The following is a 54736-nucleotide window of genomic DNA, read 5'->3' as shown; positions in this document are numbered from 1 at the left end:
TTGGAATGAGGCGGTGGACTTGCTGCGAGTGCGGGGCGAAACACCACCGCGACGTGAACGCAGCCAAGAACATCGCCGCGCGCGGGCATGCGCGTCTCGCAGGAGGAATCCCCGTCCTTTAGGGCGGGGAGGATGTCAAAGCCAATTGCAGCAGGACGTGAGCGCAGAACTCGACTGGGAACCCGCGGTCCATGCCGCGCGCATCGGTGTGGAGGTCAAGGACGGTGTCGTGACGCTGGCCGGGCAGGTCGACAGCTACGCCGAAAAGTGGCACGCCGAGCGCGCCGCCCAGCGGGTCACCGGCGTCAAGGCCCTGGCAACCGAACTGCAGGTGCAGCTCACCAGCCTGAGCGAGCGAACGGATGCCGACATTGCCGCGGCGGTCGAGAACCTGCTGGAGTGGACCACGACGCTCACCTCCGGCGGGATCCGGGTGGTCGTCGAAGGGGGCTGGGTGACGCTGTCGGGCAAGGTCGACTGGCAGTTCCAGCGCCAGGCGGCCACCGACAGCGTGCGCCACCTGATGGGCGTCACGGGCGTCAGCAACCAGATCGCCGTCCAGGCTGCGGCGTCTGCCACAGGGGTCAAACAGGTCATCGAGGCGGCGCTGAAGCGCACGGCGGTGGCCGACGCACGGCACATCGCTGTCCAGGTGCATGGCGGTGATGTGACGCTGACCGGCACCGTGCGCAACTGGGACGAGCGCGAGACCGCCACGCACGCGGCCTGGGGTACGCCCGGGGTGCGCAATGTCGTGGACCGCATGACGCTGGTGTATTAAGCAGTGCGGGCCGGGGACTGTTGAAGTCCCCGGCCCGCACTGTTTGGTACTTGCTCAGCGCAAGCTGATTACTTTGTGCCGGTCACTTCGATCTCGACCCGGCGGTCCGGCTGCAGGCAGGTGACGAGGGCCGGCGTCTGGCGGTTGCCCTTGCAGTCTTCCGCCTTGGTGACCGGAGTGGATTCGCCCTTGCCGGTGGCCGAGATCTTCGCCGGGTCGATGTGCCCGGTGCTCACCAGATGGTCCTTGACGGCGGTCGCCCGTTCCATCGAGAGCTTCTGGTTGTAGGCCGGCTTGCCGAGGCGGTCGGTGTGGCCTTCGACGCTGATCGTCTCGTACTGCGTGCCGGCGAGTTCGCTGGCGAACTTGTCCAGCGCCGCGCGTCCTTCAGGCTGCACGTTCGACTGGTCGAAGGTGAACAGCGACTCGGCCGTGAAGCTCACGCGGCGGCGCGGCGGCGGGGCGGGGGGCGCCGGCGGTGCGACCGGGGCGGCCACGATGACGGGAGCGGGTTCCGGGGCCGGCGGCGCGGCGGCGACCACGGGGGCCACATACGCGGGTTCAGCCCGGGTCATGCGCGTCGGCTCGGGCGCGCTGCCGAAGGGGAAGACCACGCTCATCGACACCACGTTCACGCCACCCCGGTGCCCGACCGAGTCGTTGACCTGGTAGCGATCGATTTCACCGCGCACCAGGAAAGCCGAATTGACCGCGTACTGCAGGCCCACGCCGAGCTTGACGTTGGTTTCACGGGTGCTCGGGATCGGGTTGAGCGGGGTGACGGCGCCGGTGCCGCGGAAGTTGCCGCGGGACTTGGAGTAGTGCGCGCCGATGCGGGCGAGTGCGGACAGGCGGTCGGTGACCGGCAGCGTGCCGACGAGGTCCAGGTGCGCGCCCTGGTTCTTGATCTCGCCGATCAGGTTGCCGGCAGGCACGGTGGTGGCGTTCAGGCCGAACTTGCCGAGGTCGAAGTAGCCGGCTTCCAGGCCGATGTTGCGGGTGAACTGGTAGCCGCCGAAGATGCGGTACGCGGTGTCGGTTTCATCGCTGGTGACGCTGGAGGTGGTCAGGCCGGCGCCGAGCTGGCTGTTGGCGATGCGGTTTTCGTCGACCTTGGCGCGGGACTGTCCGACCGACAGGCCGCCGTAGGCATAGGGGGCTGCCCGGAGCTGGGCCAGCGCCGCGGTAGTGCTCAGGGCGCCGAAGCCGGCCAGCATCAGCGTGGTCAGGGTGCGCAGGGCGTGCATTGTTCTCATGGTCTTCCTTCAGAGCGTGGTTCGGTGCGAAGGATCTGTTGTAAGGCCGACACCTCGGGGGGTCTGTACGCTGCCGAACACGTGGTCCCAGAACGACGTTGTGACGCCGTAGTACGCCGGCCACTCGCCGCGGCGGTGGTGGAGGGCGTGCCAGCGCTTGCGCTCCTTGAGCCACGGACGGCGGGCGCGCCAGTGGTGCGTGGCGTGGTGGGTGACGGTGTAGAACAGGTAGCCGACCAGCACGCCCTGGGTCAGCGCCGCCGCCGGCCACAGCCCGAACAACGCCCACGCGGGCAGGAAGACCAGCCCGCCGATCAGCGCCGCGCTGATCACCGTGGGTGCGCAGATCAGCGCCGACGGGCGCTCGTGGTGCACGGCGTGCCAGCGGCTGAACGGGGCGATGCCGTGCAGCACGAAGCGGTGCGCGCCATACTCCATGGCGGTCCAGGCCGCTGCGCCGATCGCCACGCAGACGGACAGGCCCACCCAGTGCACACGGGGTGCGGCCAGCAGCAACAGGGTTGCCATGGCCACCACCGCGGCGCTGTAGAACACCAGATCGGCCTGGTAGGCGGTCTTGCTGTGTTCCAGTGTGAACAGCTTCATCGGGGGCCTTGAAAGAGTCTGATCTCCATCAAGCTAGGTGGAGTCGGATGGGCTGTCTGTGCGGTGCCGAACATTGAAATTCGACTTTTCCGCCTATAGTTCACAGGCACACTTTGCCCGGCCGTTGCGACGCCGACCTTTCGTTCCGGTTGAGCCTCGGAGTTTCCAGATGTCCCTCACTGCCGATCCGAACCTGAACCACCTGCTGGCCGCCTTGCCGCCGGCCGAACTGGGCCGCTGGCTGCCGCAACTGGAGTGGGTCGAGATGCCGCTGGGGCAGGTGCTCTACGAGTCCGGCCGCACGCTGGGCCATGTGTACTTTCCGACCAGTGCCATCGTCTCGCTGCTGTACGTGATGGAAAACGGCTCGTCCGCGGAAATCGCCGTCGTCGGCAACGAAGGTCTGGTGGGGATTTCGCTGTTCATGGGCGGGGACTCCACGCCGAGCCGGGCCGTGGTGCAAAGCGCTGGCTTCGGCTACCGCCTCAAGGCGGCACTCATGAAGGACGAGTTCGACCGCGCCGGACCGGTGATGCACCTGCTGCTGCGCTACACGCAGGCCCTGATCACCCAGATGGCGCAGACGGCCGTCTGCAACCGCCACCACTCGCTCGACCAGCAACTCTGCCGCTGGCTGCTGCTGAGCCTGGACCGGCTCGACAGCCACGAACTGGTGATGACCCAGGAGCTGATCGCCAACATGCTGGGCGTGCGCCGCGAGGGCGTGACCGAGGCCGCGCTCAAGCTGCAGGCGGCCGGGCTGATCCGCTATGCGCGGGGGCACATCTCGGTGCTCGACCGCCCTGGGCTGGAGACGCGCACCTGCGAGTGCTACGCCGTGGTCAAGCACGAGTACGACCGGCTGCTGCCCGCCACCCTGGCGGTCTGAGCAGCGTCCGGCGCCTCGTCACTTCACCTCAGGCTCACATCTTGCCGAACCGGGACTTGGCGGCCGCCACGCAGGCCGCCTTGACATCGCCCGAGGACGCATCGCACTTCTCCACGGCCACCTTGTAGTCGGCATCGCGCTTGTCGTCGGTGGCTTCGGTGCGGGCGTCGCGGATCTGCTCGCCCATCTTCGAGTCGGCCAGGGCCTTGACCTCGGCGGCCTTGGCTTCCTTGACACAGACGTCCTTGGCATTGCCGGACTGGTCGTCGCAGCGTTCCTTGGCGATGGCGTAGGCGGATTCGGCCTTCGCGACCAGCAGCTTGGTCTGGTCGGCGGGCTTGGCGGTGTAGCCGAATTCCAGCTCGGCGCGGGCTACCTTCTCCTTGCCCTTGGCTTCCTCGACGCAGATGTCGCGGGCATTGCCGGACTGGGTGCTGCACGCGGCCTTGTTGGTCTTGTACTCGGCGCTGATGCGGGTCTTGCCGGCCTGGAAATCGGCGCGGGTCATCGCGTCGGCCTGGGCCACGAGCATGCCGAACATGCCGCACAGCACGATGGCGGACTTGATCTTGAATTGAAAGCGGTGGTTCATGGTGCGGTCCTCGGGGATGGTGGTGGGGTGTGGCCGTCTGTCTGGCGGCCTGACCATCCGTTTATCGCGGCGGACCGCCGGGCTGTCCGTGCGGTGGCGCACCCTGGTTCTGGCCTGTTCAGGCGCCAATCAGCACACGTAGGCGTTGTCCGACAGCGCAACAGTCGTTCTGCCGGATGGCGGCCGCTGGTGAACGCACGTAAGCTCGGGCCGGAGTTCCATTGCCCTGTGTGCCGTCCCTCCATGCCCCCGCATCCGCTCAAGACCTACATCGTTGAAGACAGCCGGGTGATCCGCGAGAACCTCATCGCGACCCTCGAAGAGCTGGTGCCGGCCGAAGTGGTTGGCGTGGCCGAGGACGAGTCGACCGCAGTGCAGTGGCTGATGGCACCCCAGCACGCGGTGGAGCTGGTGATCGTCGACATCTTCCTGAAGGGCGGCTCCGGGCTGGGCGTGCTGCGCACGATGCAGGACCAGCAGCCGCGGCACCGGATGGTGGTGCTGAGCAACTACACGACGCCCGAGATGCGGCGCAAGTGTCTGGCGCTGGGCGCGGACCGGGTGTTCGACAAGTCCTACGACATCGACGCGCTGATCGCCTACTGCTCCCAGCTGCAGGTGGCTACTGGATCAACCCATTCTTGAGTGCGTAGTAGGTCAGGTCGCTGTTGGAGGCGAGCTGCATCTTCTCCATCACGCGGCTGCGGTAGGTGCTGACGGTCTTGACGCTGAGCGACAGGCTCTCGGCGAGGTGGCCGATGGTCTCGCCCGCGGCCAGGCGCAGGAAGACCTGCAGCTCCCGCTCGGAGAGGTGCTCGTGCAGCGGCTTGTCGTCGCTGCGGCCCAGGCCCTCGGCGAGCTGTTCGGCCACGCCGGCGGTGATGTACTTGCGACCGCGGCAGACCGTGCGGATCGCCTTGACGATCTCCTCCGGGTCGCAGTCCTTGTTCAGGTAGCCGCTGGCGCCCTGGCGCAGCAGGGTGGTGGCGTAGTGCGCTTCCGGGAAACCGCTGAGGATCAGCACCGGCAGGTCGGGTGCGCGGGCCTTGATCGCGGCCAGCGCGTCGACCCCGCCGTGGTCCGGCATGGCGATGTCCATGAGGATGACATCCAGCTCGCCGCGGCGCACGATGTCGAGGGCCTCGCGGCCATTGGCGGCTTCTCCGACGACAGAGAAGTCCGGCTGGTCGGAAAAGAACTGGCGCAGTCCGGCGCGCACCATGGGGTGGTCGTCGACGATGGCAATGCGAATCATGGGGTGGGGTGTGCTCCTGGACCCATGATCCCACCGATTCGCCCTGGCGGACTGAACACAAGGCAAGGCATTGCCATGCAAGACAACCGGAGTCCCCGCGATGAACCTTGAACGCTGGCTTGGCGCGACGGCGGTGCTGGCCGGCCTGCTGGCGCTGGTGCTGTACGCGCGCCTCCGCGCGCTCCAGCGCACCGTGCTGCGCGAGCAGGCCCGGCAGTTGGAACAGGCCCGCGAGCAGGAGCGGGCCCAGCTCGACGCGCTGGTCCGCCAGCGCACGCTGCAGCTCACCGAGCTGACCCACCACCTCCAGACCGCCCGCGAGGACGAGCGCAGCCGCCTGGCGCGCAACCTGCACGACGACCTCGGCGCGCTGCTCACCTCGGCCAAGCTGGACGCCGCGCGCATCCGCCCCCGACTGGCCGGCGCGCCGCCCGAAGCGCTGGAGCGGCTGGCGCACCTGGTCGAGATGCTCAACGGCGCCATCGCGCTGGGCCGCCGCATCATCGAGGACCTGCGCCCGTCCACGCTGACCAACCTCGGCCTGGCGGCGACGCTGGAGATCCTGGCGCGCGAGTTCGCCGAGCGTTCCGGCGTGGAGGTGCATTGCGCGCTGGCGCACATCCCCCTGCCTGCGGCGTCGGAGCTGGTGGTCTACCGGCTGGTGCAGGAGGCGGTCACCAACATCAGCAAGTACGCCGGGGCGCGCCACGTCTGGCTCGACATGGCGCAGCGGGGCGAGCAGGTCGAGGTGCTGGTGCGCGACGACGGCGTGGGCTTCGATCCCGCGGCAAAGCGGGGGTCGGCCTACGGGCTGGTGGGGATGCGCTACCGCGTCGAAGCGGTGCACGGCACGCTGGAAGTGCTGTCCGCGCCGGGGCAGGGCACCGTGTTGCGGGTGCGGCTGCCGGGGCTGTCGGTCGCGTCCTACGCCGCCTGACGCGCTTGCCCGACAGGTGGGGGGCCGGGACGCCGATGGCGGCGCCGGACGGGTCGCAGCAAACTCGGTTCAAACAACCCGAAGGATCCCTCATGTTTTCCAGCAACTCTTCCACTGCCCCCGCTTCCGTCGAGGCGACCACCAACCACTTGGCCGACCAGGCCGCCGAGTCGGCCGACCACGCCATCAAGGCCGCGCAGCGTGTCGCCACCGACGCGCTCGACAGTCTGACCGGGGCCATCGAAGCCCTGCGTGCCCAGGCCGAGCCGCTGCTCGATGGTGCCGCCAACCGCGCCAGCTCGATGACGCACCGCGGCCTGAACTCGCTGCATGACAGTTCTGCTGCCCTGCGCAACTCGGCCCGGCACGCCTCCGACAACACGGTCAGCTACATCCGGCACGACCCGGTCAAGTCGATGCTGATCGCGGCCGCCACCGGCGCGGCGCTGATGGGCCTGATCGGCCTGATGCGCGGATCCCACCACCACCGCGACTGACCGCCATGGCCCACGCGCTGCTCCACCTGATCGCCACCCGGCCGCAGTTGCTCGTCGACCACGCACAGGCCTACGCCGAGCTTGCCAACGCGGACCTCGACGTGGTCACTGGCGCCTGGAAGCGCCAGCTGCTGCTGGGGGCGACAGCGCTGTGCAGCGCCGCTGTCGCCACCGTGCTGGCAGGGGTGGCGCTGATGCTGTGGGCGGTGATTCCTGCGGCGCGGATCGAGGCGCCCTGGGCGCTGGTGGCCGCACCGCTGCTGCCGGCCCTGTTGGCGCTGGGGTGTGTGCTGGCGGCCCGTGCGGGCGGTGAACGGCAGGCATTCGCCAACCTGAAGGACCAGCTCCAGGCCGATCTGCAGATGCTGCGCCAGGTGGGGGCCGTGTGATGCACCTGACTCCATCCGACGCGGCAGACCGCCTGGAGCGCTCGCGCAACCACCTGAAACTTGCCCTGCGCGCGGCGGGACACACGCCGTCCAGTGGCACGTCAGGCGCGGCCAGGACCACCGGTGCGGACCTGGCGGCCGACGCCTTGCGGAGCTGGTGGCGCAGCCACCCGCTGCATGTCGGGGGCACCGCGGCGATCGACGTGGCCAATGCGGTGCTGCGCCCGGTGGCGCAGCGCCATCCTGTCGGGCTCATCGCGGGCGCGGTCGTGGTGGGTGGCCTGCTGGCCTGGAGCCGGCCGTGGCGCTGGCTGGTCCGGCCCGGCCTGGTCAGCGGCCTGTGCCAGCAACTGGTGCACGAGGCGGTGGTGCAGGCCTGGCCTCAGGGGCTGGTGTCGAGGTGGTCGAAGAAGACGTAGCCACACTGCTGGCGTTTGGCGCTGTACATCGCGGCGTCGGCGCGCCGCAGCAGCAGCTCGGCGGTGGTCGCATCGTCCGGGCAGATGGTCACGCCGATGCTGGGCCGGACGATGAGCTGCAGCTGGTCGATCACCACGGGCGCCGACACCACCTGGAACAGCGTGCGGGCCAGCCGGTTGAGCTGCTCCCGGTTTTGCAGGCTTGGCAACATGCAGGCAAATTCGTCTCCGCCGAGTCGGCTCATGACGTCTTCGGCGCGCACTGCGCGGCTCAGCCGCGCCGCCACGATCTGGAGCAGCGTGTCGCCGGTGGCGTGTCCATGCGTGTCATTGATGTGCTTGAAACCGTCGAGGTCGAGGTAGAGCACGCCGACGGACTGGGAGCCACCGTGGCGCGCGGCCAGCACGCGGTCGAGCTGGTCGTGAAAATCGCTGCGGTTGGGCAGGCCGGTCAGAGCGTCGTGGCGCGCCATCCGGCGGGCGCGCTGTTCGCCGTCCCGGATGCCGGCGAGTTCGGCACAGGCCGTGGCGCGCTCGTGGCGCAGTGCGGCGTGCAGCTGCTCCAAGGCGGCCGCACATTCCAGCATGACCGCCTGTTGCGATGTGCTGTGGGTGCGCAGTCGGGCCGTGACGGCATCCAGCATGAGATCCCAGTCCTCGGGCGCGATGTCCACGTTCGAGGGACTGGATTGGGCCGACGGCGGGGCGGCCAGTGTCTGGGGGTGTCTCGTTACGGTTTCGGTGCTCGGCATGCTCTGGACTCCCATCAGGTGCCCACTTGTACCGTTTGGGGTCACTGTCGTCTGTGCGCCATCGCACGCCGGATGGCCTTGCGCAGCTCGCTGAACCACAGCACCCCGCTGGCGATCGCCACGCACAGCCCCCACTGCGCCGCCGGCATCGGCACGGTGCCGAAGGCCAGGTTCAGCGCGCCGACCTCCACCACCGCCACCTGCAGCAGCCCGGACAGCAGCACCGCGCCCCACAGCCAGTGGTTGGCGAACAGCCCCCGGAAGGCGCTGGCCGTCTCCGAGCGGGCGTTGAAGCAGTTGAACAGCTGCGTCAGCACCAGCACGGTGAAGCAGGCGGTGCGGGCCTGGGCGAGCGGCTGTGTCCCTTCGACCAGCCCGCCCGGCAGGAACAGGTCCAGCGTGAACAGCGTCAGCAGCGCCATCACGACGCCGATCTCCACCACCCCCGCCCACAGCCGCCCGTCGATCACCCGCTCGGTCGGCTTGCGCGGGCGGCGCGCCATCACGTCCTCGGTGATCGGATCGACGCCCATCGCCAGCGCCGGGCCGGCGTCGGTGATGAGGTTGATCCACAGGATCTGGGTCGCCAGCAGCGGCACGGCCACGGCGCCACCTTCACCGTGCAAGCCGAGCAGTCCCGCGCCGACGATGCCGAGGAACACCGTCAGCACCTCGCCCAGGTTGGACGACAGCAGGTAGCGCAGGAACTTGCGGATGTTGTCCAGCACGCCGCGGCCCTCGCGCACCGCGTGGACGATGGTGGCGAAGTTGTCGTCGGCCAGGATCATGCGGGCCGCGTCCTTGGTGACCTCGGTGCCGGTGCGGCCCATGGCGATGCCGATGTCGGCGGCCTTGAGCGCGGGCGCGTCGTTGACGCCGTCGCCGGTCATCGCCACCACGTTGCCGTCGGCCTGCAGCGCCGCGACGATGCGCAGCTTGTGCCGCGGCGCCACGCGGGCATAGACGCTGGTGCGGCGCACGGCCTCGGCGAGCGCGGGGTCGTCCAGCGCATCGAGGTCGGCGCCGGTCAGCACGGGCGCGCTGGCCTCGACGATGCCGAGATCCGTGGCGATGCGCACCGCGGTGCGCGGGTGGTCGCCAGTGATCATGACGACGCGGATGCCGGCGCCGTGGGCTTCCCGGATCGCCACCGCCGCTTCGGGGCGTGGCGGGTCGATGATGCCGACCGTGCCGACGAAGACGAGGTCGCGCTCCAGCGCCTCGTTCGCGGCGCTGGTGTCTTCGTCCGGCCCGAGCGGGCGGTAGGCGACGGCCAGCGTGCGCAGCGCCGCGTCGGTCAGCGTGCCGACGTCGCGCAGGATGCGCGCGCGCCCGTCCGCGTCCAGCGCCACCATCTCCAGCCCGACCCGCGCCCGGGTGCAGCGCCCGAGCAGCACGTCCGGCGCGCCCTTGGTGATGAGCACGCGCTGGTCACCGTGGTCGTGGTCGCGCGCGATGGTGGACATCATCTTGCGGTCGGAGGTGAAGGGCAGCTCGGCGATGCGCTCGAAGCGCGTGGTGCGGCGCGTGTGCGCGCCCAGCTTGCGCTCGGCAACGAGGAAGGCCGCTTCGGTCGGGTCGCCCTGGATCTCCCAGACGCCTTCTTCCGTCTGGCGCAGGTCGGCGTTGCCCGCCAGGCTGCCGCCGCTGAGCACGGCGGTCTGCTCGTCGCGCAGCGGCCCGGCGGCGAGGGCGGCGCCCTGGTGTTCGACCCGGCCATCCGGCGCGTAGCCGACGCCGGTGACCTGCGTGCTGCCCGAGGCGGTCACCACGCGCACGATGGTCATCTCGGCGCGGGTCAGCGTGCCGGTCTTGTCGGACGCGATCACCGAGGCCGAGCCCAGCGTTTCCACCGCGGCCAGCGTCTTCACGATCGCCTGCCGACCGGCCATGCGCTGCACGCCCATCGCCAGCACCACCGACAGGATCGCCGGCAGGCCCTCCGGCACCACCGCCACCGCCAGCGACACGCCCAGCAGCAGCATGCGCACCAGGTCGGCCGGGGTGTGCGTGGCCGACATCGCCAGCACCGTGCCGACCACGACGAGTGCGATCACCGCCGCCGCCAGCCCGAGCGTGCGGCTGATGCGGGCAATCTCGAGTTGCAGCGGTGTGGGTGCGGCGGTGGTGGCGTCGAGCAGGGTGGCGATGGCGCCCATCTCGGAGTCCATGCCGGTGGCGGTGACCAGCGCCTGGCCGCTGCCCTGCACGATCGCCGTGCCCTTGTAGACCATGCACAGCCGGTCGCCCAGGCTGACCGCTTCGGGCAACGTCGCGGTGTCCTTGAGCACGGATTCGCTCTCGCCGGTGAGCGGCGCTTCCTGCACGTGCAGCGCAGCCGCCGCGACCAACCGCGCGTCGGCGCCCACCGCGTCGCCCTCGGCCAGCACGAGCAGGTCGCCGCGCACCAGATCGGTACTGGGGATGCGCTGGAGCTGGCCGCCGCGCAGCACGGACGAGGTGACCTCGGTCATCCGCGCGAGTGCCGCGACGGCGTGGTCGGCCTTGGCTTCCTGCAACAGGCCCAGCACGGCGTTCAGCACGACGACCAGCCCGATCACGATGGCGTCCAGCGGCCAGCCGTGGCGCCCGTCGAGCGCCCAGACGCCAGCGGCGATGGCCGCCGCCGCGAGCAGCAGCAACACCAGCGGATCGGTGAACTGGCCCAGCGCCCGTTTCCAGAGGCTGGTGCGTCGGGTGGAGCGCAGGGCATTCGGGCCGTCCTGCGCGCGGCGGCGGGTGGCCTCGTCGGCGCTCAGGCCCTGGGCGAGATCGGTGCCCAGCGCCCGTGCCACGGCGTCGGGGCTCAGCAGGGAGGGGTCGTCGAGGTCGGTTCGGGTGGCCTGCATGCCCGCAACGATACCGGCTGCGGCGCGCACGGTCTGTGCGCTGCCGCATGGTTCTGTCGATCAGCGGATGCGGCGGCGGCCGAGGAAGCCCAGCACGCCCAGGCCAGCCAGCATCATCGCCAGCGAGTCGGCTTCGGGCACGGGCGACACGGGCAGCAGGGTCGAGCTGAGTGTGTAGAAGCCACCCAGGCTGCCGGTGCCGGCGCCGGAGACTTCGTAGTAGTAGTCGCCCGCAGTCAGGATGCCAAAGGCGTGCGAGATGCTGCCCGTGACGTCGTTGAACGCGAAGCTGCCGACCGTGGTGTCCACGGCGCCGGCTTCGCGGAACAGCGAGACCTGGCCACCGGTGATGTTCAGTGCGCTGGTCAGGTTGTTCGACACGGCGGTGCTGAACAGGGTCTCCACGGCGGCGAGGCTGAACTGGTAGGTGTCATTGAAACTGCCGACCGGCGTGCGGACCGAAGCGACTTCGAGCGCGTCATGCACACCCCAGTCGGTGGTGGCGGCCTGGGCGTTGAAAGCGAGCGTGCTGGCGATGGCGGCAGTGGCGGCGAGGAGGGTGAAATGGAGTCGCATCGGGTGCTTTCGGTGGGGGTGACAGGGGCAAGAAACCTGATCGTTCCATCGGGCATGGTTGGCGTCTGTGTCCTACCGAACATTGCCATTGACTTCGGGGGGTGGGCGGCTGGCGGGGCTCGACAGGGCCCTTGTGTTGTGCAGCGCACCGACCGGAACCCGTGTCGCCCCTAAGGTTCGACATGCATCCCAAACACGAAAACCAACCCTTTCAGGCCTACCTCATCGGCGGCGGCATCGGCTCGCTGGCCGCGGCGGCCTTCATGGTCCGGGACGGCGGCGTGCCCGGCCGCTGCATCACGATCCTGGAGGCCGCGTCCGTCCTGGGCGGCAGCCTCGACGGCGCCGGCCACCCCGACCACGGCTACTCCCTGCGCGGTGGCCGCATGCTCACCACCGACAACTACGAGTGCACCTGGGGCCTGTTCCGCTCGATTCCGTCGCTGGAGCACGCCGAGCAGACCGTGTACGACGAGACCGTCGCCTTCAACGCGCTGCACCAGGCCAATGCCATGGCGCGGCTGATCGACTGCCGGCGCGCCAAGGTGCCGGTGCATGCCATGGGCTTCTCGCTGCATCACCGACTGCCTGTCGCCGTCGTTTTTCGAGACCGAGTTCTGGTTCCTCTGGTCGACCACCTTCGCCTTCCAGCCCTGGCACAGCGCGGTCGAGTTCCGCCGCTATCTGCACCGCTTCCTGCTGGAGTTCTCGCGCATCGAGACCCTGGCCGGCGTCAAGCGCACGGTCTACAACCAGTACGACTCGCTGGTGCTGCCGCTGCAGCGCTGGCTGGAGGCGCAGGGCGTGCGCCTGGTCACGGACTGCACCGTGACCGACATCGACGTCTACCAGCTGCTGGAGATCGACCTGCCGATTCCGCCGGTGACGCGGCATGACCAGTCGCTGCACGCGCAGTTCGACGCGCTGGTCAAGGCACTGCAGTGACCTGCAGCGCCCATCACCACTGTCTGGTCAGCGCTTGCGCTGCCAGGCCTTCAGCCGGGTCGCGCCCAGACCCGCCAGTCCGGCCAGGAACAGCATCGCCGTTGCCGGTTCCGGCACCGGCGTCACCGGTGCCAGGGGGCCGCCGCTGAAGCCGAGACTGCCCGCATCGACCAGGCCGGTGCCGAAGTTCTGCATCCCGCAGTCGTTCGAGATGGCGTTGTCCACCAGCGTGACCGCGCCGTTCAGGCCGATGGCACGGCCGCAGATGATCTGCGCGCCATCGTTGAGCGTCACGCTGGTCAGCGCGAGCAGGTTGCCGGCGAAGTCGGTGCCGGTGCCCAGCGTCGCGGAGCTGCCGATCTGCCAGTAGATGCCGCTGCCGGCGCCAGCGTTGAGCACGCTGATGAAGGAGTCACTGGCGGTGGTCAGCGTGCTGCCGATCTGGAAGATGAAGTCGCGGTTCGGATCACCTTGGAAATCGAGCACCAGCGTGCCGGTCAGCTGGGCCGAGGTGTTGAAGTGGTAGACCCCGGGCGTCAGCGTGGTGAGTCCGGGCGAGCCCATCACCTGACCGGTCAGGTTGGAATCGAAAGCCTGTGCGGCGAGGGCGTTGTAGGCGGTCGTGGCGTCCGTGAGGGCCAGCTGCGCGACCGCGTCGTTGGCGTGCACGGTCCCGCCGTTGACGTTGACGCCCGAGAACAGACCGGTGATCGAGGCGCCGGGGCTGGTGCCCAGGTCACCAAAGATCTGCGTGGGCAGGTTCGGGGCGCTGTGGGCATCCGTCACTGTGGTGCCGGCGAGCACGGCGAAGCTCTGGGCGGATCCCAGCTCGGGTGCCGCGTGTGCCGGCATGGCCGTGAGCGCGATCACCGCTGCGAGGGCAATGGCCTTCGGGACCAGCTTGAAATGGCGAATGAGAGGGGTATGCATAGCGTGCTTTCGTAGTCACCGGACAGGCCTCCGGTGCGGGCTTGGACTCCTGTGTCTTGTAGAAGCTGTGCCCGCGGCGGTCTGTGCGCCAGCGAACATGGCCCCCCCATCCAAGGGGGGGTGGGGTATGCGTGCTACCGCACAGATCCGCCGCCGGTCCGCGGGCACAGTCTGGCCTTCTCGTCGCCTGTTTCTGCCCATCTCGGGGTATCACCGCACCGGAGTGCCGCATGACCCCTGTCCGGAATCACCTGATCGAATTGCTGCCCGAACTGGATCGCAAGCGCCTGCTGGCCCGCTGCGAACCGGTGCCGCTGGTGCTGGCGCAGGTGCTGTGCGAGCGTGGCGCGCCGCTGGAGCATGTCCATTTCCCGCTCGACAGCTTCATCTCGCTGGTGACCCATCTGGATGGCCACCCGGGTCTGGAGGTCGGCATGATCGGCCGCGAGGGCGTGCTCGGCGCTTCGCTGGCGCTGGGCATGCCGGCGGTGCCGCTGCAGGCGGTGGTGCAGGGTGCCGGCACGGCCTGGCGGGTGAGCACCTGCGATTTCCTGGTGGAGCTGGCCCGCAGCCAGGCCTTGCAGCACTACCTCCACCGCTTTCTGTACGTGCGCATGGCGCAGCTGGCCACCTCGGCGGCCTGCCTGCGTTTTCACCTCATCAAGCCGCGGCTGGCGCGCTGGCTGCTGATGAGCCAGGACCGCGCCCATGCCGACCACTTCCGGGTCACGCACGAGTTCCTGGCCTACATGCTCGGCGTGCGCCGGGTGGGGGTCACCGTGGCGGCCGGCGCGCTGCAGCGCCGCGGTCTGATCCTCTACCACCGGGGCGAGCTGCAGGTGCTGGACCGGGCCGGACTCGAAGCCAGCGCGTGCACCTGCTACGCCACCGACTGCCAGTCTTACACCGACACGCTCGGCGTCCCGTCCTTCGCAGCGCGGCACCTCGTCTGACAGACGGCGGCCGTGGTGCACCGCACCATCGTGCCCTCCCAATCCCCTTTTTCGCGGCACCCCTGGTGCCGCAGCCGGAGCCTTCCATGACCACTCCCTTTCAGTCCGGCCCGCACTGGAGCACCGCCTCGTTCGGTGACACCGCCGACACCTCGCCCATGGAGCTGTCGGCCCAGGGCGACCACCTGGATCTGTGCCAAGGCCTGCGCGGCCGGCTGTTCGCCGCGCGCTGTCGCGCCGAGGTGGTGCACGGCTTCATCGCCTCGCACCTCGTGACCACCGCGCTGGGCGTGATGGCACTGGTGGTGGCTGGCTGGCTGGTCCTCTGAGGCATGGCGCCACAGGAACTTCTGCGCCTGGTCCCGGACGCCTCGTCGGCACTGCAGGACATCCTCGGCGCGTCTTCGGACGCCGTGCAGCCGCCCATCCGCGCGGAGATCTTCGGCCCGCAGCGCTTCGCGCAGCATGGCCGCAGCCTGGCCGAGACGCACCGCGCCGAGCGGGCGACCTCGCACGCGCAGACCTTCTTCCCGCGCCTGCGCAGCAACATCGACGCGCTGCGCCACGCCCACCGCTACATCGGCGTGCAGGCGGCCACCGGCTACGACATCAGCCCCGCCGCCGAGTGGCTGCTCGACAACTTCCACCTGATCGAGGCGCAGCTCAAGGAGATCCACGACGGCCTGCCGCGGCGCTATTTCCGCGCGCTGCCGGTGCTGGTGGACGAGCCGCTGGCCGGCCTGCCGCGCATCTACAGCGTCGCCTGGGCCTTTGTGGCGCACACGGACGGCGCCTTCGACGATGACCTGCTGGTGCAGTTCCTGTGTGCCTACCAGGAGGTGCGGCCGCTCAACCTGAGCGAGCTGTGGGCGCTGCCGACCACGCTGCGCGTGGTGCTGATCGAGAACCTGCGCCGGCTGGCCGAGCGGGTGGCGACCAACAAGGCCGCCCGCGAAGTGGCCAACCTGTGCTGCGACCGCATCGACACCTGCCCGCTGGTGGATCTGGACCGCCTGCTGGAGGTGCTGGTGCGGCGGGGCGTCGGGCCGGTGTTCCTGGCGCAGATGGCGCTGCGGCTGCAGGACCGCTGGGTCGGCGGGGTGACCCCGGCGCAGGCGGCGGTGCTGGACTGGCTGCACAGCGCGCTGCCCGACCTGGCCGCGCTGCAGACCCAGCAGCGCGCCGACCAGGCCGCCGACAACCTGAGCGTGAGCAACGCGGTCACCGCGCTGCGCGCCATCGGGGACGCCGACTGGGCCGACATCGTCTGCCGCACCAGTGCGCTGATGCAGCGCCTGCTGGACTCGCCGGTGTTCGCCGCCGAACAGGCCATCACGCGCGACCAGACGCTGCACGGCATCGAGCTGCTCGCGCGGCGCAGCGGCCTCAGCGAGGTGCAGGTGGCCGACGCACTGCTCGACCAGATGCGCACCGCGACCGGCCCCGAGCAAGCCGCGGCCACGGCGGGACACTGGCTCTTCGACGCCGGCCGGCCGGCGCTGCTGGCGGCCCTCGGGCTGCACGAACGGGCGGCGCAGGTCTGGATGGCGGCGGTGCGCCGGCTGGCGCTGCCGATCTACCTGGGGGTGCTGATGGCGGGCACCCTGGGCTCGATCGCCTGGCTGATGCGGCGCCACGGGGTCGCCGTGCTCAGCGACTGGCACCTGCTCGGCGGCGTGCTAGGGGTCGTGCTGATGCTGTTCCCGGTGTCCGAGGCGGTCGTGGCCGTGCTGCACCGGCTCATCAGCGAGTCCACCCGGCCGCAGCACCTGCCGCGGCTGGCGCTGGCGGAGGGCATTCCGGCCGAACACCGCGTCATGGTGGTGATCCCGGGCATGCTGACCGACGCGGCGGCCACCCGCGCGCTGACGCACCGGCTGCTGCTGCACCACCTGGCCAATCCCGAGCGCCACACCCAGTTTGCGCTGCTGACCGACTGGGCGGACGCCGACACCCAGCACTGCGCGACGGACGCGGCGCTGCTGGACGATGCGGTCCGGCAGGTCCGTGCCCTCAACGCCCGCCATCCCGCCAACAGCGCAGACCACACCGACGCCCCGCGCTTCATCGTGCTGCACCGCGAGCGCCTGTTCAGCCCGACCGAGCAGCGCTGGATCGGCTGGGAGCGCAAGCGCGGCAAGCTGGAGCAGCTGATCGGTGCCATCGCCTCCCCGGTGCCGGGGCAGCCCGCACCCTTCCTCGATCTGGGTGCCGAGTCGGCCATCGCGCCGGACACCCGCTACCTGGTCACGCTTGACAGCGACACCCGCCTGCCCCCTGGCCGGCTGCGCGAGCTGGTCGGCGTGGCCGCCCACCCGCACAACCAGCCGCGCTTCGACGCCACGGGCCGCGCCGTGGTCGCCGGCTACGGCATCCTGCAGCCGCGCATCATGACGCCGCTGCCGGCGCCGACCGACGTCACCGTCTACCACTGGCTGTTTGCCGGCCAGTGCGGCATCGACCCCTACAGCGCCGCCAGCTCCGAGGTCTACCAGGACCTGTTCGGCGAGGGCACCTTCACCGGCAAGGGCCTGCTGAACGTGCAGGCCATGCACGCCGTGCTGGCCGGCCGCCTGCCCGAAGGCCGTGTGCTCAGCCACGACCTGCTCGAAGGCTCGATGGCCCGCTGCGCCGCCGTCACCGACATCGCGCTGGTCGAGGACGCCCCCTTCCACGCCGATGTGGCCGCCTCGCGCGTGCACCGCTGGACACGCGGCGACTGGCAGCTGCTGCCTTTCCTGCTGCAGCCGCGCCGCTACGGGCTGCGCGCGGTGAACGCCTGGAAACTGTTCGACAACCTGCGCCGCTCGCTGGTCACGCCGATGTCGCTGGGGCTGCTGCTGCTCTCGCTGGCCGGGGTGGGCGTGTCACCGTGGGTGGCGCTGGCGCTGGTGCTGGCTGCGTTCGCCGCCGGACCGACCATGGGCGCGGTCGCCGGCTTCCTGCCGGGCCGTGAAGACCTGGCCCGGGGCTACTTTTTCAACGCCGCGGCGCGCGACGTCGGGCGTGCGCTGGGCAGCGGGCTGTATCTGCTGGCGCAACTGCTGCAACAGGCCCTGATGGCGGTGGACGCGATCGTCCGCGCGCTGTACCGCATGCTGGTCAGCCGGCGCCACCTGCTGCAGTGGACCACCGCGGCTGCGGCGCAGGCTGCGGCCTCGGTCGATCTGCGCGTGGTGGCGCGGGGCCATGCCTCGGAGCCGGTCGTGGCGCTGGTGCTGTTCGGCATCCTGCTGGCCGTGGACACGCCGTACCCGGTCTTCTCTGCGGCGCTGTGCCTGCTGTGGGCGTGCTCCCCGCTGACCACCTGGTGGGTGAGCCGGCCCCGTCCGGCCCGCGCGGATGCCGAGCTGCCCCCCGCCGAGCAGGCCCGCCTGGCGTCCATCGCCCGCGACACCTGGCGCCTGTTCGAGCGCGTGATCGGCCCGGAGGACCGGTTCCTTCCGCCCGACAACCTGCAGACCCTGCCGCACGACATGGTCGCGCACCGCACCTCGCCGACCAACATCGGCCTCTACCTGCTCAGCACCGCCTGTGCGCGCGCCTTCGGCTGGATCGGCACGCCCGAGCTGGTGAGCCGGCTCGAAGCCACGCTGGCCACGCTCGCCACGCTGGAGCGCCACCGCGGCCACTTCCTCAACTGGTACGACACGCAGTCCGGCGCGCCGCTGCTGCCGATGTACGTCTCCACCGTCGACAGCGGCAACCTGAGCGGCCACCTGCTCGCGGTCGCCCAAGCCTGTCTGGCGCTGGCCGAGGCGCCGGACCAGGCTGAAACGCCCGACACGGTGCAGCGCCTGCGCGCGCTGGCCGCCGCCTGCGAGCAGCTCGCCTGGGAAGCCGATTTCAGCTTCCTCTACCACCGCAAGCGCCACCTGCTGCACATCGGCTACCGCGTCACCGAGCAGCAGCTCGACGCCGGTTTCTACGACCTGCTGGCCTCCGAGTCCCGCCTGACCAGCCTGCTGGCCATCGCCAAGGGCGACGTACCAGTGGGCCACTGGTCCGCGCTCGGCCGGCCGTTCTACGCGGTGGGCGACCACGCGGGGCTGCGCTCGTGGTCCGGCTCGATGTTCGAGTACCTGATGCCCAGCCTCGTGCTGGACGAGCCGCACGGCAGCGTGCTGCGCGAGGCCTGCCACGCCGCCTTGCGCGAGCAGATCGCCTTCGCGGACGGGCAGGGCGTGCCCTGGGGCATTTCCGAATCGGCCTATGCCGGACGTGACCACACGCTGGCCTACCAGTACGCACCGCAGGGCGTGCCGCGGCTGGCCCTGCGCCGCACGCCGCCGGACGAGCTGGTGATCGCGCCCTACGCCACCGCGCTCGCGGCGCTGATCGCCCCCAAGCGGGCGTCCGCGAACTTCACGGCACTGGAAAAGCTGGGCGCGCGGGGACCGTATGGTTTCCTGGAAGCCCTCGATTTTTCGCCCTCGCGGCAAGGCGACGGCGCGACCTTCACGCCCGTCAGCACCTTCATGGCCCACCACCAGGGCATGACCATCGTCGCGCTGGCCAATGTGCTGCTGGGCGGTGTGGCGCAGCGCTGGGGCATGGCGAATGCGCACATCGAGGCGGTCGAATCGCTGCTGCACGAACGTGCGCCGCGCGAAGTGCCCGTGCTGGAGGCGCCGCCGGCCGGCCCGCCGCTGCAGGCGCTGCAGCGCCGCGCCCCGGGCCTGCTGCGCGAGGTGGTGCCGGGCGTGGCCGGGATCGAGCCGACCCATGTGCTCTCGAACGGCCGCTACAACGTCTCGCTGCGCGCCAACGGCGCCGGCTGGAGCCGCTGGGGCGCAACAGGCATCACCCGCTGGCGCGACGACGCGCTGCGCGACGCCCAAGGCAGCTTCTTCTACCTGCGCTGGGACCGCCAGCCGACGCCGGTGTCCCTCACCCAGCACCCCGCGCCCGACCCCGCCGCCCACTACCACAGCATCTTCCACGCCGACCGGGTCTGCCTGGACGCGCGCTGGACCGAGCTGCAGGCGCACATCACCGTCTGGGTCAGCCCGGAGGACGACATCGAGTTCCGCCAGGTCGAGCTGCACAACCTGAGCGACCGCACGATCGAGGTCGAGCTGCTCTCGGCCTTCGACATCACCCTGTCGGATGCCCGCGCGGACGAGGCGCATCCCGCCTTCACCAACCTCTTCGTGCGCGCCGAATGGCAGGCCTCGCAGCAGGCGCTGATCTTCGCCCGCCAGCCCCGGCTGCCGACCGAGCACGGCCTGCAGGTGGCGCATTTCCTGGCCGACACCGATCCGCAGACCACCGAGGTGCGCCTGCAGACCGACCGCCAGCGCTGGCTCGGCCGCAACCGGGCGGTGGGCGATCCGCTGGCGGAGTTCGATGCCGCGCCGGTCGGCACGGGTGACGAGCGCGTCCGGCTGGACACCGGGCTGGACCCCGTCTGCGCGATGGCCGTGCGGCTGCGGCTGGCGCCCCATTCGGTGTCGCAGCTCACCTTTGCCACCGCCGCGTCCGACAACGGCGGCACGCTGCACGCCGTGATCGACAAGTACCGCCAGCCCAGCCACGTCAAGCGCGCCTCGCTGATGTCGGCCACGCTGACCGGCATCCGGCTGCGCGCGCTGCGCATCAGCCCGGAACACTTTGCGGCGGTGCAGCTGCTGTCCACGGTGCTGCTGTTCAGCGTGACCCGGCCGCCGACGCGGACGGTCGCGCTGGAAGACCTCGGTGTCTGCGACCGGCGCCTGCTCTGGCGCTTCGGGCTGTCGGGCGAGCGGCCGCTGGTGCTGGTCCAGATCGCCACCGTGCAGGACCTGGGGCTGGTGCGTTCGCTGGCGCAGGCGCTGCGGCTGTGGTCCTGGGGCGAGGTGGCCTGCGATCTGGTGGTGGTCAATGCCGAGCCGGCGTCCTACCTGATGCCGGTGCAGCGCGAGATCCACGTGCTGCGCGACCGCCACACCGCCGACAGCGCCGCCGAGCGCCGCGTGCCCGGTGCGCCGAGCACGACGCTGCATGTGCTGAGCACGGAGGAGCTGAGCGCGGACGAGCTGTCCACGCTGAAGACGCTGGCACGGGTGCGCTTCCATGGCGACGGCCGGCCGCTGCTGCACCACGTCCAGGCCTGGAGTGCGTGGCACGAGCAGTCGCTCGCGGCACGGCAGGAGGTCTCGACCGCTGTGCTCGTGGCCAGCGCGGTGCCCGCCCGGGTGGCGACCACCGAGGGGGCGTTCGATCCTGCATCGGGCGACTTCCGCTTTCCGGTCGGTGCGGGCCGGCGGCCGGTGCGGCCGTGGATCAATGTGCTGTCCAACCCCGACTTCGGCACGCAGGTGTCCGAGGCCGGCGGTGGCTACACCTGGGCCGTGAACAGCCGCATGAACCAGCTCACCGCCTGGTCGAACGACCCGGTGGCCGATCCGCAGTCCGAGTGGTTCCTGCTGCAGGACCGCCGCACGCTGGAGGTCTGGAGCGTCACGCCCTCGGCCTGGGGCCTGTCGGGCGATGGTGGCGAGGACGGCGGCGACTACCGCGTCGCGCACGGCCAGGGCCTGAGCGTCGTGCGCCACCGGCGCGGTGACCTGGCGGTGACGGCGGCCTGGTGTGTCGACGCGGACACGGCGGTCAAGCAGGTCCGCCTGCACCTGGTCAACCACGGCTCGCGCACGCTGCAGCTGCGCGTGATCGGCATGGCGGAATGGATGATGGGCGCGAACCGCTCCGACCGCAGCACCGTCCACACCGCGCAGCTCCGCCAGCGCCTGCCCGCCCAGCGGCTCACCGCGCTGCTGGCGACGCAGCGCGAGCGCGCCGGCGGTTTCGGCGGCGGCACCGCCTTCCTGGCGCTGGCCGGCCCGGACACCGACGGCGAGGGCGAAGACTGGACCTGCGACCGGCGCGAGTGCTTCGACGCGCGGGGCCGCCCCGTGCTGCCGGACCACTTCGACCAGCAGCAGGGCATCGGCCTGGATCCCTGCGCCGCCCTGTCGAGCCGGCTGACGCTGGGCGGGGGCGAGCAGGGCGAGCGGGTCTTCCTGCTCGGCTATGCGGACAGCCCCGACGCCGCGCGCCGCATCGCCACCGTTGCCGCCACCAAGTCGGCGGCGCAGCGTGTGGACGAGGTGCGCAAGCGCTGGGACGGGCTGCTCGGTGCCACCACCGTGCAGACCCCCGATCCGCTGTTCGACGCCATGGTGAACCGCTGGCTGCTTTACCAGACGGTGGCCTGCCGCCTGTGGGCCAAGGCGGGCTTCTACCAGGCCGGCGGCGCCACGGGTTTCCGCGACCAGTTGCAGGACGCGATGGCGCTGGCCTGGGCGGCGCCGCAGGTGCTGCGCGACCAGATCGTGCTGTGCGCCTCGCGGCAGTTCGCCGAGGGCGACGTGCAGCACTGGTGGCACGCGCCGCAGGGCGCAGGCGTGCGCACCCATTTCTCCGACGACCTGCTGTGGCTGCCCCACGCCTGCGTCCACTACCTGCACACCACGGGCGACACCGCCTTGCTCGACCAGCCGGTGGCCTTCATCGCCGGCATGCCGATCCCCGAAGGTGCCGAGGACGCCTACTACACCCCCACCAAGAGCGAGGAGCTGGCCTCGGTCTACGAGCACGCGGCCCGCGCCATTGACCGCAGCCTGCCGGTCGGCGCCCACGGCCTGCCGCTGATGGGCAGCGGCGACTGGAACGACGGCATGAACCGCGTCGGCATCGAGGGCCGGGGCGAGTCGGTCTGGCTGGGCTGGTTCCTGTGCAAGCTGGTGGCGGACTTTGCGCCGCTGGCCCGCGCCCGCGGCGACGAGGAACGCGCCCTGCGCTGGGAACACGCCGCCCAGGGCTGGACGCTGGCCCTGCTCGGCCCGGCCTGGGACGGCCACTGGTTCAAGCGCGCCTTCTTCGACGACGGCTCGGCGCTCGGCGCCCAGGCCAACCCCGAGGCGAAGATCGACCTGATCGCGCAGGCCTGGGCGGTGCTGTCGAAGGTGGCGCCACCCACCTGGCAGCATCTGGCGCTGGCGGCAGTGGAAACCCACCTCGTCGACCACGACGCCGGGCTGATCCGCCTGCTCGACCCGCCGCTGGCCAAGGCCGAGCCGAGTGCCGGCTACATCCAGGCCTACCCGCCCGGGGTGCGCGAGAACGGCGGGCAGTACTCCCACGCTGGCGTCTGGGCGCTGATGGCCGAGGCGCAGGCCCAACATCCGCATGCGCTGCGTGCGGAGGCGGATACCGCGTGCGACACGGTCTACCGCTATTTCACCTACCTCAGCCCTGCGCACCGGGCTGCGAATCCGACGTACGGCGCCGTCTACGGCATCGAGCCGTATGTGATGGCGGGCGACGTCTACAGCCAGCCGCCCTATGTCGGGCGGGGCGGCTGGAGCTGGTACACCGGCTCGGCGGCGTGGCTGCACCGGGCGGCGATCGAGTCGATGTTCGGGCTGCAGCTCGACGCGCAGGGGCTGTGCTTCACGCCCTGCCTGCCCACGCACTGGCCGCAGGCCACCCTGACCCTGCGCCGCGAGGGCAGGGTCCTGCGCTTCACGCTGGTGCGCTCCACGGCGGCGCAGGTGGCCCTGGCGCCCGGCGAGCGCCTGCTGCGTCCGGGTGAGCGGCTGCTCTGGGCGGGGCTGGCCGCGGACAGCCGCTGCGTCGTGCCGCTGCTGGCTGACGCGCCGTGAGCGCGCGGTGCGGGCGGTGCCGGCGGTGCTGGTGGGCGTGTCCGGCAGCCGGGGGCGGTGCTGTCCTACACCCGCAGGCGTCCGCCGCCGATGGCCCGCAATCGCTGGGGTTTCTACAGTGTAGTTGTCCGTCCGGTGCGCTGACGCACCGACCCAGACGATTCGAACACCCTCACAGGAGCACTGCCATGACCCGTACCCTGACCCGCCGCTTCACCCTGTCCCTCACCGCCACCGTGGCTGCCATGACGCTGGTACTCGCCTCCGGCTGTGCCGTCACGCGCGGCCAGGAAAGTGTCGGCGCCTATGTCGATGACACGGCGATCACCACCGCGGTCAAGGCCCGCTACGTCGACAACCGCCAGGTCGACGCCAGCAGCATCAGCGTCGAGACGCTCAACGGCACCGTGATGCTGTCCGGCTTCGCCAAGAGCACGACCGAACGCGCGATGGCCGAGTCGCTGGCGATGAAGGTTGGCGGCGTGAAGTCGGTCAAGAACGAAATCGCCGTGCGTCCGTGATCCCCACGGCCGCGATCCAACCCCCGAAACGCTTCACCCTCAACCACTGAAGGAGTTCACATGAACTGGGACCGCATTCAAGGCAACTGGAAGCAAGTCGCCGGCAAGGCCAAGACCCAATGGGGCAAGCTGACCGACGACGACCTCGACGTCGTGGCCGGCCACCGCGAGCAGCTCGCCGGCAAGATCCAGGAACGTTATGGCATCGCCCGCGAAGAGGCTGTCAAGCAAATGGACGCCTGGCAGAGCACGGCGGACGACGCCTGGTTCACGGTCAAGTCGGAAACGCCGCCGCGCTGACTCACAGCGGCAGGCGCGCCCTGAGCGGACAGTGGTCCGACACGGCGAGCAGCGGCTCCGGCCGCTTGTCGTTCGCCTCCAGCGTGCGGCCGAGGAAGCCCAGGGCCACCTTCTCGGCCCCCGGCACCACGCCGCCGCCCGCTGGCAGCCGCACCGTGATGTGGTCCAGCCCGACGGGATTGCGGCAGCCCAGCGCCTTCGCATCGGTCAGGCGTTCCATCTCGGCCGGGTCCAGCACACGGGCCTTGGCGTCCTTGCACAGGGCCGTTGTTTCCGCGTTGAGCGGGCAGGCAGTGTCCAGCGCCGTGAGCAGCGAGGCAGCCGGCACGCCGTCATTCACCTCGCGCCACAGGCTGGTCGAGCGCACCCCCGGCACATGAACCTCCGTCGCCTGACCGCGGCTGCGCACCAGCGTGCCGGCAGGCAGGCTCGCCTCGTGGGCGATGTTGCGGTTGAAGTCGCCGAGCAGTACCACAGCGTCGACACCTTGGCTGCGCTCCTGCAACCAGTTCTCCAGCGGCTGGAGCTGCGACTGCAGCACCGTGCAAGCCGGGTCCTCGCCCGCCAACTGCCCGCGTCCATTGCCGTTGCCTCCGCCTTCGAGCGGCGACACACAGGCGGACTTCAGGTGCACCGTCATGAACCGCGTCACCTTGCCGCCGATGCGCAAGGCCAGTGACAGGCCTGGCCGCGGTTGCTCCTTGACAGGCCGGTCCGGCAGCGCGAGCGGCGCGTACACCTCGCAGGTCCCCACGGCAGATGCCACCTTGCGCCGCCACGCGAAGGCCAGCCGCTGCACCTTGTGCGACGTGAAGCCGCAGACCTCGTAATCGCGCCCGCCGTCGGGCAGCACCTCGCGCACCGCCTGCACGCTGCTGACCTCCTGGAAGGCGATCACGTCGGCGTTCACCTTGGTGGCCAGCACCTCGGCGATCTGCTGGCGGCGCTTGGCCAGCGCGGCCTCGGTGACGGCCACCGGCTTGTGGCGGCTCTGCCAGACATCGCAGGGCGGCAGCTGGCCGATGTCCCACTCGATCTTGGCATTGCGGCCCCAGCGCAGCTGCCAGCCGGTTTTCGGGCCGTTCGGGTCCGGGCGCCACAGCTCGCCGGCCCCGGCTTTCGAGAAACGCTGCCCGCAGGCGGCGATCCAGCGCGTGGCGAGCGGCGCATCCAGGTGCCAGCCCAGGTTCCAGGTGGCGACGGTGACGTCGGTGGCCGATGCGGCGCTGGCCGCCAGCGTCAGGGCAAGGGAGAGGAAGTGTCGTTGCATGGGCGCGATTGTGCGTCCGTCGATCCGCCCGCATAGGGCACGATCCCGGACGGTACCCGCACCGACGCCGGCTGCACATGCGCGTCCTGGTCGTCGAAGAACATCTGCGCACCGAAGGCCGCGAGCACCTGGTCCTTCGACGCACCCCCCATGAAGAAGGCCTCGTCCACATCGACCTGCCAGTCGCGCAGCGTGTGGATGACGCGGGCGTGCGCCGGGCTGCTGCGCGCGGTGACGATGGCGATGCGCACCGGGCAGGGCGCGCCGCGGCTGCGGAACTCCTGCTGCAGCGCCGACAGCCGCAGCAGCAGCTTGGCGAACGGCCCCTCCGCCATCGCGCGGCGGCGGTTGGCCTGCTCGTGCGCGGCGAAGGCGTCCAGGCCCTGCGTCTTGTAGATGTGCTCCGACTCGGGCGAGAACAGCACCGCGTCGCCATCGAAGGCGATGCGGATCTGGCCCTCGGGTGCCCGGAACGTGGCGGGCGGGTCGTAGAGCAGGGCCGCCGCCACGCCGTGGTCGATCGCCTCCTGCACATCGCCGCGGTTGCGCGACAGGAACAGGTCCACCTCGAAGGCCTTCAGGTACTCCACCAGCGAGCGCGCCCCGCCCGTGAACGCCGCGCGCGTGATGTCCAGCCCGTGCGCCTCGATCGCGTTGAAGGCGCGCAGGCCCGTGTCCGGCGAGTTGCGCGAGACGACCACCACCTCGATGCGCCGCTCCGGCAGCAGCGGGTTCAGCCCGAGCAGCGCCTGCACCAGCGGGAAGGCGGTGCCGGGGCGCAGCGGCTCGTTCTCGTGGGCGCGCTGGTAGCTGCAGAACGCCGCCACGCCCTGTTCGTCATAGAGCCGGTTCTCGTGCTCCAGGTCGAACAGGGCGCGGGAGCTGATGCCGATGACGAGCTTGTCGGTGAGGGAGTAGGGCATGGGGGGACTTTGCCCGTTCAGGCATCACCCTAGCGGTTCGGTTCGGTCCGATCGAAAGCGCCGAGGCTTCTGTAGAGGAACAGCATCGACCGGTGCAGGCTGCGCAGGCCCTGCTTGCGCTGATGGTTCAGCGGGCGGGTGTGCTGCGCAGCCAAGCGGGCCATGGTGCGCACCCATTTCACAACCACTCTGCGCATGGGTTGCGCTGCCGTTTGTAAAAGCGTGCATTTCTCCGCGGTGCAGGTCAACTGCCCAGCGAGTTGTTCGGCCATCCGCTCGGATATCTCGATACGCGAAATGCGGACAAAGCCCCGAGACGCGCTGCTCAAAGTCAGCCAGAGGGTCTCGGTGCCGGCCATGCGCTCGACCAGCCAGGTGTCGGGGCAGCAACCATGCCGCTCGCATGTCAGAACTTGAGCAAGCCGCAAAGCGTCCAACGCGTCCATGTCGACAGACGCCGAATGATCTGAACCGCTGCGCAAGCTCAGCAATACACGCTCCTTGCCCAGACAGACCACTTCCACGCTCAAACCAGAATCTTCTTGCATTTTTTTCACCTCGATCGACCCATGAATCGGAGCCTTCCCCCACTCGTCGGCTTCTGCAAGGACTGACTTAAATCCAATGGGATGCACGCCTGCTGATTTGGCCGATCAGAGAGGTGCTCCAGCCGCTACGTAAGACTATTCCTGACCACCCATTCGTGGGGTAGTGGCGCAATCCCTGATGACGGTCACGGTGTCGCTTTGACGCAAATAATCCGTGGAACGACTCGGTATTGGCTGCCGAAATCGAGTCTGTTACAGCGCGCTCAGTTTAATCTGAAGAAAAAGACCATAAAGGCCTTGCTGTTCTGTGAAATCAGGCCTATCGCAAGGGTGCAGTCGAGTTTGAATTTGGAAAATTCGGTACTGCTTGGATTTTTGTAAAGTGATCGATTTTCGCGCTATCCTATTGACAAATCGATTCGAATTTGGATTTTCCAGATTCAACGGCTGCACCAAGACCATTCGATCCGATCCGTACCTGTCTGGCCGAGTTCTAGCCAACACGTCCGCTGCGGCCACTCTGGATGGTTCGGACTATCCGCCAACCACCCCGGCTCCATCGCCACGCCGGCATTGCGCACCTTCGGCGCACCATCGCGTCCCGGTTCGCCGCCCAGGTGCCCACCGGTGTAGACCTGCAGCGCCGGCATTGAGGTGGTCAGCGTCATCGCGAGCCGGCCGTCCGACGAGGTCAGCACCGCGGCGGCAGGTGCCCCCGCATCAAGCAGCCAGCCGTGGTCGTAGTCTCCGCCGATCGCTCGCCCGGTCCGGAAATCGAATGCCGTCCCTTCGACCGGATGCGGCCCGTCGACAGGCAGCAGCTCGGCATCGACGGGCAGGTACTGCCCCGCAGCGAGCTGCAGCGTGTGGCCGAGCACGCTACCCGGCTGTGCGTCGAGGTTGAAGTAGGCGTGCTGCGTCGGCGCGACCGGGCAGGGCGCGTCCACCGTGGCGCGGATCTCCATGGACATCGCCATCGCGTCGGTCAGCGTGTAGGTGACGTCCAGGTGCAGCGCGCCGGGGAAGCCCTGGTCGCCCGCGGGACTGTCGAGCGAGAAGGTGACCGCGGTGTCGCTCTGCTGCGTGACCTGCCAGCGGCGGTGGCTGAAGCCGTCCGGGCCGCCGTGGAGCTGGTGGCGCGAGCCGGCCGGGTGTGGCGCGAGCGCGTGGGTGACGCCGTCGCGCTGCAGTTGTGCGTGGGCGATGCGGTTGGCATAGCGGCCCACGGTGGCGCCGAGGTAGCCGCCACGGGTGCCGTGGTCCTCGGGCGCCGGGTGGCCGATCAGCACCTCGCGGGGCGCTTCGCCAGGCACCGGCACACGACAGGACAGCCAGGTGGCGCCCCAGTCCATGAAGGTGACTTCGAGGCCGCCGGGGCGGGCGAGTCGGATGAACTGGGGGTGGTCGAACGGCATGGACTGCAGTCTAGCGGCCCATCCAGCGGCGCACCTGTTCGCGCTGCGCCGCGGTGTAGTGCAGCCCGAGCTTGCTGCGCCGCCAGAGCACGTCGTCGGCACAGGTGGCCCATTCGGTGGCTTGCAGGAAGCGCAGTTCCGCCTCGTGCAGGCCGGGCGCGATCTCGGCGCCGAGGCCGGCGAGCGCGTCCACGCCCTGCAGCAGTTCGTCGATCCGGCTGCCGTAGGCGCGTGCCAGACGGCGGGCGAGCGTTGCGGGCAACCACGGATGGCGCTGCTGGACTTGCGCCAGGAAGCGCTCGAAATCGGTGTCCGGCCGCTGCGCCGGGCCGATCCAGGCCGAGAAGTCGCCGCCGGGCAGCGTGCGGCCGGCGGTCCAGGGCGCACGCGGATCGCCGAGCATCTGGCCGACCTTGTGCGCCGCGTCCGCGGCCAGCTTGCGGAAGGTGGTGATCTTGCCGCCCCACACGCTCAGCAGCGGCGCGGCGTCGGTGTTCGTCTCCAGCAGGTAGTCGCGCGTCACGGCGGACGGATCGCCCGAGGCATCGTCCAGCAGCGGACGCACGCCCGAGTAGCTCCACACCACGTCGGCGGGCTTGACCGGGCGGGTGAAGTAGCGGCTGGCCTGTTCGCACAGGTAGGCGATCTCGTCGGCGTCGATGCGGGCGCTGTGCGGGTCGCCGTGGATTTCCTGGTCGGTGGTGCCGATCAGCGTGAACTCGCCTTCGTAGGGGATGGCGAAGATGATGCGCTTGTCGGGGTTCTGGAAGATGTAGGCGTGGTCGTGCTCGAAGCAGCGGGGCACGATGATGTGGCTGCCCTTGACCAGGCGCAGGCTGCGGGTGGCGAGCGCCTCGCCGCGGGCGGACTGGGCCTGCTGGCGCAGGAACGTTTCCGCCCATGGCCCGGCGGCGTTGACCAGGGCGCGGGCCTGCACGGTGTGCGTGTGGCCGTCGCCGGATTGCAGCGTCGCGCGCCAGCCCTCGGCGCTGCGCACGGCGGCGGTGCAGCGGGTGCGGGTGAGGATGTGGGCGCCCTGGGCCTGCGCGTCGAGTGCGTTCAGCACCACCAGCCGCGCATCGTCCACCCAGCCGTCCGAGTAGACGAAGCCGCGGGTGTAGCCCGTCTTCAGCGGTGCGCCGGTCGGGTGCGTGCGCAGATCGACGCCACGCGAGCCGGGCAGCACTTCGCGCCGCGCCAGGTGGTCGTAGAGGAACAGTCCGAGCCGGATCAGCCAGGCGGGGCGCATCGACGGGTCGTGCGGCATCACGAAGCGCAGCGGCCACATGATGTGCGGGGCGCTTTTCAGCAGCACCTCGCGCTCCTGCAAGGCTTTGCGCACCAGCGAAAACTCGTGGTACTCCAGATAACGCAGCCCGCCGTGGATGAGCTTGGTGGACGAGGACGAGGTGTGCGAGGCCAGGTCGTCCTGCTCGGCCAGGACCACGCGCCAGCCGCGCCCGGCCAGATCGCGGGCAATCCCGGCGCCGTTGATGCCGCCGCCCACGATGAGCACGTCGCAGTTCTGGCTGATGTCGCTGGCCGTCATGGATGGGGAGGGGATGCAGTTCGTTTGTGTGTTTTGGCGGTTCGTTTTTGATCGCCTTTTTTCGTTTTAACCGCAGACACCCCGTCTGCGTATGAGTAGTTACCCGGTTTGTGTTCGTTTTGAGCCTGTGTAGGCTGCGCTCCCATGACGCCGAATCCCCGACAGTCCGATCTTCTCGAAGCCGTTCGCCTGGGCGGCTCGATCACCGTCGAGGCGCTGGCCGAGCGCTTCGGGGTGACGCTGCAGACGGTGCGTCGCGATGTGAAGCTGCTCGCCGAGGCCGGGCTGGTGGCGCGCTTCCACGGCGGCGTGCGCCTGCCCGGCTCCACCACCGAGAACCTGGCCTACCGCCAGCGCGAGGCGCTCAACGCCGAAGGCAAGCAGCGCATCGCCCGCGCCGTGGCCCGCGCCGTGCCGGAGGGCTGCTCGCTGCTGCTCAACATCGGCACGACCACCGAGGCCGTGGCGCGCGAGTTGCTCCAGCACCGCGGCCTGCGTGTCATCACCAACAACCTGAACGTCGCCAGCATCCTCTGCGACAACCCGGACTGCGAGGTGATCGTGGCCGGCGGTGTCGTGCGCCCACGCGACCATGGCGTGATCGGCGAGGCGGCGGTCGATTTCATCCGCCAGTTCAAGGTCGACATCGGCCTGATCGGCATTTCCGGCATCGAGGCCGATGGCACGCTGCGCGACTTCGACTACCGCGAGGTGACGGTGGCGCGGGCCATCATTGCCCAGTCGCGCGAAGTCTGGCTCGCGGCCGACCACGTCAAGTTCAACCGCCCGGCGATGGTCGAAGTGGCCCGTTTCGCCGACCTCGACCGGCTCTACACCGACAGCGCGCCGCCCGAGCCGTTTCCCGCCCTGCTGGCCGAGGCCGGCGTCCAGTGCGAGATCGCCTGAAGGACTTGCCCATGCCCTATCTGCTTGCCCTCGACCAGGGCACCTCCAGCTCCCGCAGCATCGTCTTCGACGAGACCGGCCGCATCGTCGCCCAGGCCCAGCGCGAGTTCCGCCAGATCTTCCCGCAGCCGGGCTGGGTGGAGCACGACCCGGACGAACTCTGGACCTCCCAGCTCGCCACCGCCCGCGAGGCGCTGGCGTTGGCCGGTCTGAAGGCCACCGACATCGCCGCCATCGGCATCACCAACCAGCGCGAGACCACGCTGCTGTGGAACCGCCGCACCGGCCGCCCGCTGCACAACGCCATCGTCTGGCAGGACCGCCGCACCGAGCCACTCTGCGCCCGCCTGCGCGAAGAGGGCCACGCCGACGAGATCCGCGCCAGCACCGGGCTGGTGATCGACCCCTACTTCTCCGGCACCAAGCTGCGCTGGCTGCTCGACCACGTGCCCGGCGCGCATCTGGCCGCGGCGCAGGGCGAGCTGGCCTTCGGCACGGTCGACACCTGGCTGCTGTGGCAGCTCACCGGCGGGCGGGTGCACGCGACCGACGTGAGCAACGCGGCGCGCACGATGCTGTTCGACATCCGCCACAACCAGTGGGACCGCCACCTGCTCGGCCTGCTGCACATCCCGGAGAGCGTGCTGCCGCAGGTGCTGCCGTCCAGCCACGTCTTCGGCGAGACCGATCCGGACCTGTTCGGCGCGCCGATCCCGGTCGCCGGCATCGCGGGTGACCAGCAGAGCGCGCTGTTCGGGCAGGCGTGTTTCACGGCGGGGCTGGCCAAGAACACCTACGGCACCGGCTGCTTCCTGCTGATGCACACCGGCACGCAGCACCCGACCTCGCACAACGGCCTGCTCACGACCAGTGCGGCGCAGACCGGCCCGACGCCGGAGTTCGCGCTCGAAGGCAGCGTCTTCATCGGCGGTGCGGTGGTGCAGTGGCTGCGCGACGGGCTGAACGCGATCCGCGGCAGCGGCGAGGTGCAGGGGCTGGCCGAGAGCGTGCCGGACGCGGGCGGCGTGATGTTCGTGCCGGCCTTCACCGGTCTGGGCGCGCCGTACTGGCAGCCCGACGCGCGCGGCGCCATCGTCGGCCTGTCCCGCGGCACGACGGTCGCACACATCGCCCGCGCCGCGCTGGAGAGCATCGCCTTCCAGAGCACCGCGCTGCTGCAGGCGATGAGCCGCGACGCGGTGACCAACGGCGGCGCGGCGGTCACCGAGCTGCGCGTGGACGGCGGGGCCTGTGTCAACAACCTGCTGATGCAGTTCCAGGCCGACCTGCTCGGCATCCCGGTCGTGCGTCCGCAGGTGACGGAGACGACGGCGCTGGGGGCGGCCTACCTCGCCGGGCTGGCCACGGGTGTCTGGCGCAGCCGCGAGGAGCTGTCGGCGCAGTGGCGGGTGGAGCGGCGCTTCCTGCCAACGATGCCGCGCGATCGGGCCGAATCGCTGATGGCGCAGTGGGAGCGCGCCGTGCGGCAGACGCTGGCGGCCTGAGGCTCGTCAGGAGGGCGTGGCCGGCCGCAGCAGCGGCGCCAGCAGATCGTCGATCAGCAGCAGCACGTCGTAGACCGCGAATTGCAGGTTGATGCGCAGCGCAGCGCCGCCCGTGCCGGTGTCGCGGGTGAGCGCGGCCCAGATCGCCTGCAGCGTCGGCTGGTCGGGCGGGCCGCTACCGAGCAGCGGCTGCAGCAGCCCGCGCTCCAGCCCGGTGGCCAGCAGCGCGCCGAGCTGCTCGCGCAGGGCGTCCAGCTTCGACAGCGTCTGGCGGTAGTCGCCGCCGATCTGCGCCTCGGCGGCGGTCAGCACGCGGAACACGGTGCGGCGCACGCCATCGCGGCGCGGGCGCATCGGCTCCAGCGTGCGCGGGTCGGTGCCGCGGCGCGCGGTCACCAGCTCGGCGCCCATGGCGAGGAAGCGGGTCTGCAGGTCGTGCCGGCCCTGGCGTTCGTACAACGCGGCGGCTGCGGCGAGCAGGGTCGATACCGCCGCGTCGATGTCACTGTCGCCCGCGTTGTAGCGCGCGAGCTGCCGGCCGAGATCGACCAGCAGGGCATCGGTCTGGGCGAGTTGCTGGTGGAGGATGGGCCGCATGGCGTTTCACCGGACCGGCGTCATTCGAACTCGACCACCTGCGTCACCTCGCCGGTGGTGTCGTCCCGGACCGAGCGCACGAAGAAACCTTCCTCGACCAGCTCGGCCTTGATCGTGAACACCGAGGTGGCGTCGCTGCCGTTCTTGATGAGGTTGGTTTCCGGATCGACCAGCAGGTTGTCGATGCCCACCTTGTCCACCACGACCGCGCCCTTGATGCCGGCCAGGATCTCGGTGTACGCCTGCTTCGAGAGTTCGTTGTTCGGGCTGTACTTCTGGTACTGCTCGACCAGCTTGCGCTCGCTCAGCCACAACTGGAGGATCGTGCCCCAGCCGAAGCTCACCATGCCCTCGGGGTGGCCCAGGTCGTTGCTGGTGAGCAGGGCCTCGTAGAGCAGCTTGATGGCCTCGCCGCTGTTCTGCGGGGTATCGCGGGAGGACGTGCCGGCGGGTGCGCTGGTGGATGTGTGGAGGGATTTTCGGTTCAGAAACTCCAGCTTGATGAGGTCCGGCTTGACCAGGATCCGCCCGCCCGCAGCGCGCAGCGTGTACTCGATGCTGGAGAGCTTGCCGCCGATGAAGTCGACGAAGGTGCGCACCGGCATCGTGAACTTCAGCGTCGAGGTGTAGCGCGCCCCGGCGATCAGCACGGGAATGGTCAGCTCCATCTTCGGGATCTTGAAGCGCGGCGTGGTGAAGTGCTGCAGCACGGGATCCTGTGCATAGGCGAGGGCGACCTGCCGGGCGTACTCGTCCGACATCTGCCGCGCCTTGATCAGCTCGCGGAAGATGTAGCCGGTGTAGTCGGACAGCGTGATCTCGGACATGGTGCGCTCAGGCGGCCAGCATGTTGAGGATCTTCTCCAGCCCGGCCGGGATCTCGTCCTGCACCGCCTTGACGTTGACGCTCAGGGCGTATTCCTTCTTGACCTCGACGCCGGTGGACGACTGGCGCTGGTACGACGCCGACACCTTGAAGTTGACCGGCCCGAAGCCACCGCCCGCCGACACGCTCACGCCGAGCTGGTCCGAGACCTTCGACGACTCGACCGAGTTCAGCTTGACCTTGAAGTCGATGATCACGTGCTCGATGCGCAGGCTCGGGATGGGCAGCATCGCCAGCAGCGGCACCTTGATGGCAATGTCCTTGTTGACCTCGTTGCCCTCGGCGTCCACATCCTTGCGCGAGTGGCTGAAGTCCACCATCACCAGCTTCTTCTTGCCCTCTTCGTCGGTCTCGAAGCCGACGGCGTTGATGAAGTTGACCGTCGCCAGCGAGGACGCGACCTGCGCATCGACGGCGGCCTGCAGCGGCCCGCCGATCATCTTGCGGAAGTCGATGTTGTTGAGTTCGCTGGTCAGATTGGTGCTGGGGCCGGCCCGCGAGGCGATGTGGCCTGACGCCGCGGCGACAGCCTTGTCCAGACCGCGACCAACCGCGGTGGCGGTGGCCTCGATGTCCGCAGGGGAGCCGGTGGCGGGCGTGGTCGTGGTGGTGGCGGGAACGTTGGGCTTGCTGGTGGCCATGAGAATCTCCTTGGCTGTCCGGGGAGGGACGGCAACACGCCGTGGTGGGCAGTGAGGAGATTCTGGGAACGCCCCGGATTCGGGGCATCCTCAGACTTGTGGATCAATCGGCGTCAGCGGGCGAAGAAATGCCAAAAAAATCACGCTTTGCGCGCCGAGTCGGGGCCGTCCCTTCAGCCGAGGACCCGCATCGACAGGTCGATCGCGTGCACGTCCTTGGTCAGCCGGCCGATGGAGATGCGGTCCACGCCGGTGGCGGCGATCTCGCGGATCGTGGTCATGTCGACGCCGCCCGAGACCTCCAGCAGCGCGCGCCCGGCGTTCAGCGCCACGGCGGCGCGCATGTCGGCGAAGGAAAAATCGTCGATCAGCACGCTGGTGGCGCCGGCTTGCAGCGCTTCTTCCAGCTCAGCCAGGTTTTCCACCTCGATCTGGATCGTGACGCCCGAGTGCAGCGCCTGCGCCGCCCGCAGCGCGCCGGCCACGCTGCCCGCGCTGGTGATGTGGTTTTCCTTGATGAGGATGCCGTGCCACAAGGCCAGCCGCTGGTTGGCGCCGCCGCCGACGCGCACGGCGTACTTCTGCGCCTGCCGCAGACCAGGCAGCGTCTTGCGCGTGTCGAGCACCAGGCAGCCGCGCGGGTTGGGCGACAGGCCGGCGATGGCGTCCACATAGCTGCGCGTCACGGTGGCCACGCCGGAGAGCATCTGCAGGAAGTTCAGCGAGGAACGTTCGGCGCTGAGCAGGGCGCGGGCGTTGCTGCGGATGCGGCAGACCTCGGTGGTGGCGGTGAAGGTGTCGCCCTCGGAGAGGAACCACTCGATCTGCGCGGCCGGGTCGCAGGCCAGCACGCAGGCGTCGAACCAGTCGCGGCCGCAGAGCACGCCGTGTTCCTTGGCCATCACGCGGGCGTGCACCTGGCGCTCGCCGGGGACCAGCATCGCGGTCCAGTCGCAGCGGCCGATGTCTTCGTAGAGGGCGTCGCGCACATTGCGCTGGCGCGCGGCTTCGAGGGTTTCGTTGTCGTCGAAGGTCAGGGTCGTCATGGTGGTGGCAGAGCGAAACGGCAGAGAAGGCGAGGGTAGCACCGTGCAATCATCCCGCCATGGACCTCAAGCAACTCGACTACTTCGTGCACGTCGCCGAGCACCGCAGCTTCAGCAAGGCTGCGCTGGTGCTCGACATCGCCCAATCGGCGCTGAGCCGGCAGGTGCGGGCGCTGGAGATCGAGCTGCGCGAGACGCTGCTGCTGCGCAACGGCCGCGGCGTGGTGCTGACCGAGGCGGGGCAGCGGCTGTTCGAACACAGCGTGGGCATCCTGCAGCGGGTGCAACTGGCGCGCGACGAGATGGCCGCCACCCGCGACGAGCCGCTGGGCCGCATCACGGTCGGCCTGCCGCCCACCATCGGCCGCCAGCTCACGATGCCGCTGATCGACCACTTCCAGCGCCGGATGCCGCAGGCGCGGCTGGCGATCGTCGAAGGTCTGTCGACGCACATCACCGAATGGATCACCTCGGGCCGGGTCGATCTGGGCCTGCTCTACAACCCCGAGGCGCGGCCGGCGCTGGAGATCGCGCCGCTGCTGGAGGAGCGCCTGTGCCTGGTGCAGCGCCTGGAGCCGGGCGATGCGGTGGCGCGTGGGCCGGTGCCGCTGGCGCAGTTGGCGGCGGCGCGGCTGGTGCTGCCCGAGCGGGCGCATGTCATCCGGCGGCTGCTGGACACGCAGGCGATGCTGGCCGGCCTGACGCTGGACATCGCCTGGGAGGTGTCCAGCGTCGCGTCCATCATCGACCTGGTGTGTGCCCGCTACGGGCAGGCGGTGCTCACGGCCAGTGCGGTGGCGGCGTCGGGGCGGGCGGATGAACTGTCGGTGCGGCCGATCACGGCGCCGAGCCTGTCGAGCGTGCTGTGTCTGGCGGCGTCGTCGCGCCAGCGCAGCACGCCGCTGATCCGCCTCACCCGCCGCTTGCTGGAGGAACTGGCGCGGGGCTTGCCGCAGGCAGCGGCAGCGCAGTCGCTGCCGGGGTGAGCGGCTGGGGCCGGATCGGTCGCAACTCGGCGTCTGCCAGACCGACCAGCAGCGCGCGTCCGTCTGGCTGCACCCGGAATTCCCCATAGCGCGCCGTCTGCCAGCGCGCGCCGTCGCCTTCGCGGAAGAACCAGGCATCCGACACGACCACCCAGCGCCCACTCTTGGGCGTCAGGGCGATGCGCAGCGCGTCGGCGGGCAAGGTCGCGTCGGTCGCGGTGTCTGCCAGCCGCTCCAGCGTGGCCACGCCGCGGGCGTCGAGGCGGGCGATCGCCACCGGTTGCGTCAGGCGGTCGGCGCCATCGAGCTGGCTGCGCAGCGTGTCGCTCAGCCGGTAGTTGAGCGCCATGAAGTCGCCCTGCATCAGCGAGCGCGGATCGACCGGGGCCAGTTCGATGTAGACCGTCCGGCCGTGGGCGATGAGGTCTTCCTTCTGCCAGATGCCGACGTTGGCAACCACCAGCACGGCCACGGCGCTCAGCGCGATGCCCAGCCGCGCCCGGTCAGGCACTGGGCTGGCGGGTGCAGCGACGCTGGTGGCCGCAGTGCGCCCGGCGTGCAGGCCCCACCACGCGAGCAGCCCGAGGGCCGCGCCCGTGCCGGCGAGCACGGCGGCCTTGGTCGCCAGCGGCCAGTCCAGCGTGTAGTAGAACGCGCTGATGATCCACACCGCCGCCAGCGCCGCGGCGGCTGCACGGCGGGGCTGGTGCGCGGTGATGCAGCACGCTGCCAGCCACCACGCCGCACCCAGCCACGGCAGGAAACCGGCGAGCACCAGCGCCACGGCCAGCACGCCGGTCCACCACGGGCGCTGCAGCGCGGGCAGGCGGCGCCAGAGCAACACCCCGGCCGCGGCCGCCAGTGCCGCCGATCCCCACGCCGGCCAGGATGTCCAGGCGTGCCGACCGAACAGGATCAGCTCGCTGCCCACCCGGCCGGGGGTCGGGTCGAGCATGGCGCCGACCAGAAAGCCCATCCCCGAACTGCCGGCCAGCGCCGCGAGGGTCGCCAGCAGCCAGCCGGTGCCGATGGCGTCGAGCGTCGTGGCCGACGGGGTGGGCGGTGAGTCCGTGGTGCGCTGGCGCGGGGTGCCGGCCGCCAGCAAGGTCCAGAGCAGCACGGCGGCGTGGGTCGACAGCCACAGGCTCCGCGGCCCGCGGGTTCCCAGCCCGACCATCAGCAGCCCGACCGTGCACGCGCCCAGTAGCGCCTGCAGCCACGGGCCACGGATCACCAGCGCCACCCCCAGCGCCACCACGGCCAGCACCAGCGAGGCGCCGAGCGTGGGCAGGTCCCGGTACAGCCCGAAGCCCAGCAACACGCCACCCAGCAGCAGCATCGGTACGGCCATCTGTTCGACAAAGGTGCCCACCCCCTGCGCGCGCAGCACCACGCCCGCGCCCACCAGCAACAGCGGCGCCACGACATACGGACCGATGCCCGACATCAGCAGGTCGCCCAGCAGCAGGGCGACGACGCCCGCCAGCGGGATGGTGGCCAGCCAGGCGCCCAGCGCGGTCAGCAGGACGACGGGCCAGGGGCGTTCTGAAGGTGTGGAGGTGACGGTGGTGGTCATGCCGAAGCTCCCGCGGGCGCCGGACGCCGGGCCAGCTTGAGGATCCGCGAGACGCTGAACGCCAGCAGCCCGGCGGCGCACACACCAAGCAGCAGCAGGCGCCCGATCGGGTCACCTCCGCCCCGTTCCCAATCGAACAGCAGCCGCGCCAGCCCGGCCACCAGCAGCGTGTCCAGCCCGAGGGCCACGGCACTGAGCGCAAACACATCGAAGCTGCCGGGCCAGTACAGCAGCGCCGCGGCGCCGGCCAGCAAGCCCAGGCCAACCAGGTAATGCACCGACACAGTGCGGTCGAACAGGCCCCAGAGTGCCGCCGCGCTGACCATCACCACCGTCAGCGTCACGCTGCCGCGGAAGGCCCACGGACCGGTGCCGAGCCTGGCGTGGAAGGGCGGGCTGGTCAACGCACAGACGGCGGCCGCCAGGGTCCAGCCAATCAGGTAGACGGGCAGATCCGCCGGGTCGCTGCGCCACTGGTGGCCGGTGTGTGCCTGCACCCAGAGCACCACCCCGGTCAGCGCGACCAGCCCCCAGGGCGCCCACACCACGTCGCTGCGCACCCCGAGCGCCAGCGGCACCGCCAGCCCCGCCCACAGCGCGAAGAGCTGCCACGCGTCCGCACCCGTCTGGTAGGTCTGCCCGAAATACGCGAACAGGCCGCCGATGCCCAGCAAGGCGAGCAGACCCGCCGCCGGACGCGCTGCCCGCAGCCGCCACGCCAGCGCACAGGCGCCGACGACACCCGCCTGCAGCAGCGCGAACTGGCCGCTGCGCCCGAGCGCGTCCCAGTTCGCGGCGATCCAGAGCACCAGACCGAAGCCGGTCAGTCCGGCGGCGGCCGCGGACAGGCCGAGCAGCGCGCGTCGGTCGCTGGCTGGTGACAGGGGTGAGGGTGTCTGCATGGGCACTGCTGGCGTCTGGGGTCGGTGGGGCGGTTCGCTGCGACCAGCGTAGCACTGCGGTCGGCTGGTTCACCAGCGTGGCTGGCGGATATGCCGGGCTGGTATAGCAGCTAGTGCGTCAGTCCGCTGTTCGGCATGGCGCGAGATGGCCAGAATCCGGCATCCACTGCTTGGCTTCCCTGCACCCCCCGACATGACCGCTGCCACGCCCACCCCGTCCGCACCCACGCTTGCCGGCCTCCGCGGCATCTCCTCGATGGCTACCCGCCAGGTGCTGGCCGATCTGGCCGTTGCCTTCACCGAGCGCGGCGGCGCGGCGGTCGCGATCGAGTCGGTGGGTGGCGTGGACGCTGCCCGGCGCGTGCTGGCGGGCGAAGCCTTCGACGTGGTGTTCCTCGCCGCGGACGCCATCGACAAGCTGATCGCGGCCGGCCGCGTGCTGGCCGACAGCAAGGTCGATCTGGTGCACTCCGGCGTGGCGGTGGCCGTACGCGCCGGGGCGCCGCGGCTGGACATCGGCTCGGAAGCCGCCGTGTGCGCCGCTGTGCAGACCGCGCGCAGCGTCAGCTATTCGACCGGGCCGAGCGGTGTCGCGTTGGCGAAGCTGTTCGCGCGCTGGGGCATTGCCGACACCGTGGCCGACAAGCTGGTCACGCCGCCGCCTGGGGTGCCGGTCGGATCGCTGGTGGCGAGCGGGGCGGTCGAACTTGGCTTCCAGCAGTTCAGCGAGCTGGTCAACCTCGGCGGCATCGATGTGCTCGGCCCGCTGCCGGCCGAGATCCAGATCACCACCACTTTTTCCGCCGGCGTCTGCACCTCCGCCGCGCCGGCGCAGGCCGCGGCCGTGCGCGAGATGCTCGCCTTCATGGCCTCCGCCGACGCGGCCGACGCCAAGCGCCGCCAGGGCATGGACCCGGCCTGAACACGGCCCCTCACCAGATTCATCAGAATTCACCAGGAGACTCCCCCATGATCATCGACGTCCACGGCCACTACACCACCGCCCCGGCCGCCCTCGGCCTCTGGCGCGACCTGCAGATCGCGGCGCTGAAAGACCCGTCCAGCGCGCCGAAGCCCTCGGACCTGAAAATCAGCGACGACGAGCTGCGCGAGTCGATCGAGACCAACCAGCTCAAGCTGATGAAACAGCGTGGCTCGGACCTGACGATCTTCAGCCCGCGTGCCAGCTTCATGGCGCACCACATCGGCGACTTCCAGACGTCGAGCACCTGGGCGGCGATCTGCAACGAGCTGTGCTTCCGCGTGGCCGAACTCTTCCCGGACCACTTCATCCCGGCCGCGATGCTGCCGCAGTCGCCCGGCGTCGATCCGGCGACCTGCATCCCCGAGCTGGTCAAGTGCGTCGAGCAGTTCGGCAACGTCGGCATCAACCTGAACCCGGATCCGTCCGGCGGCCACTGGACCTCGCCGCCGCTGTCGGATCGGTCGTGGTACCCCCTCTACGAGAAGATGGTCGAGTACGACCTCCCCGCGATGGTCCACGTCTCGACGAGCTGCAACGCCTGCTTCCACACCACCGGCGCGCACTACCTGAACGCGGACACGACCGCGTTCATGCAGTGCCTGACGAGCGACTTGTTCAAGGACTTCCCGACGCTGAAGTTCCTGATCCCGCACGGCGGCGGCGCGGTTCCTTACCACTGGGGCCGCTTCCGTGGCCTCGCGCAGGAGCTTAAAAAACCGCTGCTGAGCGAGCACCTGCTGAACAACATCTACTTCGACACCTGCGTCTACCACCAGCCGGGCATCGACCTGCTGACCAAGGTGATCCCGGTGAAGAACATCCTGTTCGCTTCCGAGATGATCGGCGCCGTGCGCGGCATCGACCCGGAAACCGGCCACTACTACGACGACACCAAGCGCTACATCGCCGCCACGGCGAACCTGAGCGACGACGAGCGTTTCCAGATCTACGAAGGCAACGCGCGGCGCGTCTTTTCGCGCCTGGACACCGCGCTCAAGGCCAAGGGCCGGTGACCGAAGGGGCGGGGCGGCCCGGTACCGATGGCCGCCATCTGTCCCGTTGTTTTTGACGGATTTCCGTGAACTGCCCGCTGTCCGCGCGGGCCGGGTGGTGCCCAAGGCTAAACTCAGGACCTGGTGTTTCATTCCTTTCCTGGCCCTACACGTCTCCATGCCGCCTCGTTCCTGGTTTTGCGTGCAGAGCTTCAGGGGTTCGCTGACTTGGCGCACCACGCTGTTCGTTGCAGGCGCGTTCGCGTTCTCTGCAGGCGCCCATGCGGTGGCCACTGCGCCGACAGCACCTCCGCCGGTGCCTGTGTCTGCCCCTGTCCCCGGGGCAGAACCCAGCGTTCTCTACACCTTGACCGTCACCGGCCGTGACACCCTGATCGCCCTGGGCCGCCGCTTTCTGGCCGATCCCCGTCAGTGGCCACAGTTGCAGTCGTTCAACCAGATCGCCGATCCCCGCCGCTTGCCGGTGGGCACGGTGCTGCGGATCCCGCTGCGGCTGATGGTCACGGAGCCGGTGCCGGCCACGGTGGTGGCGGTGTCGGGCGATGTGCGCGGTGCAGATGGCCGGTCGATCGCCGAGGGGCAGACGGTGCCGCAAGGTGGCAGCCTGCGCACGGGCGACGGTCAGGCGACCATCCGGCTGGTGGACGGCACCGTGCTGAAACTGCGGCCCTCGACCGCCTTGCAGGTGGACGTTTCCCGGCGCTTGCCCCGCGTGGGCGGAGTGCTGTCCGGGGTGCAGGTGCAGGAGGGCCAGGTGGAGGTGAAGGCGCAGAAGGCCGCCAACACCGGGCTGCCGGGCTTTCGGGTCAGCACGCCGCAGGGGCTGCTCGGGGTGCGGGGCACGGAGTTCCGGGTGGCCGTGGACGGCCGCGCCGAGGTGACGCGCAGCGAGGTGCTCGAAGGACAGGTGGCGGCCGACGGACTCCGCGGCGGACCCGGTCAGCGGGTGAACGCCGGTTTTGGCGTCGTGGTGGACCGCACGGGTGACGTGCAGCCGCCGGTCCGCTTGCTGGCGGCGCCGGATCTTTCGGCGCTGCCTGCGCTCCAGGAGCGGTTGCTGGTGCGCATGCCGCTGGCACCGCAGCCGGGTGCCGTGGCCTATCTGGGGCAGATCGCGGCCGACGCCCGTTTCGAGCCGGTGCTGCAGACGGTGCGCACCGCGGTTGGCACCGCCGGCACTTCGCTGCGTTTCGCGGATCTGCCGGACGGCCGCTATGTCGTGCGCGTGCGGGCGGAAGATGCGCAGGGACTGCAGGGCCTGGACGCCCAGCACACCTTCACGCTGAAGGCCCGTCCCGAGCCACCGCTGCCCACCAACCCCGCGCCGGGCGCCATCCTGTCTGCAGTGCCGCTGGAATTCGCCTGGACCGCCTCGCAGGAGGCCGGCGGCTACCGCTGGCAACTGGCCCGCACCGAGGACTTCCGCGAGCTGTTGCACGACCGGCGTGGTCTGGTGCCGACGTCAATCCGGATCACCGATCTGCCGCCAGGGGTGTACCACTGGCGTCTGGCCAGCGAGCGCAGCGCCACCGACCAAGGGCCGTTTGGCGCCGTGCAACGGCTGGAACTGCGAGCGCTGCCCGCGCCGCTGGCACCACCCGTCGTCGGCACCGGCGGCATTCGGTTGAGCTGGGAAGGTCTGCCCGGCCAGACCTTCGAGGTCGAGTTTGCGCGTGACGCCAGCTTTGCCGCTGTGGAGCTGGCGCGCCGGACCGAGGCGCCCGCGCTGGAAGTGATGCTGCCGGGCACCGGCCGCTACTTCGTGCGGCTGCGGGCCCGCGATCCGGATGGCTACCTCGGCCCCTACACCGCGCCCCAGCAGTTCAGCATCCCCAACTGCCTGCGCGACGGCCAGGGGCGCTGCGCCATGAGCAACGCGGGTCAATCGGTCCTGATCGGGCCATGAAGACCGGGGCGGGCCGCGCGCGCCTGCTGGGGGGCACGGCGGGTGTGGCCCTGGTGCTGGCGGCGCTGGCCTTTGTCCTGCCACTGAGCGGCTGGACCTGGCGGGCGGACCGGCTGGTCTACGACGTCGGCCTGTCCGCCTGGCGCCGCCCGGTGCCCGAAGGCATCACGATCGTTGCCATTGACGACGCCAGCGTGGCCGCCATCGGTCGCTGGCCCTGGCCGCGCGCGGTGCATGCCACCTTGCTGTCCCGGCTGGCCGAGGCCCATCCCAAGGCGATCGGTCTGGATGTGACCTTCAGCGAGCCCGACCCCGATCCTGCGCAGGACGTCTTGCTGGCGCAGCAGCTCGCCCGGGCGGCCCCCGTGGTGCTCTCGGTGGACTGGATGCTCGCCGGACCGTCGCAGCCGCCGCAGCTGTTGACCCCCGTCACGGGCCTGCCGCCCGGGGTGAGCCTGGGCACGGCCGAGGCGTCGGTGGATGCCGATGGGGTGATGCGCCATGCCTTCCTCTCGGCGGGATCGCTGCAGTCGCCGGTGCCCCACATGGCCGTGGCGCTGCTGCGCGCCGCTGGCGAATCCCCCGCGCCGAACCTGCCGGTCACCGCAGACGAAGAGCTGGACCTCGCCGCTGGGCCGTGGCACCGCAGCGGCCGTTTTCTGGTGCGCTATGCCGGCCCGCCGGGGCAGCTGGACCGGGTGTCCTATGTCGATGTGCTGCGCGGCACCGTTCCGCCGGAGCGGCTGGCGGGGCGCTATGTGCTGGTCGGCATGACCGCCACCGGGCTGGGCGATACCGTGGCCACCCCGGTGAACCGCCAGCGCCATGCCATGCCCGGCGTCGAGGTCCTGGGCCACGCGCTCTACACCCTGCGCAGCGGGGACACGGTGCTGGCCGTGTCGCCACTGGCCAGTGCGGCGCTCTCTGCGGTGCTGGTGCTGGTCCTGATGGCCGGCATCCAGCGGCTGGGGGCGCGCTGGGCGCTGGCGCTGGCGCTGGGCGCCTGGCCGCTGGTGATCGGGGCCAGCCTGATCGCGCTGGGGTTCGGCCTGTGGTGGAGCCCGGTGTCCTGGGCCTTGGCGGCGGCCCTGGCCTATCCCCTGTGGAGCTGGCGGCGCCTGGAGCAGGCGGTGGATGCGCTGGATGCCGAGATCGGGCGGCTGGTGCCGGAAAGCGGCTCGGACTTGGGCATGGCGGCCCGGCCAGCGGCGCGGCGGCGCGACGTGCTGGCCTTGCGGCTCGACACCTTGCAGACCGCCACCGACACCCTGCGCAGCGCGCGCAACTTCCTGTCCGACGCGCTGGCAGGCATGCCCACCGCGATGGCAGTCACCGACCAGCGCGGCCGCGTGCTGCTGGCCAATGCGCTGGCGGCGCAGCTCTTCGAGCTGGACAAGGCCGAGGACATGCAGGGCATGGAGCTGCCGGGTCTGCTGGTGGAGTTCGTGCCGGTCAAAGGGGCCAAAGGCGTGGACGTGGACCTGGAGGCGATCTTCCAGCCCGGCAGCGCCCCGCCGGTCGATTGGGCCGTGGAGGCGCGGGCCGAGCGTCTGGGGGATTTCCTGCTGCACTTTGCGCCGGTGTTGCTGCTGGAGCAGCCGCGCTGGGTGGTGACGTTTTCCGACGTGAGCGCGATCCGGCAGGCGCAGCGCCGACGCGACCGGGCCCTGGCCTTCGTCTCGCACGACCTGCGCTCGCCCGCCGACACCATCGTGCTGCTGGCCGGCCAGTACCAGCGCGGCCGCGTCCAGATGCCGCTGGAGACCTTCCTGGTCGAAATCCAGCGCCTGGGCGCGCGCACCCTGCAACTGGCCGATGACTTCGTCCGGGTGGCGCACGTGGAGTCGCGCCCGCTGCAGGTGTCGTTCGTGGCCGTGGCGGCCTTGCTGGACGAGGTGGCGGCGGACTTCCGTCCCCAGGCGGTCGCGGCCGAGGTGACCCTGGCGTGGCGCCATGACCCGGCCCAGACCCAGCCAATCGTCCCTTTGGCACCCTGGCCCATGGACCGGGCACTGGTGCAGCGGGCGGTCGGCAACCTGGTCTCCAACGCGATCAAGCACAGCCCGGCTGGTGGGCAGGTCACGGTCCTCGTGCGGTTCGACGCCGGGCGAGACGCGCTTTGCCTCACCGTGTGGGACCAGGGGCCTGGACTCTCGCCGGAGCAGCGCCAGCGCCTGAACCACGGCGACGACGGCCTGCCGACCAATGACGCAGGGGGTGTCGGACTTGGCTTGCAGTTCGTGCAAGGCGTGGCCCAGCGCCACCGGGGCCGGCTGCAGGCGCTGGAGGATCAGGCGGAGGCGGCGGGGCGCTTCGAGCTGGCCTTGGGGCGCCCGGACACCGCGCTCCGGTCCCAGGGGAAACTCAGCCTCGACGGGGTGGTGCAACAAAGCCCAGTCGATGCCAAAACGAGATAGCTGCTAGTTGTCCATCTGCCTAGTCGGCATGACTTGCGCTGGTCAGAATCCGGATCAACCGTCTTGACCCCCTTGTGTCCCGCTTCAGGAAGCCAGCCATGTACGAACTCGGCGTTGTCTACCGCCACATCACCCGCGCCAACCGCGAGGCGACCGACCGCCTCGCCGCCCTGGGCTCCGCGACCGTCCACGAGGCGATGGGCCGCGTCGGCCTGCTCAAACCGTACATGCGCCCGATCCAGGTCGGCACGCAGGTCTCCGGCACGGCCGTCACCGTGCTGCTGCAGCCGGGTGACAACTGGATGATGCATGTCGCGGCCGAGCAGATCCTGCCGGGCGACATCGTCATCGCGGCGGTCACCGCCGATTGCACCGACGGCTACTTCGGCGACCTGCTGGCCACCTCGTTCCAGGCGCGCGGCGCCCGGGCGCTGGTCATCGACGCCGGTGTGCGCGACGTGAAGACGCTCAAGGAGATGGGCTTCCCGGTGTGGTCCAAGGCGATCAGCGCCAAGGGCACGATCAAGGCCACGCTGGGTTCGGTCAACATTCCCATCGTCTGCGCCGGGATGCTGGTGCACCCCGGCGACGCGATCGTGGCCGACGACGACGGCGTGTGCTGCGTGCCAGCCGCCCGCGTGGTCGAGGTCGCTGATCTGGCGGCCAAGCGCGAGAGCTTCGAAGGCGAGAAGCGCGACAAGCTGGCCTCGGGCATCCTGGGGCTGGACATGTACAAGATGCGCGAGCCGCTGGCGAAGGCCGGCCTGAAGTACATCGACTGAAACCTCGGCAGCGGAGCGCGCACGATGACTAATCTGACCCATCTGACCGATCCCATGCGCTGGCATGTCGGCCTCGTCGGCTACGGCGAAGTCGGCCGCATCCTGGCCGAAGACCTGCGTGCACAGGGCGTGGCAGTCAGCGCCTACGACCTGAAACTGGCGACGGACGCCGGCGCGCCGTTGCGCCACCACGCTGCGGCGCACGGCGTCACGTTGGCCGGCAGCCATGCACTGCTGGCCGCCCGCAAGGACTTCATCGTCTCCGCGGTGACGGCCAGCCAGACGGTGGCGGTGGCGTTCGCCTGCGGACCCCACATCCAGCGGGATGCCTACTTCCTGGACTTCAACTCGGCCTCGCCCGGTGCCAAGCAGCGCGCCGCCGGGCTGATCGACGTGGAAGGCGGCCGCTACGTCGAGGGCGCGGTGATGACCAGCATCCCGCCGTACCGGATCAAGGTGCCGCTGCTGCTGGGCGGCGCGTTCGCGGCCGAGCTGTCGCCGCTGATCAATGCGCTGGGCTTCGCCTCCACGGTGGCGAGCGAGCGGCTCGGAGTCGCTTCGGCGACCAAGATGTGCCGCAGCGTGGTGGTCAAGGGCCTGGAAGCCATGGTCATCGAGAGCTTCACCACGGCCCGCCACTATGGCGTCGAGGACGCGCTGATCGCCAGCCTGCAGGAAACCTTCCCCGGCATCGACTGGGAGCAGCAGGCCGCCTACTTCTTCCAGCGAGTCATCGCGCACGGCCGGCGCCGCAGCGAGGAGGTGCGCGAAGTCGCGGAAACCGTGCGCGACGCCGGTCTCGCGCCCTGGTCGGCCATCGGCACCGTCGAGCGCCAGGCCTGGGTGGCCGATCTCGCCGACCAGGGACTCTTCGGCCCGCGTGGCTCCCCCACATTCGCCCGCAGCGCCGACTGGCGTACGGAAGCCGACCGCATCCTCGGCCATGTCGAGCGCAAGGACTGAAAGCATCCCATGAGCACGCCCACCAAGCCCACCAAACCCACCAAACCCACCACGGGTGACTTCACCAAGACCGCAGGCTGGATGGACTGGTACACCGGCCCGAGCAAGCCGACCTTCCAGCTCCCCGCTGGCGCTGTCGATGCGCATTGCCACGTCTTCGGCCCCGGCGCCGAGTTCCCCTACGCGCCGGAGCGCAAGTACACGCCCTGCGACGCCAGCAAGCACGCGCTGTACGCGCTGCGCGACCACCTCGGATTCGCCCGCAACGTCGTCGTGCAGGCCACCTGCCACGGCGCCGACAACCGCGCGATGGTCGATGCCTGCGTGTCCTCGGGCGGCAAGGCGCGCGGTGTGGCCACCGTGCGGCGCAGTGTCACCGACGAGGAACTGCAGGCGATGCACGCGGCTGGTGTGCGCGGCGTGCGCTTCAACTTCGTGAAAAGGCTGGTGGACTTCACGCCCAAGGACGAGCTGATGGAGATCGCTGCCCGCATCGGCAAGCTCGGCTGGCACGCCGTCATCTACTTCGAGGCGGTCGACCTGCCCGAGCTGTGGGAGTTCTTCACCGCGCTGCCGACGACGGTCGTCGTGGACCACATGGGCCGCCCGGACGTGTCCAAGCCGATCGACGGGCCGGAGTTCGAACTGTTCCTGAAGTTCATGCGCCAGCACCCGAACGTCTGGAGCAAGGTCAGCTGCCCCGAGCGCTTGAGCGTCACGGGTCCGAAGGCGCTGGATGGTGAGCGTAACGCCTACACCGACGTGGTCCCCTTCGCCCGCCGCGTGGTCGAGGAGTTCCCGGACCGTGTGCTCTGGGGCACCGACTGGCCGCACCCGAACCTGAAGGACCACATGCCCGACGACGGCCTGCTGGTCGATGTCATCCCGCACATCGCGCCGACCGCCGAGCTGCAGCGCAAGCTGCTGGTCGACAACCCGATGCGGCTGTACTGGCCCGACGAGGTCAACGCCACCCAAGGAGCCTGACCATGGCACTCGACAAGCCTTACCTGGACGTGCCCGGCACGACCATCTTCGACGCCGAGCAGTCCCGCAAGGGCTACCACCTCAACCAGTTCTGCATGTCGCTGATGAAGGCCGCCAACCGCGAGCGCTTCAAGGCGAACGAGCGCGCCTACCTCGACGAATGGCCGATGACCGAGGAGCAGAAGCAGGGCGTGCTCACGCGTGACCTGAACCGCTGCATCGCCGCCGGCGGCAACATCTACTTCCTGGCCAAGATCGGCGCGACCGATGGCAAGAGCTTCCAGTACATGGCCGCCAGCATGACGGGCATGACGCAGGAGGAGTACATGGCGATGATGCTCGGCGGCGGACGCTCGGTCGAAGGCAACCGCTATCTCGGCGAGGACGGCGACGCCCAGCCCGCCCACCAGCCGCAAGGCGCAGCCCACCAGAAAGCAGGTGCCTGAGATGGCCCGCATCACCGCTTCCGTCTTCACCTCGCACGTCCCGGCCATCGGCGCCGCCATCGACCTCGGCAAGACCCAGGAGCCGTACTGGCAGCCGCTGTTCAAGGGCTATGAGCCGTCCAAGCAGTGGATGCAGGAGAACACGCCCGACGTGGTCTTCCTCGTCTACAACGACCATGCCACTGCCTTCAGCCTGGAGATGATCCCGACGTTTGCCATCGGCTGCGCCGCCGAGTTCACGCCGGCCGACGAAGGCTGGGGCCCGCGCCCGGTGCCCAAGGTCATCGGCCACCCGGAGCTGGCCGCGCACATCGCGCAGTCGGTGATCCAGGACGATTTCGACCTGACCATCGTCAACCGGATGGACGTGGACCATGGCCTGACCGTGCCGCTGTCGCTGATGTGCGGCCAGCCTGAGGCGTGGCCCTGCCCAGTGATCCCCTTCGCCGTGAACGTGGTGCAGTACCCGGTGCCGTCCGGCCGCCGCTGCTTCAACCTCGGCAAGGCGATCCGCAAGGCCGTGGAGAGCTTTGACCGGCCGCTGAACGTGCAGATCTGGGGCACCGGCGGCATGAGCCACCAGCTGCAGGGCGCGCGGGCCGGACTCATCAACCGGGAGTGGGACAACGCCTGGCTCGACCGGCTGATCGCCGACCCCGAGGCTGCCGTGGCCACCCCGCACATCGACTATGTCCGCGAAGCCGGCTCGGAAGGCATCGAGCTGGTCATGTGGCTGATCGCCCGCGGCGCGATGGCCGACGTGAACGGTGGCCCCGCGCCGACCCTGCGCCACCGCTTCTACCATGTGCCCGCGTCGAACACGGCGGTGGGCCACGTCATTCTCGAGAACAACGTTTGAACAACGTTCAAGGATCTTTCGACATGAGCACACCGCACCAAGGCCCGATCCGGGTCGCCCTGGCCGGCGCCGGCGCCTTTGGCATCAAGCACCTCGACGGCATCAAGCACATCGACGGCGTCGAAGTCGTCTCGCTGATCAGCCGTGACCTGGAGAAGACCAGAGAAGTCGCCGCGCAGTACGGCATCGGCCACGTCACTACCGACCTGGCCGACGCGCTGGCGCTGCCCGAGGTGGATGCCGTCATCCTCTGCACCCCGACGCAGATGCACGCCTCGCAGACGCTGGCGTGTCTGAAGGCGGGCAAGCATGTGCAGGTGGAGATTCCGCTGTGCGACGTGCTGGCTGAAGGGGAAGAAGTCGTCCGCGTGGCCAAGGAGTCCGGGCTGGTGGCGATGTGCGGCCACACCCGTCGCTTCAATCCGAGCCACCAGTACGTCCACAACAAGATCACCGCCGGTGAATTCAACATCCAGCAGATGGATGTGCAGACGTATTTCTTCCGCCGCACCAACATGAACGCGCTCGGCCAGGCGCGCTCGTGGACCGACCACCTGCTGTGGCACCACGCCGCGCACACGGTCGATCTGTTCGCCTACCAGTGCGGTTCGCCGATCGTGAAGGCCAACGCCGTGCAGGGGCCGATCCATGCGGCGCTGGGCATCGCGATGGACATGAGCATCCAGCTCAAGGCCGCCAATGGCGCGATCTGCACGCTGAGCCTGTCCTTCAACAACAATGGCCCGCTCGGCACCTTCTTCCGCTACATCGGCGACAGCGCGACCTACATCGCCCGCTACGACGACCTGTTCAGCGGCAAGGAAGAGAAGATCGACGTGTCGAACGTGGCGGTGTCGATGAACGGCATCGAGCTGCAGGACCGCGAGTTTTTCGCCGCGATCCGCGAAGGGCGGCAGCCGAATGCGAGCGTCGAGGGTGTGCTGGCCTGCTACCAGGTGCTGCACGATCTGGAGCAGCAGCTCGACGCGGGTTGATTACCCGAACGACCCCGTTTTTCTCCCCTTCCCCCCGCTGGGGGAGGGAGCCAGACCAAGACCAAGACCAAGACCAAGACAGATTGGATGTCCGTGATGCGCAATCGCTTTCTGGGCGGGTTTTCCGTCCCTGCCGATTCCGGGCACGACCTCGGTGGCGCATCTCGAAGAGAATCTGGCGGCGACGCAGGTCACGCTGACCCCGGCGCAACTGCAGCGGCTGGACACGCTGGTCAACCAGGACACCGTGCGTGGCGCCCGCTACAACGCGGCCACGCAGACCGAAATCGACACCGAGGAGTTCTGACCCGGCCGACCCGACGCCCCCAGCGCTTGCGGCCGATTTGCCAGGCGCCACACCTGAAGCGCAGCTGAACACCCGACCTGCGGACGGGGCCCACCTGTCCGCCGGGCCGGGGGCCGGCGCGTTGTTGGAGCACACCAGTTCTCCAGAAGGAAACGCCCATGGTCCCGTTCTTGACTTCCCTCCCGCGCCGCGTGCTGGTTCCCATGCTGCTGGCAGCGGGTGCGCTGTGTGCCGGCGGTGCGCAGGCCGGCGGTGTGCAGTGGTCGGTCGGCATCCAGTTGCCGCCGCCGCCGGTGGTGTACTACCCTGCACCGCCCCAGCGCGTCTACGCACCGGAACCGGTGTATGTGCAGCCCGCTCCCCGGGTGGTCTACGCCGAGCCGCAACGCCCGTGGCCGCGGCACCACCACCACCGCCACTGGCGCGACGATGAGCGCTGGGACCGCGGCGACCGCGGCGACCGCGGTGGCTACAATCGCTGGAACGATGGACGAGGCGACCCGCGCTACGGGCGCTGATCAGCCGGCGATCCGGCCGCTGCACTCGCCGAAGCCGATGCCCACGGCGCCTGCCGCCGAGCAGCGTCCGCGCAGCACCACCCGGTCTCCATCGGCGAGGAACGTGCGCTGCTCGCCGTTCGGCAGCGTGATCGGCGCCTTGCCGCCCATCGACAGCTCCAGCAGCGAGCCCGCTTGGTCCGGCGTGGGGCCGGAGAGCGTGCCGGTGCCCAGCAGGTCACCCGCCTGCAGGTTGCAGCCGCCCACCGTGTGGTGCGTGACGAGTTGCGCGGCGGTCCAGTAAGCGGCTTCCGGCCAGCGGCTGGTGCTGAGCGTGACCGGCGGCTCGCCTGTGCTGGCCATCGCTGCCGTTTCGAGCAGTACTTCCAGCGCGATGTCGATCGCCCCGGTGGCGCGGTTGGCCGCGCTATCGAGGTAGGGCAGTGGCTGCGGATCGCCCGCGGGCCGCGTGAACGGCGCCCTGAACGGTGCCAGCGCCGCCATCGTCACGATCCACGGCGACACCGTGGTCGCGAAGTTCTTCGCCAGGAACGGCCCGAGCGGCTGGTATTCCCAAGCCTGCAAATCCCGCGCCGACCAGTCGTTGAGCAGCACGACGCCGAACAGGTGCGACTCGGCCTCGGCCATCGGCACCGGCTCGCCCAGTGCGTTGGCGGTGCCGACGATCAGGCCGAGTTCCAGCTCGTAGTCCAGCCGCTTGCAGGGGCCGAACTGCGGCGTGGTGCTCCCCGGCGGCATCGTCTGGCCGAGCGGACGCCGCACGGTCTGGCCGCTCACGCCGATCGACGAGGCGCGGCCGTGGTAGCCGATCGGCACCCACTGGTAGTTCGGCAGCAGCGGGTTGTCCGGGCGGAACAGCTTGCCGACCGTCGTCGCATGGTGGATGCCGGTGTAGAAATCGGTGTAGTCGCCAATCGCGCAGGGCAGCGAGAACTCCAGCGCCGATTGCGCGATCAGGCACGGCGCCAGCACTGCCTCGGCTGGGCTGCCGTCTGCCAGCGCCCGCGACAGCGAGGCCCGCACCAGTTGCCAGTCCGCCGGCCCGCGGGCCATGAACGCATTCAGATCACCGCGCACCAGCGGCGCGAGCGCGGCGGCCTGCGCGTCGGTGTGTTCGGCGGCGTTGACGGCCGCCGCGAGGTCCAGCGCCTGGTCGCCGATCGCCACCATGATCCGCCACGGCTCGTCCGTCCCGGCGCGGCGGGCGCGGGCGTAGGGCAGGTTCTGGATCGGAAAATCGGTCGCACCGTCGTTGGCGCTGGAAACCCAGCTCGTCAATGCAGCGTCGTGTGTCGCGTCAAGTTCAGGCATCAGCATGGTCGTCGGCTGGGGGTGAGGGTGGGAGGATCGCCGCCGCCAAAGCTTCGCGCAGCACAGCCATGTCCCCGATGTGGTTGGCCAGCAGCAGGATCAGCCGTGCGTTGACAAGCCGGCTTGTGTCGTCGTCGAGTCCGCGGTGGGTGTCGATCAGCAGGTCGTAGAAGTCGTCGCCGGGCGTGTAGGCGCGCAGTGGGGCGGGGGCATTGGCGCCGAAATTCGGTTGTGTCTTGAGCATGGCGCAGGCCTCAGGCGTTGCAGGTGGCGCGCCGCACCGCAGCCCGCACGGCGTCGGGTTCGGGCTGGCGCCAACGGGCGGCGACGATCTGGTCCGGGCGGACCAAGTACGCGGTGCCGGGCTGGGCGTCGTAGCGCTGCGCCGCGACACCGTCGGCGGGCAGGCGCAGCACGCGCACCGGGATTGGGTCGCTCGCGAGTCCTGCAAACGCCGAGGGGTCGGTCTCGCCGAATAGCAGCAGCACGAAGCCCTTGCCCGTGTGCTCCAGCAACCAGCCGCCCGTCACCGGCGCATCGTCCATCGGCGCTCCCGGCGTCATCCGGACGCCGAAGGTGTCACCCGCGGCGTCCGGCGTGGACAGGGGCGATTCGCGGTGATGCGTCGGTACCGACAGCCGGCCCGAGTTGACCAGCGCCCGCGCGAAGGCATGGTCGTTCGCCAGCGTCAGCACCGCGTCGCGGAAGTCGCGCGAGGCCTGGCTCTTGGGCGTCATGAAGTCGGTCGAGCGCGTCGAGTTGAGCAGGTTTTCATCGGCCGCTTCGCCGCGCTCGGTGTTGTAGGTGTCCAGTAGCGCGGCGGGTGCCCGGCCGTCGATCACCAGCTTCAGCTTCCACGCGAGGTTGTCCGCGTCCTGGATGCCCGAGTTCGCGCCGCGTGCGCCGAAGGGCGAGACCTGGTGCGCCGCATCGCCGACGAACAGCAGCCGCCCGTGCCGGAAATCCGCCATGCGCCGGCACTGGAAGGTGTAGACGCTGACCCACTCCAGCGAGAACTCCCGGTCCGGCCCCAGCATGGCGCGGATCCGCGGGATGACCTGCTCGGGCTGTTTCTCGTGCTCGGGGTCAGCGTCCCAGCCGAGCTGGAAATCGATGCGCCAGACGTTGTCCGCTTCGCGGTGCAGCAGCACGCTCTGGTTGGGGTGGAACGGCGGGTCGAACCAGAACCAGCGCTCGGCGGGAAAGTCCGCCTTCATCACCACGTCGGCGATCAGGAAGCGGTCCTGGAAGATCTTGCCCTCGATGTCGAGGCCGAGCTGGCGGCGGATCGGGCTGCGCGCCCCGTCGGCGACGACCAGCCAGTCGGCGTGCAGGCGGTAGGCGCCCTCGGCGGTTTCGACGTCGATCAGCGCGCCATCGTCCTGCGGGGTCACCCGCGCGACCTTGCTCAGCCAGCGCAGATCGAGGTTCGGCAACGCCATCGCGCGGCGGACGAGGTACTCCTCCAGGTAGTACTGCTGCAGGTTGACCATGCCGGGGCGGCGGTGGTCCGGCTCGGGCAGCAGGTTGAAGCTGAAGACCTCGGCATCGCGGTGGAAGGTGCGCCCGACGTTCCAGGTCACGCCCTTGTCCACGACCGCCTGCCCGCAGCCGAGCCGGTCGAGGATCTCCAGCGTGCGCTTGGCGTAGCACAGGCCGCGCGAGCCGACGCTGACGGTGTTGTCATCGTCCAGCAGCACGACCGGCAGGCCCTGCTGCGCCAGGTCGATCGCCGCGCTCAGCCCGACCGGGCCGGCGCCGATGACGACCACCGGGTGACGCGCCACGGTGTCCGGCGTGTCCAGCGCAGCCGGACGGCGGAAGGCGTAGCGGGGATAGGTGTAGGTACTCAGCACGGCGGTCAGCCTTCGTGCATCCACGCAGCGTGGCGCGGCGCCCGCTTCGTCTGCGACCACTCTTCGAGCATGTCCCACTTGCATGCGTCGAGCTTGCGCATCATCTCCGGCGTGCCGATGTCCGCCGCCAGTTCGAGCCGGTGGCCGTTCGGGTCAAAGAAGTAGATCGACTTGAAGATGGTGTGGTTGACCGGGCCGAGCACGTCGATCCCGGCCGCGACCAGCTTCGCCTTCGTCGTCTCCAGCACGTCCATTGATGCGACCTTGAACGCGATGTGCTGCACCCAGCCGGGGGTGTTCTCGTCGCGGCCCATGGCGGGCGAGTTCGGCAGCTCGAAGAAGGCCAGCACATTGCCGTTGCCCGCGTCGAGGAAGACGTGCATGTACGGATCCGGCGCCTTGGTGGACGGCACCTCGTTCTCGGCGATCGCCAGCACGAAGTCCATGCCGAGGTGGTCGCGGTACCACTCGACGGTCTGCTTGGCGTCCTTGCAGCGGTAGGCGGCGTGGTGCACGCCGTGGGTGATGCTCATGGGGGGTACTCCTGCG

General features: G+C 69.9%; 51 protein-coding genes and 1 pseudogene. 29 read left to right on the top strand and 23 right to left on the bottom strand.

What is annotated here, in order from left to right; translation table 11 throughout:
* Nucleotides 1-145 precede the first annotated feature (145 nt).
* Nucleotides 146-781, top strand: coding sequence for a BON domain-containing protein (locus tag AABN02_RS11470; RefSeq protein ID WP_338415066.1), 636 nt, complete (start codon nucleotides 146-148; stop codon nucleotides 779-781).
* 68 nt (nucleotides 782-849) lie between these two features.
* Here the strand turns inward: AABN02_RS11470 and AABN02_RS11465 are convergent, their stop codons facing one another.
* Nucleotides 850-2037, bottom strand: coding sequence for an OmpA family protein (locus AABN02_RS11465; protein ID WP_338415065.1), 1188 nt, complete (start codon nucleotides 2035-2037; stop codon nucleotides 850-852).
* Nucleotides 2038-2046: 9 nt separating this feature from the next.
* Nucleotides 2047-2643 (bottom strand): sterol desaturase family protein, encoded by a 597-nt coding sequence (locus AABN02_RS11460; protein ID WP_338415064.1) that lies wholly within the window; start codon nucleotides 2641-2643, stop codon nucleotides 2047-2049.
* Between the two features lie 169 nt (nucleotides 2644-2812).
* Between AABN02_RS11460 and AABN02_RS11455 the strand changes: the two genes are divergently transcribed.
* A complete protein-coding gene (locus tag AABN02_RS11455) occupies nucleotides 2813-3532 on the top strand; it encodes a Crp/Fnr family transcriptional regulator (RefSeq protein ID WP_338415063.1) in 720 nt (239 codons plus the stop codon).
* A gap of 34 nt (nucleotides 3533-3566) precedes the next feature.
* Here AABN02_RS11455 and AABN02_RS11450 read toward each other — a convergent pair whose 3' ends face one another.
* Nucleotides 3567-4124 (bottom strand): hypothetical protein, encoded by a 558-nt coding sequence (locus AABN02_RS11450; protein WP_338415062.1) that lies wholly within the window; start codon nucleotides 4122-4124, stop codon nucleotides 3567-3569.
* A 243-nt stretch (nucleotides 4125-4367) separates the two neighbouring features.
* On the opposite strand from AABN02_RS11450, the gene AABN02_RS11445 reads away from it, so the two are divergent.
* Nucleotides 4368-4769: a response regulator gene (locus tag AABN02_RS11445; RefSeq protein ID WP_338415061.1), complete on the top strand. Its 402-nt coding sequence runs from the start codon at nucleotides 4368-4370 to the stop codon at nucleotides 4767-4769.
* Here the strand turns inward: AABN02_RS11445 and AABN02_RS11440 are convergent.
* Nucleotides 4747-5379 (bottom strand): response regulator transcription factor, encoded by a 633-nt coding sequence (locus AABN02_RS11440; RefSeq protein ID WP_179635381.1) that lies wholly within the window; start codon nucleotides 5377-5379, stop codon nucleotides 4747-4749. The genes AABN02_RS11445 and AABN02_RS11440 overlap by 23 nt on opposite strands.
* Nucleotides 5380-5479: 100 nt before the next feature.
* Between AABN02_RS11440 and AABN02_RS11435 the strand changes: the two genes are divergently transcribed.
* The 4 genes from AABN02_RS11435 (at nucleotide 5480) to AABN02_RS11420 (ending at nucleotide 7621) form a co-directional block, all read left to right on the top strand.
* Complete coding sequence (locus AABN02_RS11435; protein ID WP_338415060.1) at nucleotides 5480-6316, top strand: sensor histidine kinase; 837 nt, start codon at nucleotides 5480-5482, stop codon at nucleotides 6314-6316.
* Nucleotides 6317-6408: 92 nt separating this feature from the next.
* Nucleotides 6409-6813, top strand: a complete 405-nt coding sequence (locus tag AABN02_RS11430; protein WP_338415059.1) for a hypothetical protein — start codon at nucleotides 6409-6411, stop codon at nucleotides 6811-6813.
* 5 nt (nucleotides 6814-6818) lie between these two features.
* Entirely contained in the window at nucleotides 6819-7202 is a 384-nt protein-coding gene (locus AABN02_RS11425) for a hypothetical protein (RefSeq protein WP_338415058.1), read from the top strand.
* On the top strand, nucleotides 7202-7621 hold the full coding sequence (locus AABN02_RS11420) for a hypothetical protein (protein WP_338415057.1): 420 nt from the start codon (nucleotides 7202-7204) through the stop codon (nucleotides 7619-7621). Before AABN02_RS11425 ends, AABN02_RS11420 begins: the two co-directional genes overlap by 1 nt.
* Here the strand turns inward: AABN02_RS11420 and AABN02_RS11415 are convergent.
* From AABN02_RS11415 to AABN02_RS11405, 3 genes are all read right to left on the bottom strand, one after another.
* Nucleotides 7585-8295, bottom strand: coding sequence for a GGDEF domain-containing protein (locus AABN02_RS11415; protein ID WP_338415056.1), 711 nt, complete (start codon nucleotides 8293-8295; stop codon nucleotides 7585-7587). The genes AABN02_RS11420 and AABN02_RS11415 overlap by 37 nt on opposite strands.
* 119 nt (nucleotides 8296-8414) lie before the next feature.
* Entirely contained in the window at nucleotides 8415-11222 is a 2808-nt protein-coding gene (locus AABN02_RS11410) for a cation-translocating P-type ATPase (RefSeq protein WP_338415055.1), read from the bottom strand.
* Between the two features lie 60 nt (nucleotides 11223-11282).
* Nucleotides 11283-11798, bottom strand: a complete 516-nt coding sequence (locus tag AABN02_RS11405) for an FxDxF family PEP-CTERM protein (RefSeq protein ID WP_338415054.1) — start codon at nucleotides 11796-11798, stop codon at nucleotides 11283-11285.
* A 182-nt stretch (nucleotides 11799-11980) separates the two neighbouring features.
* Here AABN02_RS11405 and AABN02_RS11400 point away from each other — a divergent pair.
* A pseudogene (locus AABN02_RS11400) lies at nucleotides 11981-12169 on the top strand (oleate hydratase); the annotation flags it as partial.
* 184 nt (nucleotides 12170-12353) lie between these two features.
* Nucleotides 12354-12743, top strand: coding sequence for an oleate hydratase (locus tag AABN02_RS11395; RefSeq protein ID WP_338415073.1), 390 nt, complete (start codon nucleotides 12354-12356; stop codon nucleotides 12741-12743).
* Nucleotides 12744-12770: 27 nt separating this feature from the next.
* On the opposite strand, the gene AABN02_RS11390 is transcribed toward AABN02_RS11395, so the two are convergent.
* Nucleotides 12771-13673: an ice-binding family protein gene (locus tag AABN02_RS11390; protein WP_338415053.1), complete on the bottom strand. Its 903-nt coding sequence runs from the start codon at nucleotides 13671-13673 to the stop codon at nucleotides 12771-12773.
* Nucleotides 13674-13903: 230 nt separating this feature from the next.
* On the opposite strand from AABN02_RS11390, the gene AABN02_RS11385 reads away from it, so the two are divergent.
* The 5 genes from AABN02_RS11385 (at nucleotide 13904) to AABN02_RS11365 (ending at nucleotide 24092) form a co-directional block, all read left to right on the top strand.
* Complete coding sequence (locus AABN02_RS11385; protein ID WP_338415052.1) at nucleotides 13904-14626, top strand: Crp/Fnr family transcriptional regulator; 723 nt, start codon at nucleotides 13904-13906, stop codon at nucleotides 14624-14626.
* An 86-nt stretch (nucleotides 14627-14712) separates the two neighbouring features.
* Nucleotides 14713-14955: a hypothetical protein gene (locus tag AABN02_RS11380; protein WP_338415051.1), complete on the top strand. Its 243-nt coding sequence runs from the start codon at nucleotides 14713-14715 to the stop codon at nucleotides 14953-14955.
* 3 nt (nucleotides 14956-14958) lie between these two features.
* The gene (locus tag AABN02_RS11375) at nucleotides 14959-23271 is read left to right on the top strand and encodes a glucoamylase family protein (RefSeq protein ID WP_338415050.1); all 8313 of its coding nucleotides are present in this window, start codon (nucleotides 14959-14961) and stop codon (nucleotides 23269-23271) included.
* Between the two features lie 188 nt (nucleotides 23272-23459).
* A complete protein-coding gene (locus AABN02_RS11370; protein WP_338415049.1) occupies nucleotides 23460-23792 on the top strand; it encodes a BON domain-containing protein in 333 nt (110 codons plus the stop codon).
* 60 nt (nucleotides 23793-23852) lie between these two features.
* The gene (locus tag AABN02_RS11365; protein ID WP_338415048.1) at nucleotides 23853-24092 is read left to right on the top strand and encodes a CsbD family protein; all 240 of its coding nucleotides are present in this window, start codon (nucleotides 23853-23855) and stop codon (nucleotides 24090-24092) included.
* A gap of 1 nt (nucleotide 24093) precedes the next feature.
* Here the strand turns inward: AABN02_RS11365 and AABN02_RS11360 are convergent, their stop codons facing one another.
* From AABN02_RS11360 to glpD, 5 genes are all read right to left on the bottom strand, one after another.
* A complete protein-coding gene (locus AABN02_RS11360; RefSeq protein ID WP_338415047.1) occupies nucleotides 24094-25362 on the bottom strand; it encodes a hypothetical protein in 1269 nt (422 codons plus the stop codon).
* A complete protein-coding gene (locus AABN02_RS11355) occupies nucleotides 25332-26285 on the bottom strand; it encodes a 5'-nucleotidase (protein ID WP_338415046.1) in 954 nt (317 codons plus the stop codon). Before AABN02_RS11355 ends, AABN02_RS11360 begins: the two co-directional genes overlap by 31 nt.
* Nucleotides 26286-26314: 29 nt before the next feature.
* Nucleotides 26315-26833: a hypothetical protein gene (locus tag AABN02_RS11350; RefSeq protein ID WP_338415045.1), complete on the bottom strand. Its 519-nt coding sequence runs from the start codon at nucleotides 26831-26833 to the stop codon at nucleotides 26315-26317.
* A 440-nt stretch (nucleotides 26834-27273) separates the two neighbouring features.
* The gene (locus AABN02_RS11345) at nucleotides 27274-28248 is read right to left on the bottom strand and encodes a galactose-1-epimerase (protein ID WP_338415044.1); all 975 of its coding nucleotides are present in this window, start codon (nucleotides 28246-28248) and stop codon (nucleotides 27274-27276) included.
* 10 nt (nucleotides 28249-28258) lie between these two features.
* On the bottom strand, nucleotides 28259-29797 hold the full coding sequence (glpD, locus tag AABN02_RS11340; protein ID WP_338415043.1) for a glycerol-3-phosphate dehydrogenase: 1539 nt from the start codon (nucleotides 29795-29797) through the stop codon (nucleotides 28259-28261).
* Between the two features lie 144 nt (nucleotides 29798-29941).
* Here glpD and AABN02_RS11335 point away from each other — a divergent pair, with 144 nt between their 5' ends.
* A complete protein-coding gene (locus tag AABN02_RS11335; protein WP_338415042.1) occupies nucleotides 29942-30703 on the top strand; it encodes a DeoR/GlpR family DNA-binding transcription regulator in 762 nt (253 codons plus the stop codon).
* A gap of 11 nt (nucleotides 30704-30714) precedes the next feature.
* Complete coding sequence (gene glpK, locus AABN02_RS11330; protein WP_338415041.1) at nucleotides 30715-32208, top strand: glycerol kinase GlpK; 1494 nt, start codon at nucleotides 30715-30717, stop codon at nucleotides 32206-32208.
* 6 nt (nucleotides 32209-32214) lie between these two features.
* Here glpK and AABN02_RS11325 read toward each other — a convergent pair whose 3' ends face one another.
* From AABN02_RS11325 to nadC, 4 genes are all read right to left on the bottom strand, one after another.
* Nucleotides 32215-32805: a hypothetical protein gene (locus AABN02_RS11325; protein WP_338415040.1), complete on the bottom strand. Its 591-nt coding sequence runs from the start codon at nucleotides 32803-32805 to the stop codon at nucleotides 32215-32217.
* A gap of 20 nt (nucleotides 32806-32825) precedes the next feature.
* Nucleotides 32826-33632 (bottom strand): hypothetical protein, encoded by an 807-nt coding sequence (locus tag AABN02_RS11320; RefSeq protein WP_338415039.1) that lies wholly within the window; start codon nucleotides 33630-33632, stop codon nucleotides 32826-32828.
* Nucleotides 33633-33639: 7 nt separating this feature from the next.
* The gene (locus tag AABN02_RS11315) at nucleotides 33640-34332 is read right to left on the bottom strand and encodes a DUF2589 domain-containing protein (RefSeq protein ID WP_338415038.1); all 693 of its coding nucleotides are present in this window, start codon (nucleotides 34330-34332) and stop codon (nucleotides 33640-33642) included.
* A 173-nt stretch (nucleotides 34333-34505) separates the two neighbouring features.
* Nucleotides 34506-35378: a carboxylating nicotinate-nucleotide diphosphorylase gene (nadC, locus tag AABN02_RS11310; protein WP_338415037.1), complete on the bottom strand. Its 873-nt coding sequence runs from the start codon at nucleotides 35376-35378 to the stop codon at nucleotides 34506-34508.
* 59 nt (nucleotides 35379-35437) lie between these two features.
* On the opposite strand from nadC, the gene AABN02_RS11305 reads away from it, so the two are divergent.
* Nucleotides 35438-36364: a LysR family transcriptional regulator gene (locus tag AABN02_RS11305; RefSeq protein WP_338415036.1), complete on the top strand. Its 927-nt coding sequence runs from the start codon at nucleotides 35438-35440 to the stop codon at nucleotides 36362-36364.
* Here the strand turns inward: AABN02_RS11305 and AABN02_RS11300 are convergent.
* Both AABN02_RS11300 and AABN02_RS11295 read right to left on the bottom strand, forming a co-directional pair.
* Nucleotides 36291-37940: a GDYXXLXY domain-containing protein gene (locus tag AABN02_RS11300; protein ID WP_338415035.1), complete on the bottom strand. Its 1650-nt coding sequence runs from the start codon at nucleotides 37938-37940 to the stop codon at nucleotides 36291-36293. The two genes, AABN02_RS11305 and AABN02_RS11300, sit on opposite strands and share 74 nt — an antisense overlap.
* Nucleotides 37937-38842 (bottom strand): DUF2157 domain-containing protein, encoded by a 906-nt coding sequence (locus tag AABN02_RS11295; protein WP_338415034.1) that lies wholly within the window; start codon nucleotides 38840-38842, stop codon nucleotides 37937-37939. Before AABN02_RS11295 ends, AABN02_RS11300 begins: the two co-directional genes overlap by 4 nt.
* A 256-nt stretch (nucleotides 38843-39098) precedes the next feature.
* Between AABN02_RS11295 and AABN02_RS11290 the strand changes: the two genes are divergently transcribed.
* The 12 genes from AABN02_RS11290 to AABN02_RS11235 all read left to right on the top strand — a co-directional run bounded on the left by AABN02_RS11290 (nucleotide 39099) and on the right by AABN02_RS11235 (nucleotide 51020).
* Entirely contained in the window at nucleotides 39099-39764 is a 666-nt protein-coding gene (locus tag AABN02_RS11290) for a substrate-binding domain-containing protein (protein WP_338415072.1), read from the top strand.
* 47 nt (nucleotides 39765-39811) lie between these two features.
* A complete protein-coding gene (locus AABN02_RS11285; protein WP_338415033.1) occupies nucleotides 39812-40840 on the top strand; it encodes an amidohydrolase family protein in 1029 nt (342 codons plus the stop codon).
* Nucleotides 40841-41186: 346 nt separating this feature from the next.
* On the top strand, nucleotides 41187-42746 hold the full coding sequence (locus AABN02_RS11280) for a FecR domain-containing protein (protein ID WP_338415032.1): 1560 nt from the start codon (nucleotides 41187-41189) through the stop codon (nucleotides 42744-42746).
* On the top strand, nucleotides 42743-45163 hold the full coding sequence (locus AABN02_RS11275) for a CHASE2 domain-containing protein (protein WP_338415031.1): 2421 nt from the start codon (nucleotides 42743-42745) through the stop codon (nucleotides 45161-45163). The genes AABN02_RS11280 and AABN02_RS11275 overlap by 4 nt, the downstream gene beginning before the upstream one ends.
* 98 nt (nucleotides 45164-45261) lie before the next feature.
* Complete coding sequence (ligK, locus tag AABN02_RS11270; protein WP_338415030.1) at nucleotides 45262-45945, top strand: 4-carboxy-4-hydroxy-2-oxoadipate aldolase/oxaloacetate decarboxylase; 684 nt, start codon at nucleotides 45262-45264, stop codon at nucleotides 45943-45945.
* Between the two features lie 24 nt (nucleotides 45946-45969).
* Entirely contained in the window at nucleotides 45970-46908 is a 939-nt protein-coding gene (locus AABN02_RS11265) for a DUF1932 domain-containing protein (RefSeq protein WP_338415029.1), read from the top strand.
* Between the two features lie 9 nt (nucleotides 46909-46917).
* Complete coding sequence (locus AABN02_RS11260; RefSeq protein ID WP_338415028.1) at nucleotides 46918-47895, top strand: amidohydrolase family protein; 978 nt, start codon at nucleotides 46918-46920, stop codon at nucleotides 47893-47895.
* 2 nt (nucleotides 47896-47897) lie between these two features.
* Entirely contained in the window at nucleotides 47898-48341 is a 444-nt protein-coding gene (ligA, locus tag AABN02_RS11255) for a protocatechuate 4,5-dioxygenase subunit alpha (RefSeq protein ID WP_338415027.1), read from the top strand.
* A gap of 1 nt (nucleotide 48342) precedes the next feature.
* Nucleotides 48343-49200 (top strand): class III extradiol dioxygenase subunit beta, encoded by an 858-nt coding sequence (locus tag AABN02_RS11250; RefSeq protein WP_338415026.1) that lies wholly within the window; start codon nucleotides 48343-48345, stop codon nucleotides 49198-49200.
* A 23-nt stretch (nucleotides 49201-49223) separates the two neighbouring features.
* Complete coding sequence (locus AABN02_RS11245; RefSeq protein WP_338415025.1) at nucleotides 49224-50195, top strand: Gfo/Idh/MocA family oxidoreductase; 972 nt, start codon at nucleotides 49224-49226, stop codon at nucleotides 50193-50195.
* A gap of 154 nt (nucleotides 50196-50349) precedes the next feature.
* On the top strand, nucleotides 50350-50502 hold the full coding sequence (locus tag AABN02_RS11240; protein ID WP_338415024.1) for a hypothetical protein: 153 nt from the start codon (nucleotides 50350-50352) through the stop codon (nucleotides 50500-50502).
* 158 nt (nucleotides 50503-50660) lie between these two features.
* Entirely contained in the window at nucleotides 50661-51020 is a 360-nt protein-coding gene (locus tag AABN02_RS11235) for a hypothetical protein (RefSeq protein ID WP_338415023.1), read from the top strand.
* Here AABN02_RS11235 and fahA read toward each other — a convergent pair whose 3' ends face one another.
* The 4 genes from fahA to AABN02_RS11215 are packed head-to-tail and all read right to left on the bottom strand — an operon-like array spanning nucleotide 51021 to nucleotide 54720.
* Nucleotides 51021-52331, bottom strand: a complete 1311-nt coding sequence (gene fahA, locus AABN02_RS11230) for a fumarylacetoacetase (protein WP_338415022.1) — start codon at nucleotides 52329-52331, stop codon at nucleotides 51021-51023.
* Complete coding sequence (locus AABN02_RS11225; protein ID WP_338415021.1) at nucleotides 52324-52575, bottom strand: DUF2783 domain-containing protein; 252 nt, start codon at nucleotides 52573-52575, stop codon at nucleotides 52324-52326. The genes fahA and AABN02_RS11225 overlap by 8 nt, the downstream gene beginning before the upstream one ends.
* A 10-nt stretch (nucleotides 52576-52585) precedes the next feature.
* On the bottom strand, nucleotides 52586-54187 hold the full coding sequence (locus tag AABN02_RS11220; RefSeq protein WP_338415020.1) for an FAD-dependent oxidoreductase: 1602 nt from the start codon (nucleotides 54185-54187) through the stop codon (nucleotides 52586-52588).
* A gap of 5 nt (nucleotides 54188-54192) precedes the next feature.
* Complete coding sequence (locus AABN02_RS11215) at nucleotides 54193-54720, bottom strand: VOC family protein (protein ID WP_338415019.1); 528 nt, start codon at nucleotides 54718-54720, stop codon at nucleotides 54193-54195.
* Between the last annotated feature and the right edge of the window lie 16 nt (nucleotides 54721-54736).

The sequence above is a fragment of the uncultured Sphaerotilus sp. genome (genome assembly GCF_963924895.1).
In the GTDB taxonomy this organism is placed as follows: domain Bacteria; phylum Pseudomonadota; class Gammaproteobacteria; order Burkholderiales; family Burkholderiaceae_C; genus Sphaerotilus.
Note: the sequence above shows the minus strand (reverse complement) of the source record. Positions and strands in the feature narration are given on the sequence as shown.

Excerpts from the sequence above, each read along its gene's own strand:
- AABN02_RS11465 (WP_338415065.1), bottom strand. The coding sequence starts at position 2,037 with ATGAGAACAATGCACGCCCTGCGCACCCTGACCACGCTGATGCTGGCC.
- AABN02_RS11460 (WP_338415064.1), bottom strand. The coding sequence starts at position 2,643 with ATGAAGCTGTTCACACTGGAACACAGCAAGACCGCCTACCAGGCCGAT.
- AABN02_RS11455 (WP_338415063.1), top strand. The coding sequence starts at position 2,813 with ATGTCCCTCACTGCCGATCCGAACCTGAACCACCTGCTGGCCGCCTTG.
- AABN02_RS11450 (WP_338415062.1), bottom strand. The coding sequence starts at position 4,124 with ATGAACCACCGCTTTCAATTCAAGATCAAGTCCGCCATCGTGCTGTGC.
- AABN02_RS11445 (WP_338415061.1), top strand. The coding sequence starts at position 4,368 with ATGCCCCCGCATCCGCTCAAGACCTACATCGTTGAAGACAGCCGGGTG.
- AABN02_RS11440 (WP_179635381.1), bottom strand. The coding sequence starts at position 5,379 with ATGATTCGCATTGCCATCGTCGACGACCACCCCATGGTGCGCGCCGGA.
- AABN02_RS11435 (WP_338415060.1), top strand. The coding sequence starts at position 5,480 with ATGAACCTTGAACGCTGGCTTGGCGCGACGGCGGTGCTGGCCGGCCTG.
- AABN02_RS11430 (WP_338415059.1), top strand. The coding sequence starts at position 6,409 with ATGTTTTCCAGCAACTCTTCCACTGCCCCCGCTTCCGTCGAGGCGACC.
- AABN02_RS11425 (WP_338415058.1), top strand. The coding sequence starts at position 6,819 with ATGGCCCACGCGCTGCTCCACCTGATCGCCACCCGGCCGCAGTTGCTC.
- AABN02_RS11420 (WP_338415057.1), top strand. The coding sequence starts at position 7,202 with ATGCACCTGACTCCATCCGACGCGGCAGACCGCCTGGAGCGCTCGCGC.
- AABN02_RS11410 (WP_338415055.1), bottom strand. The coding sequence starts at position 11,222 with ATGCAGGCCACCCGAACCGACCTCGACGACCCCTCCCTGCTGAGCCCC.
- AABN02_RS11405 (WP_338415054.1), bottom strand. The coding sequence starts at position 11,798 with ATGCGACTCCATTTCACCCTCCTCGCCGCCACTGCCGCCATCGCCAGC.
- AABN02_RS11395 (WP_338415073.1), top strand. The coding sequence starts at position 12,354 with ATGCCATGGGCTTCTCGCTGCATCACCGACTGCCTGTCGCCGTCGTTT.
- AABN02_RS11390 (WP_338415053.1), bottom strand. The coding sequence starts at position 13,673 with ATGCATACCCCTCTCATTCGCCATTTCAAGCTGGTCCCGAAGGCCATT.
- AABN02_RS11385 (WP_338415052.1), top strand. The coding sequence starts at position 13,904 with ATGACCCCTGTCCGGAATCACCTGATCGAATTGCTGCCCGAACTGGAT.
- AABN02_RS11380 (WP_338415051.1), top strand. The coding sequence starts at position 14,713 with ATGACCACTCCCTTTCAGTCCGGCCCGCACTGGAGCACCGCCTCGTTC.
- AABN02_RS11375 (WP_338415050.1), top strand. The coding sequence starts at position 14,959 with ATGGCGCCACAGGAACTTCTGCGCCTGGTCCCGGACGCCTCGTCGGCA.
- AABN02_RS11370 (WP_338415049.1), top strand. The coding sequence starts at position 23,460 with ATGACCCGTACCCTGACCCGCCGCTTCACCCTGTCCCTCACCGCCACC.
- AABN02_RS11365 (WP_338415048.1), top strand. The coding sequence starts at position 23,853 with ATGAACTGGGACCGCATTCAAGGCAACTGGAAGCAAGTCGCCGGCAAG.
- AABN02_RS11360 (WP_338415047.1), bottom strand. The coding sequence starts at position 25,362 with ATGCAACGACACTTCCTCTCCCTTGCCCTGACGCTGGCGGCCAGCGCC.
- AABN02_RS11355 (WP_338415046.1), bottom strand. The coding sequence starts at position 26,285 with ATGCCCTACTCCCTCACCGACAAGCTCGTCATCGGCATCAGCTCCCGC.
- AABN02_RS11350 (WP_338415045.1), bottom strand. The coding sequence starts at position 26,833 with ATGCAAGAAGATTCTGGTTTGAGCGTGGAAGTGGTCTGTCTGGGCAAG.
- AABN02_RS11345 (WP_338415044.1), bottom strand. The coding sequence starts at position 28,248 with ATGCCGTTCGACCACCCCCAGTTCATCCGACTCGCCCGCCCCGGCGGC.
- glpD (WP_338415043.1), bottom strand. The coding sequence starts at position 29,797 with ATGACGGCCAGCGACATCAGCCAGAACTGCGACGTGCTCATCGTGGGC.
- AABN02_RS11335 (WP_338415042.1), top strand. The coding sequence starts at position 29,942 with ATGACGCCGAATCCCCGACAGTCCGATCTTCTCGAAGCCGTTCGCCTG.
- glpK (WP_338415041.1), top strand. The coding sequence starts at position 30,715 with ATGCCCTATCTGCTTGCCCTCGACCAGGGCACCTCCAGCTCCCGCAGC.
- AABN02_RS11325 (WP_338415040.1), bottom strand. The coding sequence starts at position 32,805 with ATGCGGCCCATCCTCCACCAGCAACTCGCCCAGACCGATGCCCTGCTG.
- AABN02_RS11320 (WP_338415039.1), bottom strand. The coding sequence starts at position 33,632 with ATGTCCGAGATCACGCTGTCCGACTACACCGGCTACATCTTCCGCGAG.
- AABN02_RS11315 (WP_338415038.1), bottom strand. The coding sequence starts at position 34,332 with ATGGCCACCAGCAAGCCCAACGTTCCCGCCACCACCACGACCACGCCC.
- nadC (WP_338415037.1), bottom strand. The coding sequence starts at position 35,378 with ATGACGACCCTGACCTTCGACGACAACGAAACCCTCGAAGCCGCGCGC.
- AABN02_RS11305 (WP_338415036.1), top strand. The coding sequence starts at position 35,438 with ATGGACCTCAAGCAACTCGACTACTTCGTGCACGTCGCCGAGCACCGC.
- AABN02_RS11300 (WP_338415035.1), bottom strand. The coding sequence starts at position 37,940 with ATGACCACCACCGTCACCTCCACACCTTCAGAACGCCCCTGGCCCGTC.
- AABN02_RS11295 (WP_338415034.1), bottom strand. The coding sequence starts at position 38,842 with ATGCAGACACCCTCACCCCTGTCACCAGCCAGCGACCGACGCGCGCTG.
- AABN02_RS11290 (WP_338415072.1), top strand. The coding sequence starts at position 39,099 with ATGGCTACCCGCCAGGTGCTGGCCGATCTGGCCGTTGCCTTCACCGAG.
- AABN02_RS11285 (WP_338415033.1), top strand. The coding sequence starts at position 39,812 with ATGATCATCGACGTCCACGGCCACTACACCACCGCCCCGGCCGCCCTC.
- AABN02_RS11275 (WP_338415031.1), top strand. The coding sequence starts at position 42,743 with ATGAAGACCGGGGCGGGCCGCGCGCGCCTGCTGGGGGGCACGGCGGGT.
- ligK (WP_338415030.1), top strand. The coding sequence starts at position 45,262 with ATGTACGAACTCGGCGTTGTCTACCGCCACATCACCCGCGCCAACCGC.
- AABN02_RS11265 (WP_338415029.1), top strand. The coding sequence starts at position 45,970 with ATGACTAATCTGACCCATCTGACCGATCCCATGCGCTGGCATGTCGGC.
- AABN02_RS11260 (WP_338415028.1), top strand. The coding sequence starts at position 46,918 with ATGAGCACGCCCACCAAGCCCACCAAACCCACCAAACCCACCACGGGT.
- ligA (WP_338415027.1), top strand. The coding sequence starts at position 47,898 with ATGGCACTCGACAAGCCTTACCTGGACGTGCCCGGCACGACCATCTTC.
- AABN02_RS11250 (WP_338415026.1), top strand. The coding sequence starts at position 48,343 with ATGGCCCGCATCACCGCTTCCGTCTTCACCTCGCACGTCCCGGCCATC.
- AABN02_RS11245 (WP_338415025.1), top strand. The coding sequence starts at position 49,224 with ATGAGCACACCGCACCAAGGCCCGATCCGGGTCGCCCTGGCCGGCGCC.
- AABN02_RS11235 (WP_338415023.1), top strand. The coding sequence starts at position 50,661 with ATGGTCCCGTTCTTGACTTCCCTCCCGCGCCGCGTGCTGGTTCCCATG.
- fahA (WP_338415022.1), bottom strand. The coding sequence starts at position 52,331 with ATGCCTGAACTTGACGCGACACACGACGCTGCATTGACGAGCTGGGTT.
- AABN02_RS11225 (WP_338415021.1), bottom strand. The coding sequence starts at position 52,575 with ATGCTCAAGACACAACCGAATTTCGGCGCCAATGCCCCCGCCCCACTG.
- AABN02_RS11215 (WP_338415019.1), bottom strand. The coding sequence starts at position 54,720 with ATGAGCATCACCCACGGCGTGCACCACGCCGCCTACCGCTGCAAGGAC.